At 64.8% G+C, this 57,671-nt stretch carries 46 protein-coding genes, 1 tRNA gene and 5 pseudogenes (2 of these 52 cut by a window edge); 26 read left to right on the forward strand and 26 right to left on the reverse strand.

Annotated features, from left to right (window positions below; all coding sequences use genetic code 11):
• The 6 genes from scpB to ACZYVJ_RS00895 all read left to right on the forward strand — a co-directional run.
• Positions 1 to 487: the 3' portion of an SMC-Scp complex subunit ScpB gene (gene scpB, locus ACZYVJ_RS00870; RefSeq protein ID WP_463829272.1), read on the forward strand. 221 nt of this gene lie to the left of the window's left edge; 487 of the gene's 708 nt are visible here — the last part of the coding sequence; its start codon lies beyond the left edge, outside the window; its stop codon occupies positions 485 to 487.
• The gene (locus ACZYVJ_RS00875; protein WP_463829273.1) at positions 487 to 1,230 is read left to right on the forward strand and encodes a pseudouridine synthase; all 744 of its coding nucleotides are present in this window, start codon (positions 487 to 489) and stop codon (positions 1,228 to 1,230) included. The genes scpB and ACZYVJ_RS00875 overlap by 1 nt, the downstream gene beginning before the upstream one ends.
• A gap of 56 nt (positions 1,231 to 1,286) precedes the next feature.
• Positions 1,287 to 1,970 carry a (d)CMP kinase gene (gene cmk / locus ACZYVJ_RS00880; RefSeq protein WP_463829274.1) on the forward strand — a complete coding sequence of 228 codons (684 nt, stop codon included), beginning with the start codon at positions 1,287 to 1,289 and terminating at the stop codon, positions 1,968 to 1,970.
• Positions 1,967 to 3,367 (forward strand): ribosome biogenesis GTPase Der, encoded by a 1,401-nt coding sequence (der, locus tag ACZYVJ_RS00885; RefSeq protein ID WP_463829275.1) that lies wholly within the window; start codon positions 1,967 to 1,969, stop codon positions 3,365 to 3,367. Before cmk ends, der begins: the two co-directional genes overlap by 4 nt.
• Positions 3,368 to 3,558: 191 nt before the next feature.
• A tRNA-Pro gene (locus ACZYVJ_RS00890) sits at positions 3,559 to 3,632 on the forward strand.
• A gap of 240 nt (positions 3,633 to 3,872) precedes the next feature.
• Positions 3,873 to 6,641: a DUF4365 domain-containing protein gene (locus tag ACZYVJ_RS00895; RefSeq protein WP_463829276.1), complete on the forward strand. Its 2,769-nt coding sequence runs from the start codon at positions 3,873 to 3,875 to the stop codon at positions 6,639 to 6,641.
• Between the two features lie 78 nt (positions 6,642 to 6,719).
• On the opposite strand, the gene ACZYVJ_RS00900 is transcribed toward ACZYVJ_RS00895, so the two are convergent.
• The 6 genes from ACZYVJ_RS00900 to ACZYVJ_RS00925 form a co-directional block, all read right to left on the reverse strand.
• Positions 6,720 to 7,484, reverse strand: a complete 765-nt coding sequence (locus tag ACZYVJ_RS00900; RefSeq protein ID WP_463829277.1) for a 5-methylcytosine restriction system specificity protein McrC — start codon at positions 7,482 to 7,484, stop codon at positions 6,720 to 6,722.
• Between the two features lie 47 nt (positions 7,485 to 7,531).
• The gene (locus ACZYVJ_RS00905; RefSeq protein WP_463829278.1) at positions 7,532 to 8,083 is read right to left on the reverse strand and encodes a hypothetical protein; all 552 of its coding nucleotides are present in this window, start codon (positions 8,081 to 8,083) and stop codon (positions 7,532 to 7,534) included.
• Between the two features lie 325 nt (positions 8,084 to 8,408).
• Positions 8,409 to 8,567 (reverse strand): hypothetical protein, encoded by a 159-nt coding sequence (locus tag ACZYVJ_RS00910; RefSeq protein ID WP_463829279.1) that lies wholly within the window; start codon positions 8,565 to 8,567, stop codon positions 8,409 to 8,411.
• A 504-nt stretch (positions 8,568 to 9,071) separates the two neighbouring features.
• Positions 9,072 to 10,028 (reverse strand): AAA family ATPase, encoded by a 957-nt coding sequence (locus ACZYVJ_RS00915; RefSeq protein ID WP_463829280.1) that lies wholly within the window; start codon positions 10,026 to 10,028, stop codon positions 9,072 to 9,074.
• Positions 10,025 to 11,524 (reverse strand): nitric oxide reductase activation protein NorD, encoded by a 1,500-nt coding sequence (locus ACZYVJ_RS00920; protein WP_463829281.1) that lies wholly within the window; start codon positions 11,522 to 11,524, stop codon positions 10,025 to 10,027. The genes ACZYVJ_RS00915 and ACZYVJ_RS00920 overlap by 4 nt, the downstream gene beginning before the upstream one ends.
• A gap of 237 nt (positions 11,525 to 11,761) precedes the next feature.
• Positions 11,762 to 13,081 (reverse strand): TetR/AcrR family transcriptional regulator, encoded by a 1,320-nt coding sequence (locus tag ACZYVJ_RS00925; protein ID WP_463829282.1) that lies wholly within the window; start codon positions 13,079 to 13,081, stop codon positions 11,762 to 11,764.
• A 624-nt stretch (positions 13,082 to 13,705) separates the two neighbouring features.
• Here ACZYVJ_RS00925 and ACZYVJ_RS00930 point away from each other — a divergent pair.
• A pseudogene (locus tag ACZYVJ_RS00930) lies at positions 13,706 to 14,120 on the forward strand (SDR family NAD(P)-dependent oxidoreductase); the annotation flags it as partial.
• A gap of 30 nt (positions 14,121 to 14,150) precedes the next feature.
• On the opposite strand, the gene ACZYVJ_RS00935 reads toward ACZYVJ_RS00930, so the two are convergent.
• Complete coding sequence (locus tag ACZYVJ_RS00935; RefSeq protein ID WP_463829283.1) at positions 14,151 to 15,038, reverse strand: alpha/beta fold hydrolase; 888 nt, start codon at positions 15,036 to 15,038, stop codon at positions 14,151 to 14,153.
• A gap of 143 nt (positions 15,039 to 15,181) precedes the next feature.
• Between ACZYVJ_RS00935 and ACZYVJ_RS00940 the strand changes: the two are divergent.
• The 5 genes and pseudogenes from ACZYVJ_RS00940 to ACZYVJ_RS00960 form a co-directional block, all read left to right on the forward strand.
• Positions 15,182 to 15,653, forward strand: a pseudogene (locus ACZYVJ_RS00940) (SDR family oxidoreductase); the annotation flags it as partial.
• Positions 15,654 to 15,975: 322 nt separating this feature from the next.
• Complete coding sequence (locus ACZYVJ_RS00945) at positions 15,976 to 17,112, forward strand: spirocyclase AveC family protein (RefSeq protein WP_463829284.1); 1,137 nt, start codon at positions 15,976 to 15,978, stop codon at positions 17,110 to 17,112.
• A 42-nt stretch (positions 17,113 to 17,154) separates the two neighbouring features.
• Positions 17,155 to 18,288, forward strand: coding sequence for a spirocyclase AveC family protein (locus ACZYVJ_RS00950; protein WP_463829285.1), 1,134 nt, complete (start codon positions 17,155 to 17,157; stop codon positions 18,286 to 18,288).
• A gap of 162 nt (positions 18,289 to 18,450) precedes the next feature.
• A pseudogene (locus ACZYVJ_RS00955) lies at positions 18,451 to 18,998 on the forward strand (MMPL family transporter).
• 245 nt (positions 18,999 to 19,243) lie between these two features.
• On the forward strand, positions 19,244 to 19,522 hold the full coding sequence (locus ACZYVJ_RS00960) for a hypothetical protein (RefSeq protein WP_463829286.1): 279 nt from the start codon (positions 19,244 to 19,246) through the stop codon (positions 19,520 to 19,522).
• Here the strand turns inward: ACZYVJ_RS00960 and ACZYVJ_RS00965 are convergent.
• From ACZYVJ_RS00965 to ACZYVJ_RS00995, 7 genes and pseudogenes are all read right to left on the reverse strand, one after another.
• Positions 19,512 to 20,729 carry a cytochrome P450 gene (locus ACZYVJ_RS00965; protein WP_085181871.1) on the reverse strand — a complete coding sequence of 406 codons (1,218 nt, stop codon included), beginning with the start codon at positions 20,727 to 20,729 and terminating at the stop codon, positions 19,512 to 19,514. The genes ACZYVJ_RS00960 and ACZYVJ_RS00965 overlap by 11 nt on opposite strands.
• Before the next feature lie 6 nt (positions 20,730 to 20,735).
• On the reverse strand, positions 20,736 to 22,004 hold the full coding sequence (locus tag ACZYVJ_RS00970) for a cytochrome P450 (RefSeq protein WP_463829287.1): 1,269 nt from the start codon (positions 22,002 to 22,004) through the stop codon (positions 20,736 to 20,738).
• Between the two features lie 28 nt (positions 22,005 to 22,032).
• Positions 22,033 to 22,944: an SDR family NAD(P)-dependent oxidoreductase gene (locus ACZYVJ_RS00975; protein WP_463829288.1), complete on the reverse strand. Its 912-nt coding sequence runs from the start codon at positions 22,942 to 22,944 to the stop codon at positions 22,033 to 22,035.
• 158 nt (positions 22,945 to 23,102) lie between these two features.
• Entirely contained in the window at positions 23,103 to 24,311 is a 1,209-nt protein-coding gene (locus ACZYVJ_RS00980) for a cytochrome P450 (RefSeq protein WP_024636719.1), read from the reverse strand.
• Positions 24,312 to 24,324: 13 nt separating this feature from the next.
• A pseudogene (locus ACZYVJ_RS00985) lies at positions 24,325 to 24,540 on the reverse strand (aldehyde dehydrogenase family protein); the annotation flags it as partial.
• A gap of 54 nt (positions 24,541 to 24,594) precedes the next feature.
• The gene (locus tag ACZYVJ_RS00990) at positions 24,595 to 25,503 is read right to left on the reverse strand and encodes an SDR family oxidoreductase (RefSeq protein WP_050584506.1); all 909 of its coding nucleotides are present in this window, start codon (positions 25,501 to 25,503) and stop codon (positions 24,595 to 24,597) included.
• A gap of 262 nt (positions 25,504 to 25,765) precedes the next feature.
• Positions 25,766 to 26,740: an oxygenase MpaB family protein gene (locus ACZYVJ_RS00995; protein ID WP_080671407.1), complete on the reverse strand. Its 975-nt coding sequence runs from the start codon at positions 26,738 to 26,740 to the stop codon at positions 25,766 to 25,768.
• Between the two features lie 115 nt (positions 26,741 to 26,855).
• Here ACZYVJ_RS00995 and ACZYVJ_RS01000 point away from each other — a divergent pair, with 115 nt between their 5' ends.
• Positions 26,856 to 27,518, forward strand: a complete 663-nt coding sequence (locus ACZYVJ_RS01000; RefSeq protein ID WP_463829289.1) for a TetR/AcrR family transcriptional regulator — start codon at positions 26,856 to 26,858, stop codon at positions 27,516 to 27,518.
• A 4-nt stretch (positions 27,519 to 27,522) separates the two neighbouring features.
• On the opposite strand, the gene ACZYVJ_RS01005 is transcribed toward ACZYVJ_RS01000, so the two are convergent.
• The gene (locus ACZYVJ_RS01005; protein ID WP_463829290.1) at positions 27,523 to 27,933 is read right to left on the reverse strand and encodes a limonene-1,2-epoxide hydrolase family protein; all 411 of its coding nucleotides are present in this window, start codon (positions 27,931 to 27,933) and stop codon (positions 27,523 to 27,525) included.
• A gap of 90 nt (positions 27,934 to 28,023) precedes the next feature.
• On the opposite strand from ACZYVJ_RS01005, the gene ACZYVJ_RS01010 reads away from it, so the two are divergent.
• The 3 genes from ACZYVJ_RS01010 (at position 28,024) to ACZYVJ_RS01020 (ending at position 30,532) form a co-directional block, all read left to right on the forward strand.
• The gene (locus ACZYVJ_RS01010) at positions 28,024 to 28,674 is read left to right on the forward strand and encodes a TetR/AcrR family transcriptional regulator (RefSeq protein WP_463829291.1); all 651 of its coding nucleotides are present in this window, start codon (positions 28,024 to 28,026) and stop codon (positions 28,672 to 28,674) included.
• 77 nt (positions 28,675 to 28,751) lie between these two features.
• Positions 28,752 to 29,588 (forward strand): alpha/beta fold hydrolase, encoded by an 837-nt coding sequence (locus ACZYVJ_RS01015; protein WP_463829292.1) that lies wholly within the window; start codon positions 28,752 to 28,754, stop codon positions 29,586 to 29,588.
• Entirely contained in the window at positions 29,585 to 30,532 is a 948-nt protein-coding gene (locus ACZYVJ_RS01020; protein WP_463829293.1) for an SAM-dependent methyltransferase, read from the forward strand. Before ACZYVJ_RS01015 ends, ACZYVJ_RS01020 begins: the two co-directional genes overlap by 4 nt.
• 74 nt (positions 30,533 to 30,606) lie before the next feature.
• Here ACZYVJ_RS01020 and ACZYVJ_RS01025 read toward each other — a convergent pair whose 3' ends face one another.
• Complete coding sequence (locus tag ACZYVJ_RS01025; protein WP_463829294.1) at positions 30,607 to 31,272, reverse strand: TetR/AcrR family transcriptional regulator; 666 nt, start codon at positions 31,270 to 31,272, stop codon at positions 30,607 to 30,609.
• A 241-nt stretch (positions 31,273 to 31,513) separates the two neighbouring features.
• Here ACZYVJ_RS01025 and ACZYVJ_RS01030 point away from each other — a divergent pair, with 241 nt between their 5' ends.
• From ACZYVJ_RS01030 to ACZYVJ_RS01045, 4 genes and pseudogenes are all read left to right on the forward strand, one after another.
• Entirely contained in the window at positions 31,514 to 32,299 is a 786-nt protein-coding gene (locus ACZYVJ_RS01030; RefSeq protein ID WP_463829295.1) for a spirocyclase AveC family protein, read from the forward strand.
• Positions 32,300 to 32,396: 97 nt separating this feature from the next.
• Positions 32,397 to 33,518, forward strand: a complete 1,122-nt coding sequence (locus ACZYVJ_RS01035) for a cytochrome P450 (RefSeq protein ID WP_463832782.1) — start codon at positions 32,397 to 32,399, stop codon at positions 33,516 to 33,518.
• A 534-nt stretch (positions 33,519 to 34,052) separates the two neighbouring features.
• Entirely contained in the window at positions 34,053 to 35,093 is a 1,041-nt protein-coding gene (locus ACZYVJ_RS01040; protein WP_463829296.1) for an alpha/beta hydrolase, read from the forward strand.
• Positions 35,094 to 35,592: 499 nt separating this feature from the next.
• Positions 35,593 to 35,900, forward strand: a pseudogene (locus ACZYVJ_RS01045) (WhiB family transcriptional regulator).
• 103 nt (positions 35,901 to 36,003) lie between these two features.
• On the opposite strand, the gene ACZYVJ_RS01050 reads toward ACZYVJ_RS01045, so the two are convergent.
• Complete coding sequence (locus ACZYVJ_RS01050; protein WP_463829298.1) at positions 36,004 to 36,132, reverse strand: hypothetical protein; 129 nt, start codon at positions 36,130 to 36,132, stop codon at positions 36,004 to 36,006.
• 110 nt (positions 36,133 to 36,242) lie between these two features.
• Here ACZYVJ_RS01050 and ACZYVJ_RS01055 point away from each other — a divergent pair, with 110 nt between their 5' ends.
• Positions 36,243 to 36,578 (forward strand): hypothetical protein, encoded by a 336-nt coding sequence (locus ACZYVJ_RS01055; protein WP_463829299.1) that lies wholly within the window; start codon positions 36,243 to 36,245, stop codon positions 36,576 to 36,578.
• Between the two features lie 9 nt (positions 36,579 to 36,587).
• On the opposite strand, the gene ACZYVJ_RS01060 is transcribed toward ACZYVJ_RS01055, so the two are convergent.
• Positions 36,588 to 37,259, reverse strand: a complete 672-nt coding sequence (locus ACZYVJ_RS01060) for a DUF2510 domain-containing protein (protein ID WP_463829300.1) — start codon at positions 37,257 to 37,259, stop codon at positions 36,588 to 36,590.
• A 67-nt stretch (positions 37,260 to 37,326) separates the two neighbouring features.
• Positions 37,327 to 37,461 (reverse strand): hypothetical protein, encoded by a 135-nt coding sequence (locus ACZYVJ_RS01065; protein WP_281255197.1) that lies wholly within the window; start codon positions 37,459 to 37,461, stop codon positions 37,327 to 37,329.
• A 223-nt stretch (positions 37,462 to 37,684) separates the two neighbouring features.
• On the opposite strand from ACZYVJ_RS01065, the gene ACZYVJ_RS01070 reads away from it, so the two are divergent.
• Positions 37,685 to 37,819 (forward strand): hypothetical protein, encoded by a 135-nt coding sequence (locus tag ACZYVJ_RS01070; RefSeq protein ID WP_463829301.1) that lies wholly within the window; start codon positions 37,685 to 37,687, stop codon positions 37,817 to 37,819.
• Between the two features lie 33 nt (positions 37,820 to 37,852).
• Here ACZYVJ_RS01070 and ACZYVJ_RS01075 read toward each other — a convergent pair whose 3' ends face one another.
• The 3 genes from ACZYVJ_RS01075 to ACZYVJ_RS01085 all read right to left on the reverse strand — a co-directional run bounded on the left by ACZYVJ_RS01075 (position 37,853) and on the right by ACZYVJ_RS01085 (position 40,576).
• The gene (locus ACZYVJ_RS01075; protein ID WP_463829302.1) at positions 37,853 to 38,287 is read right to left on the reverse strand and encodes a DUF4383 domain-containing protein; all 435 of its coding nucleotides are present in this window, start codon (positions 38,285 to 38,287) and stop codon (positions 37,853 to 37,855) included.
• Positions 38,288 to 38,364: 77 nt separating this feature from the next.
• Positions 38,365 to 38,943, reverse strand: coding sequence for a cyclic nucleotide-binding domain-containing protein (locus ACZYVJ_RS01080; RefSeq protein ID WP_463829303.1), 579 nt, complete (start codon positions 38,941 to 38,943; stop codon positions 38,365 to 38,367).
• 76 nt (positions 38,944 to 39,019) lie between these two features.
• A complete protein-coding gene (locus ACZYVJ_RS01085) occupies positions 39,020 to 40,576 on the reverse strand; it encodes a succinic semialdehyde dehydrogenase (RefSeq protein WP_463829304.1) in 1,557 nt (518 codons plus the stop codon).
• 508 nt (positions 40,577 to 41,084) lie between these two features.
• Between ACZYVJ_RS01085 and ACZYVJ_RS01090 the strand changes: the two genes are divergently transcribed.
• Complete coding sequence (locus tag ACZYVJ_RS01090) at positions 41,085 to 42,323, forward strand: fatty acid desaturase family protein (RefSeq protein WP_463829305.1); 1,239 nt, start codon at positions 41,085 to 41,087, stop codon at positions 42,321 to 42,323.
• Here ACZYVJ_RS01090 and ACZYVJ_RS01095 read toward each other — a convergent pair.
• On the reverse strand, positions 42,320 to 42,523 hold the full coding sequence (locus tag ACZYVJ_RS01095; protein ID WP_463832783.1) for a cold-shock protein: 204 nt from the start codon (positions 42,521 to 42,523) through the stop codon (positions 42,320 to 42,322). The two genes, ACZYVJ_RS01090 and ACZYVJ_RS01095, sit on opposite strands and share 4 nt — an antisense overlap.
• Before the next feature lie 770 nt (positions 42,524 to 43,293).
• Here ACZYVJ_RS01095 and ACZYVJ_RS01100 point away from each other — a divergent pair.
• Positions 43,294 to 43,821: a DUF5994 family protein gene (locus ACZYVJ_RS01100; protein WP_463829306.1), complete on the forward strand. Its 528-nt coding sequence runs from the start codon at positions 43,294 to 43,296 to the stop codon at positions 43,819 to 43,821.
• Between the two features lie 72 nt (positions 43,822 to 43,893).
• Here the strand turns inward: ACZYVJ_RS01100 and ACZYVJ_RS01105 are convergent, their stop codons facing one another.
• The 3 genes from ACZYVJ_RS01105 to ACZYVJ_RS01115 all read right to left on the reverse strand — a co-directional run bounded on the left by ACZYVJ_RS01105 (position 43,894) and on the right by ACZYVJ_RS01115 (position 46,236).
• Positions 43,894 to 44,364: a DUF5994 family protein gene (locus ACZYVJ_RS01105; RefSeq protein WP_463829307.1), complete on the reverse strand. Its 471-nt coding sequence runs from the start codon at positions 44,362 to 44,364 to the stop codon at positions 43,894 to 43,896.
• A gap of 213 nt (positions 44,365 to 44,577) precedes the next feature.
• Positions 44,578 to 45,381 (reverse strand): transglutaminase-like domain-containing protein, encoded by an 804-nt coding sequence (locus tag ACZYVJ_RS01110; protein ID WP_463829308.1) that lies wholly within the window; start codon positions 45,379 to 45,381, stop codon positions 44,578 to 44,580.
• Between the two features lie 60 nt (positions 45,382 to 45,441).
• The gene (locus ACZYVJ_RS01115) at positions 45,442 to 46,236 is read right to left on the reverse strand and encodes a GAP family protein (protein WP_463829309.1); all 795 of its coding nucleotides are present in this window, start codon (positions 46,234 to 46,236) and stop codon (positions 45,442 to 45,444) included.
• 1,206 nt (positions 46,237 to 47,442) lie between these two features.
• Here ACZYVJ_RS01115 and ACZYVJ_RS01120 point away from each other — a divergent pair.
• Positions 47,443 to 47,670, forward strand: a complete 228-nt coding sequence (locus ACZYVJ_RS01120) for an MbtH family protein (protein WP_463829310.1) — start codon at positions 47,443 to 47,445, stop codon at positions 47,668 to 47,670.
• Positions 47,671 to 47,723: 53 nt separating this feature from the next.
• Positions 47,724 to 57,671, forward strand: partial view of a non-ribosomal peptide synthase/polyketide synthase gene (locus ACZYVJ_RS01125; RefSeq protein ID WP_463829311.1) — the start only. It continues 21,339 nt past the right edge of the window; only the first 9,948 of its 31,287 coding nucleotides appear in the window; it begins with the start codon at positions 47,724 to 47,726; its stop codon lies off the right edge, out of view.

The raw sequence follows: 57,671 nt of genomic DNA on the forward strand, positions 1-57,671 counted from the left end.
CACCGAACGCGACAGCGGCATCGACCTGAGGCAAAACAGCGAGGGCTGGCGGATGTACACGCGCGCCCGCTTCGCGCCCTATGTCGAGAAGCTGCTGCTGGACGGCGCACGGTCCAAGCTGACCCGGGCGGCGCTGGAGACGCTGGCCGTGGTCGCCTACCGCCAGCCCGTGACGCGCGCGCGGGTGAGCGCGGTGCGCGGAGTCAACGTCGACGCCGTGATGCGCACGCTGCTGGCGCGCGGCCTGATCACCGAAGCGGGGGCCGACGAGGACACCGGCGCGGTGACATTCGCGACCACCGACCTGTTCTTGGAGCGCCTGGGGCTGACCTCGCTGGCCGACCTTCCGGACATCGCGCCGCTGCTGCCCGACGTCGACACGATCGAGGACCTCAGCGAATCCCTGGACAGCGAGCCACGTTTCATCAAATTGTCCGGCGGTCAATCCTCCGACCAGTCGTTGACGTTCGACGTGGACCAGGATTGATGGACGAAGCTCAGGGGATCCGGCTGCAAAAAGTGTTGTCCCAGGCCGGAATTGCGTCGCGGCGGGCGGCCGAGAAGTTGATCATCGACGGCCGCGTCGAGGTGGACGGCCAAGTGGTGACCGAACTGGGCACCCGCGTCGATCCGGACTCCGCGGTGATCCGCGTCGACGGCGCCCGGGTGGTACTCGACGACTCGCAGGTGTATCTGGCCCTGAACAAGCCGCGCGGCGTGCACTCCACCATGTCCGACGACCGCGGCCGGCCGTGCATCGGCGATCTGGTCGAGCGCAAGGTTCGCGGCAACAAGAACCTGTTTCACGTCGGGCGGTTGGACGCCGACACCGAAGGGCTGATCCTGCTGACCAACGACGGCGAGCTCGCACACCGGCTGATGCACCCCTCCCACGAGGTGCCCAAGACGTACCTGGCGACGGTGACCGGGTCGGTGCCGCGCGGGATCGGCAAGAAGCTGCGCGCCGGCATCGAATTGGAAGACGGGCCGGCCAAACTCGACGAGTTTGCGGTGGTGGACGCCATTCCGGGCAAGACGCTGGTGCGGGTGACGCTGCACGAGGGGCGCAATCGCATCGTGCGCCGGCTGCTAGCGGCCGCCGGATTCCCAGTGGAGTCGTTGGTGCGCACCGACATCGGGCCGGTCTCGCTGGGCAAGCAGCGGCCGGGCACCTTCCGGGCGCTGGCTCATCACGAGATCGGCCAGCTGTACAAAGCGGTGGGCCTGTGAGCGGAGCGAGCGGAACGCGCGCAGCGGGTGACGGGAGCGCAGCGAACCATCAGGCTGTGACCGACGTAGTGGTGGCCATCGACGGCCCGGCGGGCACCGGAAAGTCCTCGGTATCAAAGGGATTGGCGCAGGCGCTCGGCGCGCGCTACCTGGACACCGGAGGGATGTACCGGATGGTGACGCTGGCCGTGCTGCGTGCCGACATCGACCCGGCCGACGCCGAGGCCGTCGCGCACACAGCGGAAACGGTGCAGATGACGATCGACTATCACCCCGATGGCGACCGTTATTTCCTTTGCGGAGAGGATGTCTCGACGGAGATCCGCGGCGACCGGGTGACCGGCTCGGTGTCGGCGGTGTCCTCGGTTCCGGCGGTGCGCACCCGGCTCGTCGGCCTGCAGCGCGAAATGGCCGAGGGCCCAGGCAGTGTCGTCGTCGAGGGCCGCGACATCGGCACCGTCGTGCTGCCCGGCGCGCCCGTGAAGATCTTCCTGACCGCGTCGGCCGAGACCCGGGCGCGGCGGCGCAACGAACAGAACGTGGCGGCCGGGCTGGCCGACGACTACGAGGCGGTGCTGGCCGACGTCCGCCGCCGCGACCATCTGGACTCCACCCGGGCGGTGTCGCCGCTGCGCGCGGCCCCGGACGCGGTGGTCGTCGACACCAGCGGGATGACCGAGGCCCAGGTGATCTCGCACCTGCGGGACCTGGTCAATCAGCGAAGCGGGGCGGTGCGATGAGTCAAGACGGCACGTGGAGCGACGAAAGCGACTGGGATTCAGTCGAAACCGGCCTGGACGAACAGGAGGAGGCCGGCCCGGCGCCCGTGGTGGCGGTGGTCGGCCGGCCCAACGTCGGGAAGTCGACGCTGGTGAACCGGATCCTGGGCCGACGGGAAGCGGTGGTGCAGGATATTCCGGGCGTCACCCGCGACCGGGTCTCCTATGACGCGCTGTGGACCGGCCGCCGGTTCGTCGTGCAGGACACCGGGGGATGGGAACCCGACGCCAAGGGGCTGCAGCAGCTGGTGGCCGACCAGGCCTCGGTGGCCATGCGCACCGCCGACGCGGTGATCCTGGTGGTCGACGCCGTCGTCGGCGCCACCACGGCCGACGAGGCCGCCGCCCGGATCCTGCTGCGGTCGGGCAAGCCGGTCTTCTTGGCGGCCAACAAGGTTGACAGCGACAGGGCAGAGGCGGACGCCGCGATGCTGTGGTCGCTGGGGCTCGGTGAGCCGTACGCGATCAGCGCGATGCATGGCCGCGGCGTGGCCGACCTGCTCGACGCGGTGCTGGCGGCGCTGCCCGAGGTGTCCGAGGTGGCGCCCGCGTCCGGCGGCCCGCGGCGGGTGGCGCTGGTCGGCAAGCCGAACGTCGGCAAGAGCTCGCTGCTGAACAAGCTGGCCGGCGATCTGCGCTCGGTGGTGCACGACGTCGCCGGGACCACGGTGGACCCGGTGGACTCGTTGATCGAGCTGGGTGACAGGGTGTGGCGGTTCGTCGACACCGCGGGTCTGCGGCGCAAGGTCGGCCAGGCCAGCGGGCACGAGTTCTACGCCTCGGTGCGCACCCGCTCTGCGATCGACGCGGCCGAGGTGGTGATCGTGCTGATCGACGGGTCGGATCCGCTGACCGAACAGGACCAGCGGGTGTTGTCGATGGTCATCGAATCCGGCCGCGCGCTGGTGCTGGCCTTCAACAAGTGGGACCTGGTCGACGAAGACCGTCGCGAGCTGCTGGAGCGCGAGATCGACCGCGAACTGGTGCAGTTGCGGTGGGCGCCGCGCGTCAACATCTCCGCCAAGACCGGGCGGGCGCTGCAGAAGCTGGTGCCCGCGATGGAGACAGCGCTGGCGTCGTGGGATGCGCGGATCCCGACCGGCCCGCTGAACTCGTGGCTCAAAGAGGTGGTGGCGGCCACGCCGCCCCCGGTGCGTGGGGGCAAGCAGCCGCGCATCCTGTTCGCCACCCAGGCCACCGCCCGGCCCCCGACGTTCGTGCTGTTCACCACCGGTTTCTTAGAGGCCGGGTACCGGCGCTTCCTGGAGCGACGGCTGCGCGAGACCTTCGGGTTCGAAGGCTCGCCGATCCGGATCAACGTGCGGGTGCGCGAAAAGCGCGGGGCCAGGCGGCGCTGAGCTGGTAAGGGTTTCTCGGGACGCCGGCGGTCTCTCCGGACCAATAGGTGCTTCCCGATTCCGCTAGCACCGGCGCTAGGGCGTTTGCGATTCACCTACTGGTCGCGGAGTAGCGACCGGAGGTCGCTTGGCGGGTCGGTCGCGCGTTTACGGTAGGCTTTCGACCTGCTGCCGGTGCACGCATCGGCGCGCGGGCTGTGGCGCAGTTTGGTAGCGCACTTGACTGGGGGTCAAGTGGTCGCAGGTTCAAATCCTGTCAGCCCGACACAGGTCAAAGGGTATTTCTCGCTTCTGAAATCCCATATTTGGATGTTGTGACCCAAACATCTGACCCAAACCAGCCCTTGATTGCTCGCGGAATGCGTTTGCCCGCGCGTTGCTGGGCCCGAGGCGGGGCGCATACAAGACCGACGCGTGTCACTCAGTATCCGGGGCCGAACGTCGCACTAGGTTGGTCGCTCGGGCGACAGATTCTTTGGTTGGCAGGGCGATAGGGGTGGGCTGGATGAGGGCAACCCGAACTGGCCTAACGGGCTCTCAAGGCCAGCAAGCCGTAGGCGGTCAGTTCATGGCGCTGAACTGGGGGGTTGCGGAGAATCCGCAAGAACAGGACTTCAGCGGAACAGACTTGTGGCTAATAGCGCGGGATGCTCGACTATTCGACCTTGGTGCGCTCGTCGGCGCACAGGTGAAGAGCGGGTCGTCGTGGTTTGCTTCACCCGAGCGGGACGATCAAGGCGCGATCGTTGGCTGGTGGCATCCCGACACCAAGGACCACTTCGAATCCTGGGCGAAGCACCGGGTGCCGCACATTCTGGTACTGCACGATCCCGACACAGGGATCTCGTACTGGGTGCGCGTGACCGCTGACAAGGTTGTTGATACGGGCAAAAATGCAAAAATCTTAGTGCCACGTGATTCAACAGTGGATCAAGATCACGTCGACCAATTGCTTGAGGTTGCGACGGGAGATCTCGGACACCCGGGTTGGGAAGGCAGCAGCAGGAATCGACGGGCCATTCTTCGAGGCGATCGTCTTCGTTACGCGTTGTTGACGCCGCGACTTATCGCACCACACCCAAACTTGTTGGTAGAGCAGTACGAGCCGGAAGAGGCCATCGCCCTCATCATTGAGATGCGGCTGGGCGGATTGCAGCCGTCCCCCTTCCCCTGGCAGGACGCGAAAACGCCTCCTCTCGACGAGTGCCGAGATTCCGATAACTGGTGGTGGCGCTTCTACGCCGCCGCGTACGACGTTTTCGTGGAAAACCGTGATGTCAGTGCGGTCACGGCCCTAGTTCAAGCCGACGACATCGAGCCGTTCGAGCGGGCGGCTGCTGCGGCTACAGCCGCAGCGGTACTGGTGGAGCGAGGCCAGCCCGCCGACGGCTTAGAAATTGTGGCACGGCTAATTGAGGCGGATGACTGCGGGCCCGTTGACCACAACTGGCTGCTGATGCATAAGGCCCGGTGCCTAAGCGAGCTTGGCGATCTTGAAGCTGCACAATATCTCGCTATCGAGATTCAGAGCCTTCGGCCGATGGCGCGAACCGACCCAACAGCCGGAGCGCTGGTCGGTTCATCGGCGGGTCTGATTATCGCGACCAGTTGGTCGAAGCCGCACGGCATCGCAGATGTTGTTGCAGGTCGAGACACACTTGCGGCGTGGTGGCGTACCGAAGAGGTCGCAGCGGGTCTACAGCACCAGGCCAATGAGGACTTCCGGGAGTGGGCCCAAGACACCACTGTCACGATCGGGGCGTCGGACCAGACCTGGCTACATCTGCGCGCCGCCTCGTCGATTGCCGGATTGACTGGTGACCACTTTGCATGGCGAAGTGCATATGCACAATTGGCGAGGCGAGTGCTGGTCACTGGGCACCGCAGCACAGCTCATGTGGTGTCAGCCCTAACCGCGATGCGCATTGCCGGCGATGACGACGGTGTCAAGCTTGCGGTTCGACACGTGCTGCGAGTTGGACCGGCGATTGCAGTCAAAGACGCCGCCAGCGGCATCGACATCGACATTTCAATCAGAACCGGTCTTCTTGCTGACATCGAATTAATCAGTGCGGCTGCCGATGTACTCGACGTAGCTGACGTAGATCGGCAAGCGGAGTGGGCTCTTCGCGTATTGGAAGATCCACCGATCATTACTCAGCGACTGAAGCCGACGTTCCTCGTTCCGATTTATGTCCTCCGCATGCTTACAGAGCTCATACCTGTGCTTTCTGAAGCTGGCCTCCGTACCGTCATTGACCATCTGACAGGTCTTCCCGCTCAAACGGATCAGGCCGAGGCCCACGGTTACATGATGGCCATGTCGCGTATTCCAGCGTCATGCTGGACGACGGACGATCTCAACAAACTGGGTGCGCGCCAAGGTGACAACTTCGAGCTCGCCGCGCAAATCACTAGCGTCCTCGCCGACACAAAGCCCGAGACCCGTACCGATTTGCTATCCAAGATCAACGAAGGAGACCTATCTGCACTGGCTGCATACGGAGACGTCGGCGACCTACCGACCGAAACGGTCAGGGTGTTGGTCGCAAAGCTTCGTGAAGAGATCCGCCAGCAGATCGCCCAACTTCGAAACCAAAGTGTCTTTCGGTCTATCGAACCCGCCGACGTGCTTGCGATCATCAATGCGCAACATCCCGAACATTCGGACTGGCAACCAATTCTCGACCTCCTGCGCACTGAGTCACCTTTCACTGAACACCTTGACCGCGTGCTGCGAACGCTTCGTCGAATCGGACCGCGTGTTCGCGACGATGCCGCTGATCAACTGGAACCGGTTCTCCACGACCTCATGACCGGTCGACCGGCGGTGCTATTTCCCGACCATCGCGATGTTCGCGGGATGGCCGCTGGTGCATTGGCTTCAACCCGGCCGAACGCCATCTCCGACCAAGAACGCTGGGAGCTGTTGAGCGGTTCCGCTGATCAGAGGGCGGCAGCAGCACTGGTTGTAGCCAGCAGGAGCCAACCCGAGCAGTTGGACGTTCTCGCATGCCTTGCATTTGACGGCGACCCGAAAGTGCGCGCCACGGCGGCGAACTGCGTTGCCTACTGGTTCACGCACGACGTTGCTGTTGACCGGTCGCTTGCTCTCTTGACCCGTATCCTCGAAGACCCCGGCACCGAAGTCGCCCGTTCAGTCGCCGGCCTCATTGACGGTGCGGAAACCACCAATGCAGTCAGGCAACTGGCGGGTCTACTTCAGAACCATACGTCGGCATATGTTGGGTCAGTTGCTGCGCAACACCTCTAAAACCCTTGGACAACTACGTTGGAGGCTGCAAATGTGCGGATTTCTTCCGTCTCGCGGGTTCGTAAGGTTGATTAACCTTTAGGCGATAGTCAGTCCCGTGAGGTTCTGAATCATGTTGCGCACCAATATGTAGACGGCTTCGGTCGATCCCATGGCAAGCTCATCTAGTGCGGCGGCAACGTCCAATCCGGCACCACGTATCTGCGCCGAAGTGACATCGGTCATCGATTTGATGCGCAGGGCGGGACCGGAAGTGGGCTTGTGCGCCGCGTAGATCACGCCGGATCGTCTGTGGTCCGCCGTGCCACCCAGCGCATACGCGTAGGTGAAGAGTTGATACACGTCGCCGGTGGCGAACTTCTTCACGTCGTACAGCTTGTACTTGATGTCGACCGGTACGCGCCGCCCCGATCCGGCCTCCGTGATAACCATGTCTGGTCGGATCGTGCTGTAGTTGCGGTTTGTCGACTCGTTGACAACAACGGCTTTGAGGGCGACCTGGGCCGAAGTATGCAACTGAGTTCCGCTGAGCGCGTTGGTAACAAGCGTAGTAATGAATCGTTCAAAGATTGAGTTCATGTTCAGCATGAACGCGTTGATTCCACGGTCGACGGCGCTGTGCAGGTCGCTGAGCGCAAGCCCCCTCAGGATCACTAAGGCCAATTCGTGCGCGGGCCGGTAACGGGAGTTCCTTCGGTCGTAGTGAATCCAGCGGCTGTACGATCCAGCGTCGAGGGACCTGGGTTCACAAATTTCGCTGAGCACACCGGACATCGCTCTGGTCTCTGTTCTCAGCTTGCTGTTGCGAACCCGATTCCAGGCCACGGAAAGTGCGGCGCCCAACAGCTGGTTCTCGGGAATGTCGCCGTCGTATTCATCGAAGGCGCAATCTAATTCCCGCGAATCGGTGAGGGCGCTGCCGGTTGACCCAGCGCGGCAAGGTAATGGTCGATGTCTGACTTCGAGGAAATGGGTAACAACTCTGCTGGAAAGTACAGGTACAGCAACTTCGTTCGCACCGTGGATGCTGATAGCAGCGCTTTGACATCGTCGGCATCGTCGAATTCGCCGTCCGAGGCGAGTTGCAGCATCTCGACAAATCCGCCACGGATTGCCGACCACGCTGCGTCGATCGAGTCGTATTCCTTGGGGATCCGCCAAGAGCCATCTTTGCGGCGGAAGATCAGATGCTTGGCAGCCGATCCGCCCCTGATGCTTCCGATGACGTTGGTTCGGTATTCCAGCCAGTAGGAAACGGTGTTGTGCGTTCCCAGCCCGAGTGCGTATTCGGTGAGCGGCAGGTTCGGCCAATCCGCGATGGGAAAATGATCGACGAACTCACCACGCAGCTGTCCTGCTTCGGCGACTCTGCTCGCGACCGCACTGCGTTGCCAGGAACCAAGTGATGCGAGGATGCTCTCCCGCGCATTCGTATCGACCATCTCAACCTCCCTATCTGACGATGGACAACTTTTCTGCCGCTGCTGCTATTGCGTATGGCGCGTCGCCCAAGCGTGCGGCTAGTGTCCAGGTGGCCAGTTCAGTGGGCAACGCCTCCCACGGAGCAGCAGCACGCGAGGCCGAGCCACACTCTTGTTGAGCCGGTCCGTACCGATAGTGCCCACCTCGACGTGGCCAGCCAAATGACAAACTCGGGTGGTGCGGTAAAGAGCGCCGGCCAGACACATGCGAGCGAAGGCAAAAGCAGAGGAGCGTCTGCCGGTCTGCTCTACCCACTTCATCGAGCTCCCGGCGTCGGGTAACACGTTAACTGCGCGACGCCAACCGGCGCGCGAACACCTGGCGCAGGTAGGCCAGTATTTGTTCGTCAGACCACTCGTAGAACGCCCCCGTGGTCCCGTACTCGATGCGCGAAAGGTCGTTCTCGAACCTGGCGATTGTCTTTTCAAGCTGGTCCAGTGACACCTGTTCGGCCAGGTCGACTCAATCCTTCCAGAGGTGAGGCTCTGCCCAGCCATAGGTGTCGTCGGACGGGGGGTGAACCCGGTCAACCAATCGAAGCCCCTCTCCACTAGGTGCAACGCTATATCGCCGCTGGACCATCCGACCGGGATAACATGACTGCGCGCTCTGCCCGGCTTTGTCACGATGGGAAGTACTCCAGCGCCTGATCATCACCGTTGCATGTCGAAATTTGGATTAGGGAGCCGCGTTAGGCGCCGGGTTGAAGGGCGGCACAGTTTTCGGATCTAGCGGACTGTAAATCCGTCGCGAAAGCTTCACAGGCTCGAATCCTGTACATGCCACTACACGTCAGAGCATATTTCTGGCCGTAACAACAGGTTCGAGCGTCGCCGCCGTCCGCAGAGCGTCCGCAGTGATTACGCCGGAATTCTCGGATGTCGTGGGAAGCCACAACCGGTATTCGCTATCTGCCTGCTGCATCGCGTTATGCGCCGTCGGGCCGCGCTAGGCGTCCTCGTTGAGGTAGACCTCGATCATCTGGATGAGTCCGTTGGTGATGGCGGGATCGTCGCTGAGGGGTCCGGCGATCGCGGCGCGTGCCGCTTTGGGTGCGGGCAGGCCTTGGGCGATCAGGCGGCCCGCTGCGATGAGCACCCGCGTGGATGCCACTTCGCGCAACCCCCCGGTTTCCAGGCGCCGGATCGCTTGACCGAACCGGACAAGCTGTGCGGCGTGGTCGGTGCTGATTCCTGCTTCGGTCGCGACGATCTTTTCTTCGATGTCGGCGTTGGGGAAGTCGAACTCTAAGGCGACCATGCGTTGCCGCGTGGAGTCTTTGAGATCTTTGAGGACGCTTTGGTAGCCCGGATTGTAGGAGACCACCAGGCCGAACCCGGGTGCCGCCGCCAGGGTGACGCCGAGCCGTTCGACGGGGAGCTGGCGGCGGTGATCGGCTAATGGGTGCAGCACGACGGTGGTGTCTTGGCGGGCCTCGACGACTTCGTCGAGGTAGCAGATGGCTCCTTCGCGCACCGCGCGGGTTAGCGGCCCGTCGACCCATTGAGTGTCTCCGCCGACGAGGAGGAATCGTCCGACGAGGTCGGCGGTGGTGAGGTCGTCGTGGCAGGCGACGGTGATCAGTGGCCGACCCAGGTCGTGGGCCATGGCCTCGACGAAGCGGGTCTTGCCGCATCCGGTCGGACCTTTGAGCAGAATCGAAAGGCCTTGCAGGTAGGCGGCTTTGAACACATCTTCTTCATCACCGACGGCGACATAGTAGGGACGGGCTGCACTGTCGCCGACGTCGGCGCGGGTCGATTCACCGTTGCCGGCGGTGCCGGCGGTGCCCGATGGGGCCACTGCGCCCTCGGTGCTGGCAACGTGCAGCCGCCCGCCGTCGTCGTCGTGGTCGGGTCGGGCGGAGACGTCGGTCAGGTGGCGGGGGTCGGTGGATCGCGTCATGCGCTTCGTGTCCGTTCTGTTGAGGTGACGTGCTGAACCGGGCGGGTGGCATTAATCAGGCGGCGGCGCGCTTCTGCCGAGCGAAGCGCGGACCGAAAAAGGGGTCCGACAACACCTTTGAGATCCTCGGGGCGTGCAACGGTGGCGTGGGCGGTGCTGCCGAAGACGTGGCGCAGCGCCGCGACGTCGGTGCTGGCGCCGATGGTCAGACACAGACAGCCAGTGCCGCGGCGGCGAGCCTCGGCCAGCGCGCGGCGCGCGTCGGCGGCACCGTAGTCGCGTTCGTATCCGTGGTCGTAGGCCAGGCCGTCAGAGATCACCACGAGCAGTCGGCGCGGCGTGCCGGCGTGTTTTTCTACCACCGCTGCGCCGTGACGGATCGCGGCGCCCAGTCGTGAGAAGGCGCCGGGAGTGATGGCCTGCAGCCGTTGCACGGTGCGGGTGTCGAGGTGATCGTCGAAGCGTTTCACCGGTGTCACCTCAACCATGGATCGACCTTGAGAGGCGAACGCATACAACGCGACTCGGTCACCGAGGTCGTGCAGCGCCACGGTGAGCGCTGCTGCGGTGGTGCGCTGCTGTTGATGTACGGTCTGACCGTGCGTTCCCGGTTCGGCAGTGGATCCAGAGACGTCGAGCAAAACCAACACCCCCAGATCGCGTCGGCGCCGCAGGGTATCGAGGTAGATCTCCTCGGCCGAGGGCGCGTCGGCCCGTGTTTCCACTTGGGCTTCCACCGCCGCGTCGATGTCGATGTCGTCGCCTTGGGCCTGGCGGCGCGACCGTTGCAGCCCGACCCCGAGGCGTGCCAGCGGCTTACGCAGCCCGATATCGCGTGCGATGTGCGCGGCCGCACCGGTATTCGGGGGCTCGATCTCGTGCACCGTGCACCACTGCGGGCGGTAGCGGCGCTCGCGCATGTTCCATTCGGGATATGTCGCGCCGCGCGGGGCGAAGGGATCGTCAGTCTCGGTTGCCGATCGTGCGTTGGAAACCACTGCAGTGCTGCCCGTCGCGCCGGCCCGGGTGCGATGCGTCGGTGTGTCAGCGCCTGGTTGGCCGCCTCCGGACAGCTGGCGCACCACGCTGAGCATGCGTGCCAGCAGTTTGCCCAGCACGCCGCCACCGCCGACCGGGCTGGTGAACGGGTCTTGCATGTCCTGGTCGTCGGCGATGTCGTCGTCGGCCAGTTCCTGGAGTTCTTTGTCCTGTTGTCGTCGTGGGGTGTGCTCGCCGGCCGGCCCGGGCCCGTGGTCGGCGCGTTTGTCGACGACGACCTTGCGGGGACGTAGGACGCCGAAATCGGCGGGCGGGTCGGGTATGGGTTGGCGACTTAACGCGATGTCGAGTGAGGCGGCCGGCGAGTGAGTGCGCGAGGCGAGGTCGCCGTCGATGAGCGTGCGCACTGCCGGGGGCAGCCACATCTGGTTGGCGGCCAGCGCGCGGTGACCTTCAATGGCCAGGTAGCGGCGCACCGCCGCGCGATGTGTGCTCAATGTGCGGGTGATCGCGGGTTGGAGGCTGTCGGCCGCGATCAGACAGGCTTGAACGGTGATCGCGGTGAGTCGAGCTGTGGGCGGGCTGTTTGGGTCGACGAAAATCGTGCGCCTGTTGGTCCAGCACGGCTGCCCGGGCTCTGTCGCGGCGACGGCAACCGGTTGCCCTGACAGCGCTGAGGCCAGCATCTCTAGCTGTGGCAAGGGTGTGGCGGGGCGATCGGGTGTCATCTGGTCCTATGTCCGTGCCGGGCCGCGCGTCGGAGTCAGGCTGCGGTCGGCGATGCCACGGATCACGGTGTCGCGGGCCAGGCGCAGCGCCGCCCGTCTACCCAGGCGGTGGACGAGGTTTTCGGGTATCCACAAGACGCCCATGACGCAGCGCGCCAGCATCTCTAGCGATGATGTGTGCGCCTGCAGGTCGTGTGACCGGATGCCCTCGCGCAGCAGGCTTTCCAGTTCGGCCAGTCGCTGGGCGAAGGCCAGGCCTGGTTCTGGTGTGTTCGGCGGGTGCTGGCGCAGCCACGCGAGCTGAATCTTCCACTCGTGGGGGAAGCGGTCGATCGCGTTGATGTTGACCCAACTGAGCGCATCGAGCTTCTCGACCGCGGTGGCGTCGCTGGCCAGGACTTCGGCGAAACCTCCGCCGGCCTTGCGTCCGAACGCCTCGATGATCGCTCTGAACAACCTGTCTTTGGAGCCGACCACCGAGTACACGCGGGCAGGACCCAATGCGGTGGCCTCGATGATGTCGCGCATCGTGGTGGCCTCATATCCGCGGCGACCGAATTGTTCTCGCGCCACGGCGTGGATGTAGGCGGACTTGCCGGTGACCTCGACATGGCTGTCCTCACCCCACGAGCCGATGGCCTTTTCGGCGGCGGCGAAGGCGGCCGAGGAGTCCAGTTCGTCATCTGTAGGCGGCCGGCTGCTCAGCCCTGTCGTCATGATTCGGCACAACAGGGCGGCGACATCCTCGGCGGCGGCGGTGTGGCGGATGACGTCGAGCCCGACGTGCATCAGGCTTTGGCAGATACGATCGGCCAGCGCCGATATGGCGACACCTGATCGAAGCAGACCGTTGGCCGCGCCGGCCGCCAGTATCTGGGTCATCGTGTATTGCAGCGTCGTGGGTCTCGCGGACAGAAGCAGGCTCAGTGACGGGTTGGCGCTGGCAGCCTCGAAGAATGACATCTGCAATGCGGCCGGGTGGCGCGCCGCACAGCGCGCGATGGCTGAGCCGAAGTCATAGAACCCGGCGGGGAATGGGCTGGCCTGGCGGTGGTCGGTGTCATCGAGCGCCGCCTTTGCGACGCCGTCGATGTCGGCGCGAAAACCCTGGACCAGTTCGAAAAGCAACTCTTCTTTGCTGCTGAAGTGGTGATACAGGCTGCCCCCCAATATGCCGGCGGCTGCGGCGATGTCAGCCAACGAGGCGCGCGGGCCTGCCGAGGCGATCACCGATTCGGCCGCCTGCAGGATCCTGGCACGTGCCGTGCACTGGCGGGCCCAACAAGTGTCCGCCGGCAAGCAGGGACCACTATGCGGTGGTGACATCGGTTCGGCCCGACGGGGCTGAGCCGATCGCATGACGCGGGCGCGGGTCACCATGACTGACACTCGATAATGTCTGGAGGTCTGTTGGCGGCGCCGGGTGCGGCTGACCTCCGTCCGACGTTGTTGTGGCCGGCGCCGAATCGACCGTGCTCTCGCGGCGTGCGACTACGCGTGGTGCCGATGAATTGCCAAGGCAAGCATCGGGTGGCGAATCGGAGCAGGCCTGTCATGACGGCGAATCCCCAAGAGCGTCGGCGGGTGCGGCAGGGCGGCAATGTTCCCTGGGCGCAACGCGAACCCGACAGCTGCTCGACCCGGTCGGACCCAAGCTCATCGAGGAGCTACCGACGAGACATGAGATGGCCACCAGCTCAGCAGACACCTCTAACCGGCCGGTCGAGACACGCGGGCAGCTTAGCGACATCGCTCGTCCTCTCCGTCCCGACCTATTGTGGTGCAGTCTGACTCCAGAATAAGATCTGGTGCTAGATTGCACCAGATCAGTTGGGTTGGTCAAGGGACCGCAGCCAGACGCCCAGTCACCGCTTCCTGCTCTTGGTTGATGGACCGGCCTGCAGGTTAGCCGTATCACGTTGATAAGCAACCGAAGTGGAGGAAGATCCTTTGTCCGGACGTCTCGACGGCAGGTCGCCGTCATCAGGGGAGCTGCCCGCGGCCAAGGGCGCGCGCACGCCGTCGCCATAGCCAAAGCGGGCGCCGACATCGTTGCCCTCGATATCTGCCGGGACGTCCCGAGCAACCCCTACCCGTTGGCGACACCCGACGACCTCTCTGACACCGAACGATCGGTGAAAGAACTTGGGCGGCGCGTGGTCGCGCGGATCGCCGACGTGCGTGAACGCCACGAACTACGCGACACCGTCGAGGCCGCTCTGGCCGATCTCGGCAGGATTGACGTCGTCGTCGCCAATGCCGGCATCCTGCCGATGGCGATGGGCAACCCCGACCCATGCATTTCGTCGACGCCTCCGACGTCGACCTGGTCGGCGCGATGAACGCCGTCGCGGTCACCATGCCCGCTACCTGTGGGTAGTGGGTCAGTTTGAAGTTATTGGCTAGTTGCGCGGCCTTGGCCCGAGTCGTCGAGAATCTCTTTGGCCATGACAACGGGGAGCAGGTGACCGGTCGCGGGAACCGCCCTCAGCGTGCTGTTGGGCAACAGGCTAGCCAAACGACGTGCATGTTTCATCGGCACCAAGGTGTCCTCTTCCCCTTGCCAGATGGTGACCGGCTGCTGGATCTCGGGGAGGTCGAAACCCCATGAGCCGAAGTAGTGACGGTACTCTTCGACCATTCCCTGTACGCCGCCGCTCATCACTTCGCGATGCGTCGCCAGCAGGGATAGGGGCGGCGGGTTGAGTGCTGCGCCATCCCGGCTGCCTGCTAGGTGCGGGAGGACCCACCCGAGCACGCGTGGCGGTACACGGCGTATCAGTTGCAGCAGCGCCGCAGCGGCCCACGGCGCCCATCGGGCGGCCGGGATGAGCAACTCATCGGGCAAGAACCCGATCTCGAAGACGTTTCTGAGTCGCTCCAGGGGAGCCATCCCGTCGATGGTGGCGACCACGCGTACTCGCCCGGGCATCGCCGCAGCGCACGCCAACGCGAAGGGGCCTCCGCCCGACCAGCCGGCGACGGCGAAGTCATCTAGAAGCAGCAGGTCAGCAACCTGAGCCACGGTGTGCCCCCACTGGCCAACCGAGGCCATGCTCCACAGGTCGCTGCGCCCAATGCCCGGTCGGTCAATTGCGATGATTTCGGCACCACAAGAACGCGCCGCCTCGTCCATCACCGTGGCGTCCATACCGCAACTGAGTCCGCCGTGGTTCCACACCAGGGGCCACCCACCAGGTGACCCAAACCGCCACACACCCACGCGACGCGAATCGACCAGCACGGTCGAACCCGAATCGGTACCCCCGTTGTTGCTCTGCATTGATCGCCCCTCCGAAAGGTCACCCCGCCGCACCGTTCTCGGCTATTGCACCAAATATCTGTTCCGCGCTAGTGGTATTTCCCTGCACATGTTGGCGACTAATGATCGCGGCTTGGTGCAAAGGTCTAGTCGAGTAGCGCGCGCACTTGTGCGACGGCGCCTCCATCATCGTCACCGGTTCCACCGCCGGCATGATCCGGGGCGCCACCGACAACCCGACCATGGGCCCCGGTGGGGCGGGCTACGCCTGGAGCAAGCGCGTCGTCATGGAGGACGTCGAGGAGATGTGCTTGCACCTGGCGCTGCGGATGATCCAGATCAACGCCATCCACCCGACCAACTGCAACACCCACCTGCTGCAGAACGATGGCATGTACAGCATGTTCCGCCCGGATCTGACCCAAGCGGGCAAGAAGGCCACCCGCGAGGACGCCGAACCGTTATTCACCCTTTTCCGGGCCATGCCCACTCCCTACGTCGAACCCGAAGACATCGCCAACCTGGGCGTGTTCCTGGCCAGCGACGAAAGCCGCTACATCACCGGCCAACACATCCGCGTGGACGCCGGGCCTGCTGAAGTGGCCAACGGGCCCGGCAGATGGGACGTGCCCCTAACTGCTTGACCAATGGACCCGTTGTGGTGCAGTCTGACTCCAGAATCATGGTCTGGTGCCTAACGACACCAGAAAGAATAGGTAGGGAGCAATGTCCGTTGACTCGACAGAGGCGCAGGTCGACCCCATGACAACGCGGCGCCGGGGGCGCCGGCGACGCGTGCGCTGGTGAGCCGCTAGATGACATCCGAGTACGACAGGCGTTCACCCCATCCGCCTCCACGCCAGCCCCGCCGCAGCGGGGCTCCGGCGGGATCGATGCGATCCCGAGACGTAGTCGGCGATCGCCCCGGCCCGGAACAAATGTTTGTGGAGGGCGGTTGGTGACCACCGAGCAAACCACAGCACCTTCGCGGACACCGGAACGCGTCGCTGCACGGTCCCCAAGGGGCAGGATCGCAGCCTGGTTGCTCGCGGCGCTCGGCGTCGCGTTGGTCATCGCCGTCGCGTGGAACGCGCGCGACTATCCCGATGCGCGGGTTGGTAATCCGGAGGTCTCCGGCGCGCCGCGCCCCGTCGAGCCGCTGGTGGGCTATGACCACTGGCTGGGGCTGTTCCAGATCTTCGCGGTCGTGTTGGTCGCCGGCCTTTTTGCGCTATTCCTGTGGGGATGGCGAGGCTATGGGCCGCACCCCTACGTCTTGATGGGTGTGGTGACCACCTTCATCGCCTGGCAAGACCCCATCATGAACTGGGCGCCCTACGCGGTGTACAACCCCAGGCTGTGGCATTTCCCCGAGTCATGGCCGCTGGTTTCGATATCTCCGACCATCGAGCCCTTCGTCGTCCTCGGTTATGCGTTGTTTCAGTTTGGCCCGTATTTTCCTGCCGTCTGGATTCTGCGCAAACTTCAGGCCCGGCGCCCGGCTGACGCCTTCGTGTGGCGTCACCCGCTGATCAGCCTCGCCGCGTTGATCTTCGTCTGCGGCTTCCTCATCGACATGCTGTTAGAGGTGTTCCTCGTGCGCACCGGGTTTTACATCTACTCCCAGGTGATCCCGTTCGGCTCCATCTTTGTGGGCACTGCCTACCAGTTCCCATTGCTGTGGGAGTCGTCGTTGGTGACGCTGGTCATGATCCCCGCCGGCATCCTGGTGTATCGCGACGACACCGGCCGCACGGTGTCAGAAAAACTGGCCCAGCGCGCCCGCGTCCTCCCAGGGCGGCCGGTGCTCGCCTCGTTTCTGGTGATGCTGGTCATCATCAACGTCTCCTACCTGGTCTATGGAGTGACGTTCACCGCGCTGAAGTGGTCTCGGCTGGCCTCCTCGGTCGCTTGTCCGTGGCCGTACCCCGACGCTAAAGTCTTTGACCCCCAAGGGTTTTACGAGCAGAACGGCCAGAAAGGTCCCTATTCAGTCGGGATCATGTCGACCTGGGGCAACGGCCAGCCCCACGGGCGCCCGAACGCGCAGCGCGGCTCCGAAAGTGACCGTTGTGCCCAGGGCGCCAACAGGTGACCGCGCAAATTTCACACGATCAGTGATGGGTGAGGAGAGACAATGACCACTGAACGAACCTCCAAGCCGGCGAGCCGACCCGACATCGAGCCGACCCGCTCGTCGACCAGCGGGATCTGGAAGTGGGTGTGGCTCGCGCTCGGTGTCGCCGCGGTGGTGGCCGTCGCGTGGAACGCGCGCAATTATCCTGATGCGCGGATCGCAAACCCCGCGGTCACGGGTACGCCACGGCCTTGGGAGCCGCTCCTCGGCTACCAGCACTGGATCCCCGTCCTGCAGATCTTCACCGTCATCGCCGTCGTGGGCCTCATCGTGGCAGGCGTATGGGGCTGGCGACGCTACGGGCCGCACCCCTACATCCTGATGAGCCTGGTGACCACGATCATCGTCTGGCAGGACCCGCTGATGAACTGGGCGCCCTACGCCGTGTACGACCCGCGGCTATGGCACTGGCCCGAATCCTGGCCATGGGTCTCGCTGGCGCCGACCGTCGAACCGTTCGTCGTCTTCGGCTACGTCATGTTCCAGTTCGGACCGTACTTCCCGGGAGTCTGGGCGCTGCGCAAAATTCAGGCCCGGCGGGGCACTGACACCTTCGTGTGGCGCCACCCCCTGCTGAGCCTGGGGGTACTGATCTTCATCTTCGGGTTCATCATCGACATGATTCTTGAGGTCACGATGATCCACACCGGGCTCTACATGTACGCCCAGGTGATTCCCTTCGGGTCGATCTTTGTGGGCACTCCCGTTCAATTCCCCTTGTTGTGGGAATCCTCATTGGTGACGCTGGTGATGATTCCTGCCGGGATACTGGTCTATCGGGACGACACCGGCCGCACGGTGTCGGAGAAACTGGCCCAACGTGCCCGCATCTTTACGGGCCGACCGGCGCTGGGCTCGTTCATCGTGATGCTCATCATCGTCAATGTGTTCTATTTGGTGTACGGGCTGGCGTTCGCCTCGTTCAAATGGACACGGATCGCGACATCTGTCGCGTGCCCCTGGCCCTACCCGGAAGCCAAAGTCTATGACCCGCAGGGCTTTTACGAGCAAAACGGTCAGCAAGGCCCGTACTCGGTGGGTATTGCCTCGACGTGGATGATGGCCCAACCGCACGGACGTCCCCACGTGACGCTCGGATCCATCAGTGACCGGTGCGCTTCGAACAAGCAGTGAGTGCTGGGCGCATCGGTGGCGTCTGCAAGCAACGAGTGCGCAGTCTGCACGTCGGGAACGACCGTGTGACCCTGTGATTGCCGTTGGGGGCGATCTGTGCCGAAGGCGCCGATACGTTCGCGTGGGAAACCGGCGTGGTGAGGCGACAATTGGTCATCGTGGATGTCCTGCCCCGCGGGCGCTTCCGGGGGAGGCGCGCTTTCTGCCGATGGCAGCGTCATTACGGCAACCGTCTTGCTCAAGGGCGATGTTGGTGAACGCCAGAAGGCGTCGGCGTCGCTCAACGAGCACTTGGCGAAAGACATGCCCGCTGGAATCAACGCCGCGATGGCCGGCAACAGTCCGCTGATGGGCGACCTCACCGAAGTCGACGGACAGGACATGATGACCGCCGAGATGGTCAGTCTGCCATTGGCGTTCATCGTGCTGCCGCTCGCGCAGCGGTCCGTGCTGGCCGCGATGATGCCGATGGTGCTCGGAATGTGCGCTGTGGGGGTCACTCTCGGCTTGTTGTCGCTTCGGTGTCCCTCATGGACTGGAACGTATTCGTCGAGTCGTTGGTGGCGATGATGGGCCTTGCGATCGGGATCGACTACTCGTTGCTGATCGTGCGGCGCTACCGTGAGGAACTGTCCGCCGGCATGGTCCCGCGGCAGGCCATCGTGCGAACACTCGAGACAGCGGGTCGCACGGCGCTCTTTCGGGCATGATCGTCGTCATCTCACTGGTCGCAATGGCAGTCACCGGTCTGCCCGTTTTACGCTGACTCCGCAATCGGAGTCATCCTCGTCATCCTCGTCCTGGTCACCGGCGCACTGACCCTCTTGCCGGCATTGTTGCTGGTCGTCCTGGGCGACCGGCTGGACAGAGGGAGGAGGCTTCACCCAGCTCCAAACGATTGGCAGACAACGGTAGTCGATGGGAACGTTGGGCGCGTGCGGTGATGAGACGCCCGGTGCCGGTTCTTGTGGCCTGCACACTGATCCTGTGGGTGGCCGCGATCATGGTGGCAATTTTCAGATCTTTCTGCCTGGACAGAATCCCGGAGATGAAACAGATCGGATTCGGACTCGCTGTTGCGGTGCTGTTTGACGCCACACTCATCCGCGTCACCCTTGTGCCTGCCTTCATTGAAAATCACCGGGAACTGGAACTGGTGGATCCCACGCCGCCTGGACCGGCTGCTACCCGAACTCCAGCACGGATGAGCTCCCGAACGCGTTTTACCACGTGACGGGCAGCTCATTCATACCGTAGATGCCGGACTCGGCTTTGAACGTGAGATCGGCTGACGGTACGGCTAATTGCAAGCTGGGCAGGCGCCTTGCCAGTGACGCAAACGCTACCTGCATTTCGACTCGCGCAAGGTTCTGCCCGATGCATTGATGAACTCCGTAGCCAAAACCGAGGTGTCCCCGCGTCTTTCGCTCGACATCGAACTGATCGGGATCGCTGGCGAAAGTATCATCCCAGTTGCCGGCCGGCAGGTTCATCAACAGCCTTTCTCCCGCACGCACGAGTTGGCCACCGATTACGAGGTCTTGGGTAGCCACCCGGTCGACTTGACTCTGCACGATGGTGAGATACCGCATCAGCTCTTCAACGATGTTGGCAACCAAAGAGTGATCGTCGGTTTGGCCCAGTCGATGAAACACCTCTGGCCGATCCAGCAGCGCAAGGGTACCCAACGCGATCATATTCGCCGTGGTTTCGTGACCCGCCTGCATCATGATCACGCCCGTCATGGCTGTGGTGTCTCGATCGAGTTGGCCGGTCATTACGTAATCGGTGACCAGGCGGCTGATCAGGTCGTCGCCGGGCTCGCGTTGCTTTCGCTGTGTCAACTCGTGAATGTAAAGGTACATTGCCGCAAATGCCTGCGAACGCTGCTCGTCGCTCACACTTGAGTCCAAGGTGATCGCGGTGTTGCGCTGAAAAAAATCGAGATCTTCCTCCGGGACGCCCAGCAGCAAAGCGATCACCAAAGACGGTACGGGCAACGCGAATTCGCGCACCAGATCCGATGGTGGCCCGGTGGCAATCATCGTATCCAGGCATTCATCGACCAGCTGTTGGATTTGTTGCCGACGCGATTCGCTGCGCCTGAAGGTGAATTGACTGGTCATCATCCGTCGGAGCCGATGATGTTCGGGGTCGTCGGTTCGCGCAAACATGACGGGTGTATTTTCGCGGCCCGCAGGCATGCGGGACCAATCGATCGTATCGGCCGAAAGTCGTTGATCGACTAACGCTTCCCGGATGTCGTGGTAGCGACTCACCACCCAGTGTGGTTGGCCTTGCCATGTCGCACGTCGCAGACCCGGCTCCTGGCGCCAGGTCGTGAATGCCGCAGGCGGCTCAAGCGGACACTGAACTGCGCGGGGGACCGGCATCACTGGCATATCGCCGCCGGAGGAGAGATCTGAGGTTTCCGAAGACATCGACGGTCAGTCCAGCGGGGTGAACTCTAAGTGAAGGTTGGTCAGACCGCGCAGGATGAAGGTGGGTTCATACCCGTAGTGGCGGGTGTCGGCGGGGCCGTGGCAGGCCTCGCTGATGCGGATGTCGGCCATCCGGTCAAAGATGCGGTTCAGTGAGATGCGGCCTTCGGCACGCGCGAGCGGCGCCCCTGGGCAGGAGTGATTGCCGCGGCCAAAGGCGATGTGTTCACGCACATTCGGGCGGTCCAGCCGAAATTCGTTGGGTGCGTCGAACTTTGCGGGGTCACGGTTGCATGCTCCAGGGAGCAGCATCATGGTGGTGCCGGCCGCGATCGGCACGCCGCCCACCGTGGTCGATTGCCGTGCCAGGCGGAAGTGGCTTTTCACCGGGCTTTCCATGCGCAGCGTTTCTTCCAGGAACACCGGGATGCGACTGCGGTCCTCGCGCAGCACCGTCTGAATGTCGGGGCGCTCCCCGAGAACGCGCAGCGCGAAGCTGAGAAGTTTCGTGGTGGTCTCCATGCCCGCCGAGAACAGGAACGTCGCCAGGTGCACGACATCCATCACCTCAGGTGTTGACCCGTCCGGGTACTTGGCTTGCGCCAGTTCAGTTAGCACGTCCTGGCGTGGCTGCGCACGGCGCTCGACGATGTAGCCGGCGAACTTCTCATCCAGCCACAGCAGCGGGTTGTGCGCTGGCGCGTCGTCGCCGAGAGCGCCGGGGACCTCGTCGTTGGCTGCCAGCGTCGCACGGAACATCTTGTGGTCGTCTTCGGGAACACCGAGCAGATCGGCGATCACCAGCAGCGAGAACGGTCGCGCGTAGTCCTCCAGGAACTCGCAGCTGCCGCGGGACACGAACTCGTCGAGTTGCTCGTCGGCCAAGCGCCACATGAAGTCTTCGTTCTCCGACAGGCGCTTGGGGGTCAGCAGACGGCTCAACAGCCCTCGGGTGTAGGCGTGCTCGGGGGGGTCTTGGGTGACGATGTGCTCGCTCATCGGGATCTGGTCGCGCTTTTCGGCGATCAGGGCGCTGATGTCATCGGTGTCGGTGTCGAAGGACACCCCGCCGTAAGGGCCGGCCACCGACACACACGCCGAAAAGGCGTTGTTCTTATAGACGGTGAGGGCTTCTTCGTGGCCGGTGACGGCCATCACCTGATGGTGCGGCTCGGCGGTCACCGGGCATTTGGCGCGTAGATGGTCGAAATACCCGTAGGGGTCGGGCACCAGCTCAGGGTCGGTGAAATAGTCGACCGAATCGAAGTCGTTCACAGCCAAATCTCCTCTTGCAGTGGGGCTGTCACAATGCGGGCGTGGCGGATTCGGTGACCGAGGCGTCGTGGAGGTTCATGACGTCGGCCAGGTTGTCGGCGATGTCTTCGGCGGTCAGCGCGTCCCTGGCGAATCCGGGTCCACGCACCACGGCGAGGCGCGCGACGCTGCCCATTCCAATCTGAAGAACCTCACCGTTGAGTGTGCACGAGTCGTGAGCCAGGAACACCGCTGCCGGCGCGCATAATTCGGGCGGCATGGCGGCGTTGATTTGGTCCATGACGTCGGTGGGTATGGACAGGTGCTCGGCCAGGGCGTGGGAGTGTGAGGCCGACATGCGGGTGAACGCGCGCGGCGCGATGGCGTTAACCGCGATGCCGTGCGCGGCTCCCTCGGTGGCCAGATTCCGGGTCAGTCCAAACACTGCACCCTTTGCTGCCCCGTAACTGCTCAATTCGGGGATACCGCCGAGCATGGCTTCAGAAACGGTGTTGACCACCCGGCCGTATCCGGCGCGGATGAAGTGCGGCCAGGCGGCGCGGGTGACAAGCACGGTGCCGACATAGTGAACGTCGATCATCGTGCGAAACTGGCTGACGGTCAGGTCTTGGAACGGGGCGGGATCGTGGATGCCGGCGTTGTTGACGATCGCGTCCAGCCGCCCAAACTGTTGGAGCGCGATGTCGATGATGTCGGCGGCGGCGCGTTCATCGGCGACCGAGGCAAAACAGGCGACGGCTTGGCCGCCGGAGGCGTTGATGTCCTCGGCGACCGCTTCGGCGGGCGCCCGAGAGTGACCGCCGCCGTCGATGTCGGCGCCGCTATCGACGACAACCACGCGTGCTCCCTTGGCGGCCAACAGCAGTGCGTGGCTTCGTCCGACCCCCCGGCCCGCGCCGGTGACCACGACGACCCGGTCATCGAAGCGTAGTTCGGTCACGACCCCCTCCTGTCTGCGATTGTGCGGTTCGGGGCGACTGCGCCCACGTGGCAGACCGGTCCACCGCAGGCGATTCGGGGCAGCGCCGCAGTAAGCGGTGCTGCGGCCGCCCGCCGTGCATCATCGCGTCGACCCGTCGTGGAACCCACCGCCACCTCTTAGGTGTCGGCGCCGAACCGGACCGGCAGCGACGTCGGCGATCGGAACACCTGCCCGCGGATGTGGGGATCGTTGCCGTCGGGGTCCAGCCGCAGGTTGGGAAGGCGGTCCAATAAGAGATTGACCGCAACGCGCATCTCCATGCGGGCCAGGTGCATTCCCAGGCAGACGTGCGGACCGTGACCCCACGAGATCGGGGTCCTGGGTTGACGGAACAGGTCGAACCGGTCGGGGTCGGGGTAGCGGTTCTCGTCGCGGTTGGCGGCACCGAGCATCGGCATCACCGAGGACCCGGCGGGGATGGGCACCCCGGCCAGTTCGGTGTCGCGGGTGGCCACACGCGTGATCGACAGCAGCGGCGCCTCCCACCGCACGGCCTCTTCAATGGCTGCTGACAGCAGTGTGCGGTCGTCGCGCACGGCGTCGAGCTGATCGGGGTTGGACAGCAGCCCGAACAGCAGGTTGCCCAGTGAGCGGTACGTGGTTTCCACCCCGGCGGGCAACAACAGATGCAGGAAGCAAAAGATTTCCTCATCGGAGAGTTTCTCTCCGTCGATCTCGGCGGCGGCCAGGCCGCTGGTGAGATCGTCGCGGGGCTGCTCGCGGCGGGCCGCAAGGATCGGCACCAGGTAGTCACCCAGCGCCTTGGTGGCTTCGGCGGCGCGCTCGGGATTGACCCCTACTGACAGGAGCGAAATGGACCACCGCTGAAACTGTGGATAGTCCTTTTGGGGTAGGCCCAGCAGGCCGGCGATGACTCGGCTGGGGTAGGGAAAGGTGAATTCCTTCACCAGATCTGCGCTGCCGCGATCGGCGAACGTGTCGATCAGCTCGTTGCCGACTCGGCCGGCAAGATCGGTTTCCCAGCGCGCCAGCGCTTTGGGGGAGAAGGCCTTGGAGACCAGTGCGCGGTGGCGGCCGTGCTCGGGCTCGTCCATGCCGACCATGACGTGTTTGCCGATCCCGAAGAAGTCCTTGATGATGGCCGAGGAGAAGGTTTCGTTGTCGCGCAACAGTTCCTGAATGTCCTCGTGGCGGTACACCATGAAGACCGGTTTGCCCTCCTCGCCGGGCATGACCGAAAAGTCGAGGCGCTGAATGGGTTCGGTGCGCCGCATCCGCGACAGTTCGGTATAGGGGTCGCGGACGTCGCCGGCCACGGCGTCATCGAAAGACCCGAAGTCCTCCAGATCATCGAATAATTGCATGCGCTAAAACCTTTCAGCTGGCTGGGTACGCGACGGACTTCACCTCGGTGGACTGGTCGAACCCGGCGACACCGTTATGGCGGCCGACACCGCTGGCCTTGAAACCCCCGAACGGGGTGTCGGCGCCGTATCCGACCGTGCCGTTGAGTCCGATGAACCCGGTGCGCAGCCGCCGCGCCACGGCCAGTGACTGTTCCAGTGATCCCGACATCACGTTGCCGGCTTGGCCGTCGACCAGCTGTCGTCGATGAGCATCCGCGACTCAGACCGACCGGTAACTGCCTCAGACACGGTTCTCGCTTTCCGGGCGTGGCGCTGCGCTCGTGGCCTTGGCGGCGCCGTGCCGTGGAAGGCCCATGGCGATGCGGATGATCTGGTGCATCGCCCTGGCGGGCAAAAGCCGGTTGAGGATGAGCAGCATTTTGGCGTCGACGCCGACGGCGTGCCGGGCGTAGGGCGCAGTATCGTCGAGGGCTTTGGCCAGTGCGTGCGCGAAACGTCTGGGCGGGCTGGCCATCCGGATGGCCAGTCGGCCCCGCCGCTCGATGGTGGTGGTCAAGGCGCTGTAGGGTCCGCTGAAGTCGCGGTGGTCCTGCACCCCGGCGTCGGTGATGATGTCGGTGTCAAACACCCCGGTCACCAGGACGCTGACGCCCAGCCCGAACGGCGCGATCTCGGCGGCCAGGGCTTCAGCCCACCGCTCAGATCCGGCCTTGGACGCCGAGTACGACGCCGTGCAGGGCATCCCGCGGACACCGTTTTCGCTGGCGATCACCACGATGCGGCCGCGTCCGGTGGCGCGCATCGAGGGCAGCAGCGCGTTGGTCAGTGCCACCGGCCCGAACAGGTTGGTGGCGAACAGCTGCTGCCACACGTCGAGGTCGAGTTCTTCGACGCAGCCCACCGCGGTGATCCCGGCGTTGTGCACCACAGCATCAGGGGCTCCAACCGCCTCGAGGATGGCCTTGGCTGCGTTCGTGATCGATGCCGGATCGGTGAGATCGAGTTGCACGCCGATCAACCGCGAACTGTCGGCGGGGGCCCCGGTGGCATCCAGTATGTTTTGCAGGCCGATCTCCGGTGTGCGCATCGCCGCGACGACTCGCCAGCCGGCCTTGTACAGGTGGGCCGCCGAGGCCAGCCCCAGCCCGCGCGAGGCCCCGGTGATGACGACGCTGCGGGACTTACCCATGGCTGACCTGCAGCGTGCAGCGTGGACTGTCAGAAACCGTATCGACGGCGCGATGGCTCTGCGATCGGCCCCGTATCCGCGTCGACCCCATCACTGCCCGGCACGGTCTCCGTTGGCCGGCCGTGTCATAGAAGCTCTGCACGCTGGTCACTTCGTGTCATCCCTTACTCCCGTAGCGCGGGTCGAATCGGAAAAGCTCGCCGTGAGCGTCTCCATCTCCACGACACTCCTTCGCGGCATGTCGGCTCTGCGTGAGACAACCTCAGCGACCGCAGGTTTGGGTGGCGCCGGGCACGAAGGACACCAGTCCGACACCCTGATACCGGGCGACGATGCGCTCGTACTGGCGGCGGTTGCGGGCCAAGGGTGTTTCGGTGATGCGGCGCGGCAGCCGACGGTAGGCCCCGCGCAGTACCCGGCTGAACACGAGAAATTCGATGTCGTGTCGGCGCGTCCAGGGCATCGGGACCAGGGCGCGGACTCTGGGGTGCATGATGCCGAATCCGAGGATGACCGCGATATGCCCGAAGATCGGGCCAAGAAGCGAATACAGCGGCGCGGTGATCGCCGGCATGTGCGCGGGCCGCCTTGGGTGCAGTGTGGCGGCCATGACGATGTCCAAAGCTTCGGTGTGGGTGAGCTTTTCGGCGGCAACATGATCGTAGTAGGCGCACAGCTGTGGATAGCTGGTCGGAAGTTCACGCGTCCGGCCGGGCATCTGCAAGTCGGCGGTGAGTGCTCGGTAGCGGTCCCAGACGGCCTGATCGCCCGTGTCGTCGAGCTGTTCACCGGTCAGCGCGATGAAGGCGCCGCGGTGCATGAAGAAGATGCTGATCAGATTCCAGTTCCAGGCCTCGGGGTTGAGCCCGCTGTACCGGATCCCCTCGGGTGTCACGCCTTTGATGTCGCGGTGCAGCCGCACCAGGCGTTGCATCTCTTCGCGGCGATGGGCGCCGTTCGCCAGCAACGCCACTTGGTCTGACGCCGCCGTGCGCCGTGCCCGCCCATACGGGTTGTCGCGGATGCGGGCGGTGTGAACCAGAGAAGCTGACACCATCGGCAGCATCATCTCGTCGAACAGGGCCGGGGAGAACAGTGCCAGCAACCGGGTTCCCATGATGCGTTCGAAACGGTCGGCCACCGAGGCGGTTGGCGCGTCAGCAAGACACGACGCCGCGGGGTGGTCGTGGATCGGTGCTGATGACGCGATCAACACGTCAGGTGATTCAACCGACATGAGACCTCTCCCTCAGATCTGGGCAGATCTGGCGCAGCGCGACACCAGAATATATTCTGGTGTCAGATTGCACCAAACAGTCCGAAGGGTCAAGGGCTCTGGGATACTTTTTGCGATGACTTCTGTTGCGCGCTCTTACGGTGGCGTCACTGCCGAGCGGCGTCGCGCCACCCGGCGTGCGGCGCTGCTGGAGGCGGCCCTGGACCTCTTCGCTGAAGACGGTGCGCGCGCGGTGTCCAAGCGTGCGGTGTGTTCACGCGCGCGACTCAACGACCGATATTTCTACGAGCACTTCACCGATTCCGACGCACTGCTAGAAGCCATGGTCAGGGATCAGACCACTGCCGGGCTGGAGGCAGTCGGCGCCGCCGCCCATGGTGTCGGTTCCGATGTCGGCGCGCAGATCCGCGCCACCGCTGCTGGGTCGCTGGTATTTCTCACTGCCGATCCGCGCCGTGGCCAATTGCTGTTGCGCTCGCACACCTCCGACGTGATGCAGCGTGCGCGCGTGGACAGCACTCGGGCGATCGCCAACGCGATGACCGCGATGCTCACCGATACGGCCACCACTGGACCTGCTAGCCGGCTGGACATCGAGATGGCGTCGTTTGCGTTGGTCAGCGGTGCGATGGAAGTGATCGCCGGCTGGCTGCGCGGTGATTTCGCCACCGACCAAGATCACGTCGCTGACACCGTTGCCGGGCTGTTACTGGCCATCCCCGACATCGCGGCCGCGTTGCCAGCCGTATCGGCGAACAGCATTCCACTTCGCCGGTGAGCTGTTAGGCGGTGGGCACCAGCGCCGAGATGTCCTCGCCTTGCAGGATTTTGACGGTCAGGTTGACGTCGAAGTAGTCGGTCCAGCGGGTGATTGTGCCGTCCTCGTCGACCACGAATGTTCCCATCACCGGCACGCCCGGTTTGGATCCGTCGGGGGCCTGAATGTAATCGAGTCGTTCGGTGAGCACGGTCGGACCGTCGTGGGCGATGTTGACGATCTCAAACGCGTAGGCGTCGGGAAACATGGAGAACTGGGCGGCCATGTTTTCCACGATGGCGTCGGCGCCCACGGTGGCGGGCATGCCGACGTTCTGATATACCGCACCGTCGGCCAACAGCGGGCGCAGCGCCTCGGCGTCGCGTTTTTCCATCAGCGCGCAGAACTGGCGGACGACATCGACGGGATGAGGCATCAGCAACCTCCGGTGAGCCAGGGAGCGGACAAACGGTGTTTAGGTGCAGACAGTAGGTCACCTACAACCAGTATGCAATAGGCTGGTGGCATGGCCGCTGGTCGGGAACGTTTCGACACCAAGGCGCGGCGCACCGCGCAGGCTGAGGCCACCCGTGCAGCGTTGATCGAGACTGCGCGTGAACTTTTCGTCGAGAAGGGCTACCACGACACCGGGACCGAGGAGATCGTGCTGGCCGCCGGTGTGGGGACGCGCGGAGCGTTGTATCACCACTTCACCGATAAGAAGGCGCTGTTTGAGGCCGTCTTCCTGACCGTCGAAGAAGAACTCGTGATGGCGGCAGCCCAAAACCTCACCGGCGATGCGGATCTGTCGGCGCTGGACGTGCTGCGACGTGGCCTGCTGGGCTTCCTCGACGCCTCTTTGACCAAGCCCGTGCAACGGATCCTGCTCATCGACGGACCGGTGGTGCTGGGCTGGCAGCGCTGGCGAGAGCTGGAAAGCCGCTACGGCCTGGGCGCTATTCACGCCATGCTGCAACGCGCCGCCGACGAGGGCGACCTCGCCGCGGCACCGTCGATCGACGTGCTCGCGCATCTGCTGCTCGCGGCCGCCGACGAGGCCGCGCTGTTCATCGCCAACGCCACCGATCAGGTCGCAGCGCGCGATCGAGCGGTGCACACCCTGGATGCACTCGTCGAAGGGTTGCGCAACACCGACCGCGCGACCGCGAATGATTGACCCACATACAGCCTGTATGTAGGCTCGCACGTCACGCGGCAGATCTCATGGAAGAAGCTGCCGTCAAAGGAGGCGTGATGGGCAACAGCTGCACCGTGGATGGCGCAGTCGTCGACTTCACCGACACCGGATCGGGGCCAGTCGTGGTGTTCGTGCACGGCGTTTACGTCAGCGGGGCGATTTGGCAGCGGGTGGTCGCAGCACTGGGGGAGCGGGTGCGCTGCATCGTGCCGACCTGGCCGCTGGGTGCCCATCTGCCGGTCGCCCGTGATGTCGACCTGGGCGCCGGCGCCGCGGCGAGGCGCATCGTGGCCTTTCTCGACCAGCTCGACCTGCACGATGTCACGGTGGTGGCCAACGACACCGGCGGCGGGCTGGTGCTGGCCGCGCTGGGCGACCCCTCGCTGGACGTGTCGCGCATCGCCAGCCTGGTCTTCACTAACGGTGACAGCTACGAGCACTTCCCGCCTGGCCAGTTCAAGCTCGTCGTGCAGTTGTGCCGACGAAGTCCCGCGGTGGGCCGAGCGGTGCTCGCCATGCTGGCCAGCCCGGTGGGTCAGAAGGTGTTCCTGCGGGCGGTGTGTCGCACGCGACTGTCAGCGGGAGAACGCGCCGAGCTGTTCGGTGCCTTCCTGACCAACAAGTCCACGCGTGCGCAAGCCGCCACCGTCACCGCGTCGTTGGATCCGGCGCTGACCCTGCGGGCGGCCGACGCGATCCACCGCTTCGACAAGCCGGTGGCCGTGGTGTGGGGCACCGAGGACAAATTGTTTCCCTTCTCCGATGCCGAGCGGCTCGCCCGTGATTTCCCCCGGGCCACGCTCATCACGATTCCGCGCAGTCTCGCTTACGTGATGATCGATGCACCCCAGGAGCTGGCCAGCGCCATCGTCGACCTCGCGGGCGCCTCATGACCGGCAACGACAGCTGGGATGTCACCACCAATCTCGGAACCACCGCGCTGGGGGTGGCGGCTCAGCGGGCCGCCGAGACAGCCCAGAATGATCCGCTGTTTCGTGACGAGTTCGCCGCTGTGCTGGTCGCGGCCGTCGAGGAGCCGGGTTGGCAGATGATGGCCTCCGGTGACCTGTCCTGGATGGGTCCCGAAGATGACGACGGCCGCCGGGCAGCCACGAGTGGGCGCGATTATGTCGCCAGCAGAACCGTGCACTTCGACGACTTCCTCGCCGCCGCCCCCACCGCGGGAATCCGTCAGGTGGTCATCCTCGCTGCCGGTCTGGATGCCCGGTCGTATCGCTTGAACAGCCTGTCCGGGGTGGTGGTCTACGAAGTGGATCAACCCAATGTCCTGGGTTTCAAGCACACCGTGTTGCGGGCTCATGGCGCGGTGCCGGTGGCGGATATGCGTGCGGTGCCGGTCGATCTTCGCGACGACGAGTGGCCCTCAGCGCTGAGCTCGGCGGGCTTTGATGCCTCGGCGTCCACGGCGTGGCTGGTCGAAGGGCTGCTTCCGTACCTGTCGTCTGCCGATCAGGAGCACCTCTTTGACCGGGTACTCGGGCTCAGCGCCGAGGGTAGCTGTATCGGAGCGGACGCCTATCCCAGTGCGTCGACTCATCTTGGTGAGGATCGGATGAGCAGCTGGCGGCAGGGGGCCGCTGAGATGCGCGACAAGATCGGCGTCGCCATGGACGTGGCGGCCTACATCAAGCACGAGGACCTCACCGACATTGCCGATTGGCTTGCGCGCCGCGGATGGATCGTCGGCGCCCTCGACAGCCGCGAGCTGATGGCGCGCCTCGGGCGCGCTCTGCCTGCCGACCTGATCGGTGTCCTTCCGATCAGCTCCCTGATCACCGCCACCATGCCTCCGGGATCTGCCCTGACCAGCCCATGACGTCTACAGCCGCATTTCGTGACTGGTCACCGCGGTGATTCATTCGGCATGTTCGGTCGCGCCGTTCTTGGCTTTCAGTCGCAGCGATGCAGGAAACCGTGCAGGATCGCTTGGACGAGTTCGTCGACGATCGCCTCACGGGAAGGCTGGTTGGCGCCGAAGAAGGTCGAGCGCAAAGCGACCATGCCGGCGATCGTTGCGACCGTGGTGTGCGCGGGCAGGTCGGGCCGGCCGGCCCGCAACCCGCGCAGACGCATGCCCTCAGCGCTGATCTGACCGAGCACGCCGAGCGCCCGGGTGATGTCGGCGATACCCGCGTCGGCGATCTCGTCCTCGCTGAGCGTCTCCGACGCGACGAGCGTCAGCAGAAGCCCTCGATGTTCGACGACCACGTCGTAGAGCTGTCCGACGAAATGTCTTGCCAATTCCTCTTCGTCGGTTTCGTCGGGGACCACTGATTGCCACGTTCGGCCGAATTCGTCGACGAAATCGGTGAACGGTAGGACGAGGGCTTCCCGGAACAGTCCGGCTTTTGAGCCGAAGTTGCGGAACAGCAGGTACTCGTTAACGTCAGCGGCTTCGGCGATCTCGCGTGTCGTGGTGCTGCGGTAGTCCTTGCGAGCGAACAGCTCACGCGCGGCATCAAGGAGAAGTCGGCGCGGTTCACCGCGGGGCCGGCGCAGGGCCTGTACCGGCGCATCTGCCGTTGCCCGATCCTTGGCGGAAGGTCGCTGGGGCACGGTTGTTCTCTCCTTGGACCGCGCTGAGCGGTTGACGGCATTCACGATAGTCGGCCTTGACCAACCGCCTTAGAATAGTGTCCACTATTAATGCGGTCGTGGTCCTGGTTTGGCGAAAGGGTGTGGGTGTGGGCGCAGTCATCATGCTCGGTACGCTGCTCGGGTTGATCATCGTGATCTTCGGGCTGGTCTGGTATTTCGACCCCGAAGCGCGCCGCCGTTCGGGTCAAGAAACCACGTCATGACGACCGAGCTGACGCCGTTGCTGACCGCGGCCAATGCCTTCGGCTGGCTGAGCGGCATCGGGTTCACCGTCACCGGGATCTACCTGAGCGTTCGCCGCCGCCGGTTGCACCCGCTGCTTCTTCTGTGCATCTCGGCGATCTCGTTCTCATGGATCGAAGCCCCGTATGACTGGGCGATGTATGCGCAATTTCCGCCGGCACTTCCACGCATGCCGTCGTGGTGGCCGTTGAACATGACCTGGGGTGGGCTGCCCTCGTCGGTGCCTCTGGGCTACATCGGTTACTTCTGCATTCCGGCCGTCGTCGGCGCCGCATTGGGGCAGCGGCTGAGCGCACGGTTCAACTGGCGCCGGCCGATCACGCTGCTGGCCGTGGGCCTGGCCGTCGGGATCTGCTGGGCGCTGCTGTTCAACGGGGGCCTGGGTGCCCGGATCGGCGTCTTCTACTACGCCTACGTGATCCCCGGACTGGGACTGTTTGAGGGGACCCTGCACCAGTACCCGATCTATGACGCCATCGCGATGGGTATTCAGATGATGGTCTTCACCTATCTGCTGGGCCGCACGGATGCGCAAGGCCGCAATGTCATCGAGATGTGGGCCGACCGGCTCTCGAAAACCAAGGTGCAGTCGGCAGTGCTGGCTGTCGTCGCGGTCATCGTCATCGGAAACGTCCTCTACGGCAGCCTTTTCGCCCCCCACCTCGTGACCAAACAGATGGGTTACGTGACCTCGGGTCCCGATGCGCAATTGTTCCCTGGCGTGCCGAACCAACTCAGGTAGTGAAAGAGGATCTGTGATCAGCAATCAAACCGCGGGGCTGTACTACGACCCGTTCGACTATGACATCGACGACGATCCGTATCCGGTGTGGAAGCGCATGCGCGCCGAAGCGCCACTGTACTTCAACGACAAGTACGGCTTTTATGCGTTGAGCCGCTACGACGATGTCGCGCAAGCGCTTCCGGACTGGCAGACCTATCGCTCCGGACGGGGCACTACCGCAGACATCTTGTTCAGCGGCCTCGAAGTGCCGCCAGGAATCCTGCTGTTCGAGGATCCTCCGCTGCACGACTTGCACCGTCGCCTCCTGTCACGCGTTTTCACCCCACGGCGCATGCTGGCCGTAGAAAGCCTGGTGCGTGACTTCTGTTCGCGCGCACTGGATCCGCTGCGCGACGCCGAGGGCTTCGACTTCGTCGCCGATCTCGGTGCAATCATGCCGATGCGCACCATCGGCTATCTGCTCGGCATCCCCGAAGAAGGCCAACAGCGCATCCGCGACCGCAACGACACTAGCATCACTGTTGGATCGCAGCATGAAGACACCGGCGGCGTCAGCGCGACCATCTTTGAGGACTCGATCGCATTGTTCGCCGAATACATCGAGTGGAGGGCAGCGCATCCTTCCGATGACTTGATGACAGAGCTGCTCAACGCGCAAGTCGAAGAACACGACGGATCCCGGCGTCCGCTCGAACGGACCGAAGTTCTGGCGTACACCGCGATGATCGCCGGCGCCGGCAACGAAACCACCGCCCGGCTGATTGGATTCATGGGTCAACTGCTCGGCGAGCACCCCGATCAACGACGCGAACTCGTCGCGGATCCGTCGCTGATCCCCCCGGCGGTTGAGGAGACGCTGCGCTACGAGCCGCCATCACCGGTGCAGGCGCGCTACGTCGCGCGCGACGTCGAGCTCTACGGTTACACCGTGACCGAGGGTTCCTACATGTTGCTACTCAACGGGTCAGCCAATCGTGATGAGACGCGCTTCAATGAACCCGACCGCTACGACATCCACCGGAAGGGCGGACATTTGAGCTTCGGACAGGGACTGCATTTCTGCCTCGGCTCAGCCCTAGCGCGACTCGAGGCACGAGTCGCGTTCGAAGAGGTCCTCAAGCGATGGAGCGACTGGACCGTCGACTACGACAACGCAAGCAGAGCCCACACCTCCAGCGTCCGAGGATGGGCACGCCTTCCGGTCACAACCGTTTAGCCCGCCCGCGCCGCGCTGCGCAGGCTTGAAACGGCGGCGGTCAACGGGGCGCGGATTCGCTCGTGCCCGAGCGCCTGGGGCCGACCATCGCACAGTGGATGAGTCTCACACCTAGAGGTTGCGGCTGCGGCCCGCCGACAAATTGGGCGGTTAGTAGGCACTGGCCCATATGTTATCGCCAGGCAGAGCGCCACAACAGCTGCCCGGTTCAATATGCTGCGTGGGCGATCGTGGCTGTGGATGCCACGTTGCGGCCCGCGCAGAAACCAAAGGATCAGTAAATACAGCCGCGAGCACGGTCGACCAAATATTTGTCCGCACTTATCCCCTCCGGGTCAGATATGACCATTGCAAACGGTATGAAGGGCTGAGGCCACCTGTTCTTGAACCAAATATATGTTCCGGTTACAGTGCCTGAGGAAGCCGAGAACAGGGCGGGCAATGACAGTGAAGCTTCGTTTACAGCCAGGGCTCCCCCGTAGTACGCCAGGGGACGCTACGGCACACAGGCAGCCCAACGGCCGCTCCGCCGCGATGACCAACACGGCGCTTCGTATCGGTGTCATGGTCATGCCATGGATTCCGCCGTGGCTCAAATGCCTCCTCGCTGGCCGTAGAAGGGTCACCATCGACGGCAACACCCTTGACAGCACGCTTCAATTAATACTGGCCGCCCAACGACGCACACGCACGGGCGGCCTGTCGGCTGCTGGCGATCCGGGAATCGCCCGCGCCCTGATGCGGAACTCGCACTCGGTGATGGGCACCCACGTCGCCGTCCCCACCACCGACCTCACGATTCCGGGACCCGACCGCCCCCTACGGACGCGACACTACCGACCGACCGTCGCGGGGCCAGCCCCACTGCTTGTCTTCTTCCACGGTGGTGGTTTTGTCGTCGGCGACATTGAATCCCACGACGGACTGTGCCGGATGATCTGCAAAGATGCCGCGATACATGTGTTGTCGGTGGACTACCGGCGCGCGCCTGAACACAAGGCCCCGGCCGCGGTCGATGACTGCGTCGCGGCCTATCGCTGGGCACTTGGACACGCCGCCGCACTTGGTGCCGACCCGGCCCGAATCGGCGTTGGCGGCGACAGCGCGGGCGGAAATCTAGCGGCGCTGGTCGCGCTGCGCAGCCGCGACGAAGGTGTTGGGCAACCGGCGCTGCAGGTGCTGCTCTATCCGACCCTCGACCTGTCCGCGGACACCCGGTCGCGCATCCTGTTCTCGGACGGATTCTTCCTCTCCAAGCAGGACATGGACTGGTTCAAAGAGTTGTATCTGGACGGCGCCGGCCTGGCAGCCGACGATGCGCGGGTATCGCCACTGAAGGCCGCCGACCTATCCGGCCTGGCACCGGCCCTGGTGCTCACCGCGGGATTCGATCCACTGCGCGACGAGGGAAACGAATACGCCACGGCATTACGCTCGGCCGGTGTCTGCGTAGACCACCGCCAGTTCGATGCTCTTACACACGGCTTTGCCAGTCTCGCCCCCTTCGGAGGCGGCAGCGCCGATGCTATCGCGGCCACCATCTCGGCCATCCGCGCCCACCTCAGCCGCGCCTGACCCGAAAAGCGGCAGCCGCATCATGCCAAAGGATCCCCGCCGCCCAGCACTGCAAAACACGACCTGGGGGTCAAGTGGTCGCAGGTTCAAATCCTGTCAGCCCGACCAACGTTTTCGCAGGTGGGCGCTCGAAGTTCAGGTCAACCCGTACGCCGGTGACGAGTTCAAGGCGAACCACTTGGTCGTGAGGGCTGAGACCAGTTTCGGTGTGGCCTGCCCCTATCAACATGCGGTTTGCAGTAGACCAGGGTCAGGCAACGTGGGCCGCGAACCGTGCACGTTTGGTCCACGGAGGACGCAAAGGTACGCGCGTACCAGAATTTGGTTGCGCAATCGATGCTGAATCGCATAATTTAAGTAATGCGGGTCAAGTCACACGTTCGGGCCGATGTGGCGCACATTCCAGCATCAGGGGAGGCGGTCGTAACGCTTTGCGGCCGGCTGGGACGAAGGATTGCTCGTGTCAGAAGAAAGACGGGCCACACGGCCCCTAAGACTCGTGCCCGCAACCAACATATCGGGCGCAGTGGCCGCGGACGATCGCGCCTGGGTCTCGAAGGCGCTGTGTAGGGGCACAAATCCCGACGCACTATTTGTGCGGGGGGCAAAACAACGCGAGGCTGCGGTTATCTGCCGTCGCTGTCCTGTGATGACAGAGTGCGGGGCCGAAGCGCTAGATAACCGGGTCGAGTTCGGGGTATGGGGCGGCATGACCGAGCGTCAGCGCAGGGCTCTGCTTAAGCGGCATCCCGAAGTCGTGTCGTGGTCAAATTTTTCGACACGCGCAATGCCCGCTCGGTCGGATAGCAGCTAGGGCCGCCGCTCCCGGAGAGAGTTCCAACCGCCGGCAATTCCTCCAATCCTGTTCAGCCCGACGCGTCTACGCGCGGAGACGCCGCGGCGCCGGTGATCAGCAGCCGACCGGGCCGCCGCCCGCCGGGCAGGTGGGTATGTCGACAATCGGTACGCAGCCTGCCGACGTCGTCGAGACGGCGAACGCGAGCAGCAGCGCAACCAGGATCTTCTTCCCCCTCGTCATGACTGAAAAGCGTACGTCCGGCCGGGATCCCCCGTGGCCGCGTCCGCAGGAATAAGTGCTCAGCAGGGGAGGGCAACCGCGCCACCCGACGCGATGAGACCATGGCCCCGATGACCACCCACACCTGCATGGGCTGCGGCCTGGAAACCCGCTACTCCTATTGGCGCAACTGCACTGGGTGTGGCTTAGAGACCCGCTGCTCGTACGACGAAGACTGGCCGGATCGCTATCAGCAGGCCGCGCAAGCATTCGCGGCGCTCGCGAGGATCGTCACTCTGATCGAGAAGCGTCCGACGGTCGCGTTGGCGTTGCTGGTGCCGGCCTCGCTGCTCGCCATGGCCGCAGTCGCGGCGTACCCACTGGTGTTCGTGCCATTGCTGATCCTGCTCACCGTGGCTATGGGGGCGGCCGTCCGCTACGAGGAAACCCGCACTCCACCGAAGTAGCAGACCGGTCTACTGCTGGAAGGCCGGAAGAATGAAGCCGTTGTCGCGAATCTCCCAGATGCTGGCTTTGCTGATGCCATCGAAGTTGATCTTGTCCAACGTCTCCCGTGAATAGGTGAGGTCGATGGCCACCTGGGTCGAGGTGTTGCCGTACGGGTCGGTCATCGGGAAGGTGCCCTGCACGTTCACCGCGGACGCGTCAGGGTAGGTCGCCCTCGCGTACTTGAGGATGTCGATGGTGTCCAGCCGGGCGCCGTCTCTGATCAGCTGCTCGGTGTAGTTGTCACGAATGGCGAATCGGGCGTTGACCACGTCGCCGTTCGGGCCCGCAGCGGTGGTGAAGGTGACGCCCTCCGGCTTCTTGGTGCCGGCCGGTGTGGACGGCGCCGCCTCGGTCGGTCCCGCCCCAACAGAACTGCTCGATGGGGCCGTGTGGCTGGCCTTCTTCGGGTCGAAGATCCAGCTTTTGCCCACGACGATCAGGAGGACCAGGAGGCACAGCGCCGCCAGCGCCAGGACCGCCTTCCCGGAGAGGCCTTTCTTCGGCGGCTCTGCGGAGAACGCCCACTCGCTGGTCCAGCTGGTGCCGTCGAAGTACCGCTGCAGTCCGTGGCCTACGGAGGGGTCGGGGTACCACCCCGGCGCGAAGTTCGGCGGGGGCGGCGCCTGTTCAGACGGCATCTATGCATTTTCGTCGTGCCAGAGACAGCCCGGCTACCCGCCCCAATGCCCGCTCAAGACGGACCATTCAGTCCTCGCGGTCCGGCTCGGTGAGTTCCGGCGCGTTCTCCCGGGTCGCCATTCCGCCTTCGCGCCCGTGATCCACCGGACCGGGGCGGCCGCCCTTGGGCTCGTCGTCGTCTCTCTCTGATTGCTTGGCCATCGCAACCTCCTTCGTCGACCGACGGATTACCGCAGCGTGCGATTCTGAAGACCCCGAGGACGCAAACTTCGACTGCGGTAAGCCGCTCCGCCAAGCCTAGCTCTGGACGTGTGTGACGGCGGCGGGCCCGCGACGCGCCGCAGATATGAATTCGAGATGGCCCCGGCGTGGCGGTTCGGCGTTCGCCGCGTCGGCGCGTCCGGTGCGGGCTATGAATCTGGGCGTGAGCACCCACCGTGTGAACCTGACCCCGCAGGAAAGCTCGTTGATCGGCGAGAGTCATCCCGAGGCCCTCATGCGCATGGACGAGACGAGGCACTGGCACGGGTCGGCGAGCGCCTTGGCGGCCATAGAGTAGCCACGGCTGGCGAGTAGATCCAAACCGCTTGCGTTACGGCGCTTTCCGGAGATCGGCGAGCGAGTTGCGAAGCCCACCATCCATCCGGATCTGGATGGCAGCGACCGCCACCATGATCGCGGCGGTCACCAAGTGCACTACCGCGTCAATCGTGTTGTTGGGAAAGGTGAACACGAACGCGACCTGATGCGAGAAGAACGCCCAAATGCCCGGCAGCGCACCGGCTATCGCGGCGAGCAGTAGATACAACACCGACCACGACTTGCGAATAGCGAAGACCAGCCCCGGAGCGAACAGCGCCAGACCGGCGACGGCGTGCCAGCCGTTGTAGTCCATGCCGAGCAGCTGCACGGTCGGCGCATTGGGCCCCGTCGCGAAGCTGGGATTGAGGATGAACCCGATCACGGCCTGAATGACATGGAAAACGCAGATGATCACCAGCCCGACCTGGGCGAAGCTCCACCTCACATTGCACCCCCTTGTGCGTGGCGAGATGGGCCGAATACTACGCCCGGTAGTAGATCAGGGTCAATGAAAGGCGGTGGCTAAGCTGTGCCGTCCCGTTCGATCCAACGGGTGAGCGCTTCTTCAAGCGCGGTCGCGACGTCCACACCGGCGCTGTCAGCGGCCTGCTCAAACCGCTCGATCAAGTCGGTGCGGACCGATGCGCCCAACCTGGAGAACGGTGGTTTCGGCTTTGGCGGCAGGTCTACGGGCACGTGTCGCGCGACAGACGCGTCAATGATTTCGCGAAGTGCCGGTAGGTCGTCGAGCAACGCGGCGAGATCGTCGCGTTCTATCCGCAACAACTCGGCAGGCCCCATCGTCGTCACGGTCGCGGAACGCAGTCTGCCACGCTGCAGCGCCGATTCGCCGATCACCTCGCCCGGCCCCAGCGCGGCGACGCGGTCCCTGCCGATGTACACGCCCACCTCTCCGCTGAGCAGGATGTAGCAGGAGTCCGACGGAGTCTGCTCATGAATCAGCGGCAAGGCTGCCGACGTCGCCGTGCGATGGGCTACCCGGGCGAGACGCTGCAATTGGGCATCCGAGAAGTTGTCGAATGTGGCGTACCCGCGTAGCCGCCGAGCGTCTTCCTCATATTGCTTCGCGTCGGCCTTCATAGCGGACTCCTGACGTGCGATGTGCCGCTGACATCGATGAGCGTAACGCGGATTTACGCCTGGCCGCCGGTGAAACTCATTTTCGACCGGGAAGCTTCGAGACCGTCCGCACGATCGGCAACAACGACTTCTGCCAGAGTTTCCCCGGAATGCCAAGGGGCGGATCGAGATTGAACACCCGTGCGGTCGCGATCGTCTGCGATTCGGTGTACTTCAGCAGTCCCTCGGGACCGTGCCGGCGGCCGACGCCGGACTGGCCCATCCCGCCCATCGGCGCGCTGAGGCTGCCCCACGCGAACGCGTAACCCTCGTTGACGTTCACCGTTCCCGACCGCAACCGCGCGGCGACCCGCTCGCCCTCGGCCGCCGACCCGGCCCACACGCTGGCGTTGAGCCCGTATTCGGTGTCGTTGGCCTTCTCGACGGCCTCCTCTACGTCGGCGACGGGATAGATCGAGACGACCGGTCCGAACGTCTCGTTGGCCGCGCATTCCATTTCCTGCGTGACGTCGGTCAGCACGGTCGGCTCGTAGAACAGCGGCCCGACGTCGGGCCGCGCCTTGCCGCCCGCAATCACCTTGGCGCCCTTGGCTTTCGCGTCGTCGACGTGGTCCGTGACGGTGTCGAGCTGGCCCGCGGAGATCAGGCTGCCCATATCGACCGAGAAGTCATATGCGGTGCCCAGCTTCATGTTTCGCACCGCGGCACCGAACTTGCCGATGAAATCGTCGGCGATGTCCTTCTCCACGTAGATCCGCTCGATGGAGATGCACAGCTGGCCCGCGTTCGAGAAGCACGCGCGGGTGGCCGCCTTGGCGGCCTTGTCCAGATTGGCGCCCCGCGTGACGATCATCGCGTTCTTGCCCCCGAGTTCAGCCGAGAAACCGATCAGCCGGCGGCCCGCGTGTTCGGCGAGCTGCCTGCCGGTGGCGGTCGAGCCGGTGAACATCAGGTAGTCGCAGTTGTCGATGATCGCGGTGCCGACCACCGAGCCCGGCCCGGGCACGATCGCATAGAGCGCCCGCGGCAGGCCGGCCTCATAGAGCAGCTCGGCGCACGCGAGCGCGCAGTACGGGGTCTGGCTGTCCGGCTTGAGCACCACCGCGTTACCCGCCAGCAGCGCCGGCACCGAGTCGGACACGGTCAGCGTCATGGGGTAGTTCCACGGCGAAATCACCCCGACCACGCCTTTGGGCTGGTAACCGACCGTGGTCTTGCCGATCCCGGGAAGCAGCGCGGGCACCGTGTGGGGCTTGAGCAGGTCCGCGGCAACGCTTGCGTAGTAGTTCGCGTTCGCCATCAGGTCGATGATTTCCTCCTGCGCCGCCCAACGGGCCTTACCGGCCTCGGCCTGCAGAAGATCCATCAGGAACTCGCGGTTCTTCACGACGAGGTCGCGATAGCGGGCGATGACCGCGACGCGCTCGGTGACCGGGCGGTTCGCCCAGGCGGCCTGGGCCGCGCGCGCTTCGGCGAACGCGGCTTCGACGTCTTCGGCCGTCCCGATCGGGATCGTGGTCAGCGGCCTGCCCGTGAAGACCTCATCGATCGTCCTGGTCTGACGTGCGGTGATGTCTTTGATCGCGGCGAGCTGACGCAAACGGTCGAAGACCTCGGCTGACGGTGCGGACATGTCATCACCTCTCGAATGGCATCCAAAGCACCAGACTATTGGCACTGCAAGATCGGGCCGAGGGCCAAGGACCGTTCGTCTGCCGTTTCGGTCGCGTGGAGCGCCCGAGCGCGGGGCTCATGTATCCTCCGGGGGTCAACCGACCTCGAGCCGATAAGGCAGGTGCTCAAGCAGATGATTCGGCCGACCGGACCGCTGAGGGTCCGGAGGGCTGGCTGCGCCGCCGCGATCCGATAGGGAGGACGACGACGGGCCGCAGCCGAATCAACTCTGCAGCCATACTGGAAATCGCGGACCAAAAGATTGATCACGGCTCCAACGCCCCGGGGCGGCCGTGGTCGAGAAGTTGGCCGCTCAGCTGAGGCCGCACCGAATTGTTCCCGCCCCTCGCGCCTAACACCATCACAAGATCGGACGTGACCCTTTGCCGCGGTTCGTAAACCCGCCCTGTCCGCACGTCATCGCGCAGCCGCGCTGCGCAACCATGTCCGAATCTCACTAGGATTCCGTGGCTATTACCGAGGTACCTGAATACGCCCACCTGAGCGACGAGGACCTGCAGGGACTCGCGTCCGCTTTAGAGACCATCCGTTGCGACGTCGAAAATTCGCGCGGCGCCAAGGACCGTGACTACATCCGACGCGCTATCGCCTTTCAGCGATGCCTCGAGGTCGCGGCGAGGCTGACCATTCTGGGCAGCAAATCCAAGTCCGGATGGCTTACCGGTACCGCGGCGCTGGCAGTGGCCAAGTGCGTCGAGAACATGGAACTCAGCCACAACATCACCCACGGGCAGTGGGATTGGATGAACGATCCGGAAATCCATTCCAGTACCTGGGAATGGGACATGGTCGGTCCCTCGAAACACTGGCAGTCCTCTCACAACCACCTTCATCATGTGTTCACCAACATCGTGGGTGTGGACGACGACCTCGGATTCGGAGTCCTGCGGGTCACACGAGATCAAAAGTGGCAGCCGAGCGCGTTAGCGCAGCCGTTGCGCGCGGTGCTGCTGGCGATCGCCTTCGAATGGGGCGTCGCACTGCACGGCCTGTACGCGGTCCAGGACCGGGAGACCACAGCTGCCGCAAAATCCGTCCACACGAAGACGATGATCGGCAAGATGGCCCGCCAGGTCGGCAAGGATTATGTTGTCTTTCCTGCATTGAGCCGTAAGCGATGGCTGCGCACGCTGGCGGCGAACATCGTGGCCAATGGGTTACGCAATGTGTGGGCGTACATGGTCATCGTCTGCGGTCACTTCGCCGACGGAGCGGAGAAGTTCACGCCGTCGGTTTTGGAGAGCGAGACCAAACCTGAATGGTATCTACGACAGATGCTGGGAACCGCCAACTTCCGGGCCGGGCCGGTACTGGCGTTCATGAGCGGCAACCTTTGCTATCAAATCGAGCACCACCTGTTTCCCGATCTGCCGAGTAATCGCTACCCCGAGATCGCTGAACGGGTACGGGCTCTGTGCGCCACCTACGACTTGCCTTACACCACTGGGTCGTTGCTGCGGCAGTACCTACTCACGGTCCGGACAATCTGCAAATTGGCTTTGCCCGACCGGTTTCTGTTCGCCACCGCCGACGACGCACCAGAGACGGCATCCGAGAAGAAGTTTCGCAACGCCGCTGAACAACCGCGGGTGGCAGTCGCGGACAACGGTGTGAGGCGGCGCGGATTGCTGACAGCAATGGCCAACCGCGGGGATCGCCGCCGCGGCCTCGTGCTTCGTCGCTAGAGGGCGGATACTCCGACTGCTTGGGGGCCTTTAGGTCCCTGCGTGATCTCGAACTGGACTCGTTGATTCTCCTCAAGCGTACGGAAACCGCTTGCCTGAATCTCGGATTGGTGGACGAACACGTCCTTTTCCTCACCGTCAGGGGCGATAAATCCGAATCCCTTTTCGCTGTTGAACCATTTAACAGTTCCTTGCGGCATACCAACTTCTCTCTCTTTTTCCAGTGGATCTAATTCAGCCATATCCAAGTTCAGCCGTCACGCGGAAACAACGCTACCTGCCGACCGAATTTGCCTGTCACCCTCGAGACGGCGGGGCACGGCGGAATCGCTAGTTGCCCGATCAGGGCTTCTTGGGATGCAGTAACGAATCAGTCTGCGAGACCCGGGCGGCCTTGGTACGCTTCGCAGCGCGTTTCTCTTTCAGGGACTTACCCGTTTTCTTCGTCATAGTTTGGCGAGGAGACTTGTCAGACATCGCGGCCCTCTGATTTGGGGGCCTGATTGGTCCCGTTTCGTCGAGTCTACGCTGCTGCGGGCCGCCCGTGCTCGTCTATCCAGAACCTGCTGGTAAAAGCTTTGGAAAGACACAAGAGGTGAAATCTGGCTGCCCGGAAAAATCACGTTCTCCGGCGGTCGCCGTGAAGTTGCGTGCAGCGCGGCCGATGAGTCGGGCTGATGGTGGGTTGTTCCATCTCGCCTGGTCGGTCCAAGCCACGGGTGCACCGATGCCCGTTCCGTTGCGAGCTACGTTGAGCCGCAGCGGGGTTCGCTCTGCCGACGTGAGTTGCTGTTTAGTGCAGTGGCCGGCCGGGTGACACTCGAGCAAATGATGGCGTAACGTTGGCGCAGAGCCGTTACATTGTCGGCACTGGCCTCGAACGTCATTGCACGCACGAGATCACGGACAATGCGATTCCTCCGTCGACCTGACTTTCGGGCCGATTACCGCGAAGTTCGAAGGGCCGCAAATGAATCGCGCAAATCCGTTGTTCGACCTCGTCGCATCTGAACAGCATCCGGTGGCGGAGCCACCCCCACGCATGATCGGTATGGCGGGGCCGGCGTGCCGAGGGAGCTCGCTGCGGCTCACGCTGGCAACCCGGCTCGGGAACAAGGTCGATGGGGCATGGTGGCCCCGAACCGGGGTGATCTCGCGAGAACTGCCTGAATTGGTGTCCGTTTTGAACGTACGTCTGGGGCAGGTCATCGACATCAACGTCAACTGGTCAGCGTTGCAAGGGCAGCCGGAACTGAATTGGGGCTGGTGGCAAGGCATTAACCCGCAAATCATGACGGTCTCCGGAGCGGATGCGCGAGCAAAGCTTCTGATAGTTCCGCACCGCACCGGTACTGCGCTCGCGGTGATGGTTTTGCGGCGGGCTGCCGGGTTACCCGTCTACGCGATCGATCATGATTCGCGCGCGTTCAAGACCGCCGAAGGTATTGTGCGCGCCGCAGGCGGCGAGACGATGTCCGTCGCGCGCCGTCGCCGCTGAGACGATCTCGCGCCGGGACAGCCGATAGACAACGAGTTTCGTTGGATTCCAGCGCTTTATGTCGGTATGGGCCTACGTGCGGGCTGCTGTCTCCTTCGCGCTGATCATCAGCAAGCTTTCGACCGTCAAGCCGTTGCTCGGGCCGGCGGCGGTCATCATGACGGCGTGCGCGTGCGCGGGATCGGTCTCGCGAGACAGCACCAGGAGAACGATTCTCTTGCGGTTGGTTCCGACGACTTCGACGGTGTTGACGGGCTGGAGGCGATACCCGTCGAGCCGTACTACCTGGTCGCCAAACTCACATTTGGCGGGCGCCTTCGCCCATTCGTTGAGTTTGTAGATCACCCGGCCAATTGGACCGAGTCGGACTGATAGCACCGCCAGCAGATCCGGCAGTTCTGCCTCGAGATCCTCGCTGTGCGGCCACCACGCCCCATCGACAGACCCGCTACGGGGTGCCTTGGGTTTCAGGCGCAAGCGCGGGGTGTGGGTCGGCGGGCTTTGTCGATGTCCGACATCCATGCGGTCTGTTTGCGGCGTCATAGTGACGCTCCCGTCTTGACCGCGAAACCGGCCAATTATTCGAATCGGCGACGACATGGCTTTGAATCGCCACGTACGAAGTATCGCCAACCGCTCCCACACTACTCTGGTATCCAGTCCGAAGGGCCGCAAATCACCAGATCGCGGTTTCGGACTGCGAGTCATCCGGTCATCCGTCGATTTACCATGCAGCGCAGTCGGTTTCAGCCGACCTCAGCGGATGGAAACCAGTTGGTCGATGGAGTCCCTGGGCAACTCGCCGTCCACCACGGCGCTCACGACCAGGCGATTCAACGTGATCGCACCTTTGTGATTGTCGAGGAACGCCGTGTCGGAGGCGTCGCGACCGGTGGCTATCCGCACCAGCGTTTGTCGCGGTGCCAGCAGCGTCGCGTCGACAACCCGCCAGTGCCCGTCGACGAAAGCCTCCGCGACGGCGTGAAAGTCCATGGGATACACGCCCGGCGCGTACACCGACACCACCCGGGCCGGGACGCTGACCGCCCTCAGCAGCGCCACCACCAGATGGGCATAGTCTCGGCACACACCTTCGCCGGCGAGCATCGTGTCCACCGCCCCGTCAATCGGGTCACTGGAGCCGGGGACATAATCCAGTCGCGTGCCCACCCAGGAACTGACGTGCTCCAGCAGTTCCGCCGAATCGCGGTCGTTGCCGAATTCCGTTGCGGCGAAACCAAAGAACTTATCGGATTCGGCGTAGCGGCTGGGCCGCAGGTACATCGACTGGTCGTATTCGGTCACCGGAGGCGGCTCAGTTTGACCCACGATCGTCGCCTCGTAGTCGACCCGCAGGGTGCCCACAGCCGCGTCGAACTTATGGATGCGGTTGCCATGAAGCCCGCTGATTTCCATGGGCGTGATCGGCTTTCCGTCACACACGAAGCGCAGCGACTCGAACACCTCGGCTCGCGGATGGGGTGCGACCGCGATCTGAAACTCCAACGTCGTCGCCGCGGTGATTTCGACTTCAAGCTCGGCGCCCACTTCTCGTCTCATAGCGAGATACTGCGCGAGTTGTCCTCGATCCGCCACCCCGCGGCGTTCGGGCTGCCGCTTTTAGAGGATGTGTAGACCCTGCGCCAGCTGTGACACGCCGACCACCGTGAACAGCGCCACCAAAATTTGCCGGTGGTAGGTCCGCACCCAATTGTGCAGCACGAGCAAGCGAGACTGGGTTTTCGCCGGCGTCAGCACATACCCGACGAGAATGACCTCGACGACGGCGTACATCAGAATGACGAACGCGACGGAAGCGCTGGCCTGCGCGGTGACCGATGCCCCCGACGCCGCGATGACCGCGACGATGAACAGGACACCGTCGACCGGCACCGAGATGATGCCGATCACCCACGCGACCCACCAGGAGCCGCTCTCCCACGCGTTGTGAACGCGGCCGAGCAGACGCCGGACTGGCGATGGGCTCTCCACCGACGCATCCGGGACCCGGGTCAGCAGCCGCGGCATCGCGATCGGCGCACCCGAGACCATCGACAGTTCCCGGGAGCGCTCGTCCTCGGGTACGGATTGTGGCGTCCGCGGACGGGCAAGAAAGCGCACCGTCATCACAGCGGCGATCGACAGGCCGACGACGCCGAGGCCGATCTGGATCTTGCCGAGGGTCGAGCTCGCCGACGGGGACGCCGAACCGTGCGCAACATGTCCAAACATCGGGGTGAAGTTCAGCAGCATCAGCGGGACGAGCAACTCGGGTATGCACACCGTCAACCCGCCTAGCCAGTATGCGAGCAGACTCGGCCCGGGCCGTGGCCGAGAGATCATCAGCAGGGCGAGCCCGAGACGGACGGGATTGAGCGCAGCCAGAATCCCCAGGCCCAGCACTGACCCCCACATGGTTCGAGACGCTACCCGCGCGCGGCCGGGTCTAAACGCCGCCGAATTGCAGGTAAGAACGGGAAATTTTTCGTTCGGCAAACTCGGCTATGAATCAGCTGTGTGCGCCGAAACGTGATCGTGTCCAACGGATTCGGGCTTCGCCACCGCAGGCATAGCGGCGCAGGTGAGGAAGCGGTTCTGTGAGCCGATGATGCGCGGGCTCATGCCGCCGGTTTCGGGATTGCAGGGTTAGCGGGCCAGCGTGATGTGCCTGCGCTGGCGAACTCCGTACCCGCCACGGGTGCGTGACATCAATCACAACAAGCCTGCGTGGGGCCCTGCTGCGGCACTGGCAGAACGTAGTCGGCAAACGGTAGCCGGTGAGGGTGCGTCCGACGAAACCCGACCGGCGATGTTGCCCGGCCCTTGAAGCGTGGTCGCCACGGAACGCTCGCTGGTAGCTACGGGTGGAAACAGTCTGGCGCGGACCACGGCCACGACATCGGCCTTCACTTAGCAAGCGTCCATACGTTTTCACACGGTGCGCGTGTGGGATTCGACATCTGGGCGATCGCCGCTAGGCTTGAACGCGAATATCCGTGAATGCGCTGCTAGGAGCCGTTTAGTGAGATTTTCGCCGAACTGCGCTGGGATGGGGCCGCAGGCGACAGGCGGCCACGCCGGGCGAAACCGGGTGTCGGAAGCAAAGATTGGGTGATCGCCCGGTTGCATGCCGCGTGGTCGACTTCGGCAAACGACCAACGCCGAGCGACAGGGAAGCCACGCGAGCGTCAGGCGTGCCAGCCGGGCAGTGATAAATGCAACACCGGCGCAACACGGTCTTTTGCTGCGCGGAAACGCAACCGTGCAGCAGTAACATTGGCTGCGGATCGGGTTATGTAAGAACGGAATTCAGATGTTTCGGGGAGTGACTGTTGGGTATCCGCGCACCGTGGATCGCGACGTCGATAGCGGTAGCGTCAGCGCGCACTGGCCGCGCTGTTCGGTAATCAACGGCTGTCGGCGCGGGGCCGGGATGGGTACCGCGACGATCGTGTTGCGGCGCCACCCCTCGTGACCGAGTTCACCGGCGCTGACATCCAGCGGGTGGGCTGGTCGACATTCTGGCCGGGCCTGACGGCTCAATCCTCAAGCGCTGCAAGGATGCTCGCGTTGCGGGCAGCGTCATTTGGTAATTTAGGTTGATGTAAGGGGGTCCATCCGTTGCCGCTCAATCCGTTCGATGACGACAATGGCAGTTTTTTCGTCTTGGTCAATAACGAAGAACAACACAGTCTTTGGCCAACATTCACTGTCGTTCCCGCCGGTTGGAGGGTAGTTTTCGGGGAAGCTGACCGCGCCACCTGCCTGCACTACATCGAAGAATCCTGGCCCGATATACGGGCGAAAAGTTTGCGCGAGACGCTGACCGCGCCGGTTTGTGATCAGTAGACCGTCGTCGGTATGAAGGGTTTCGGGGTCAAACTTTTAGTGGGGGTCGTGTAGTGGAGCGTGCTGACCGGGCACTTCCCGTCACACGGGGCCAGCTGGACATCTGGCTGGCGCAGCAAACGGGTTACTTCGATGTGGCCTGGCAACTGGGTGTGCTCGTACACATTGAAGGTGCCATAGACGCTGGCTTGTTGCATCAGGCTATGCGACACGTTGTGGACGAGGCTGAGAGCCTGCGGGCTTCGTTCTTCGAGGTCGATGGCCAGGTCTTCCAGAAGGCGGTCGAACACGACGATGTCGATCTTGTCTTCTATGACCTGACCGAGTCCCGCGATCCCGAGCGGGAAGTCCGCGAGACGGCTTCATCGATTCAGAACACGCCGATGCCGCTCACCGGCCCGATGATCAAGTTCGCGCTGTTCCGGACCGCGCCGGACGAGTACTACTGGTTCACGACCTGTCATCACATCGCCATCGACGGGATGGGCATTGCGCTGGTCGGTCGCCGCATCGCGGCCGTCTACTCCGCGCTGGCCTCCGGAAAGCGGATTCCGCCCGCCTTCTTCGGGTCGCTGCACGACCTCGTCAGCGGCGAATTGGACTACGAGGCGTCGCCGAAATTCGTTGAGGACCAAGAATATTGGACCGCCCACCGCCCCGAAGGCGACGGTGCGGATTACCTGGCGACCGCGGCTGACGACGGGCGTGATCCGTATTCACCCTCTCCGCCAGTGCAACTGGACCAGTCGGTGGTCGGCAAGGTCAAAGAGCTGTCCAAACTGCTGGGTATCCGTCGGTCCTCGGTGCTCACCGCGGCGTGCGCGCTTCTGGTGCGTGGTTGGTCCACCGACGGTTCGGACGAAGTCGTGCTCGACTTCCCGGTCAGCCGGCGAGTCGACCCGAAATCCAAGACGCATCCCGGAATGCTTGCCGGGGTCGTACCGCTGGTGTTGAAGGCCGCACCGGAAACGACGTTCGCCGACTTCTGCCGTCATGTCGACACGCGATCACGAGAAGCGCTGCGGCATCAGCAATTTCCCACCCGCACGCTTGACGGTGAAGGCGATTTCAGCGGCCCGAGGCAGGCGCCCAACCGCGTGGTGGTCAACTTCGTCCCGGCCCGTCTCACGCTCAGCCTCGGCGAGGTGCCTGCGACCGCGAAATACACCAGCTTTGGCCCGGTCGGCCACTTCGGGTTGTTCTTCCTCGGGTTCGGAGATCAGCAGTTCCTGAGCACCGTCGGTACCGGCCAACCCTTCTCGAACTTCGACGTTTCGGATCTGGGGGAGCGCCTGCAGCGGATCCTGGCGGCCATGGCGGCCCGTCCCGATGGGCATTTGTCGGCGTTGGACGTGCTGCATGCAGATGAGCATGCCCGCCTGGAAGAGGTTGGAAACACAGCGGTTTTGACCGAGCCGGTGAACTCGCCGCTCTCGGTGGCCGCACTGTTCGGCACGCAAGTGGACCGTTCACCCGAGGCGGTGGCACTGGTATGCGCGGGTCTCTCGATGACGTATCGCGAGCTCGACGAGGCAGCTAATCGGTTGGCGCACTTGCTCATCGACCAGGGTGCCGGCCCGGGTGAGTATGTGGCGCTGTTGTTGCCGCGTTCGGCCGAGGCGATCGTGTCCATCATGGCGGTGCTCAAGACCGGCGCCGCCTACCTGCCCATCGAACCGGCGTCGCCGGACGCGCGCGTCGACTTCATGCTCGCCGACGCCACCCCGGTGGCCGCGATCACCACCGCCGAGCTGGCCGACCGACTCGACGGCCACGACATGACGGTCATCGACGTCACGGATCCGCGAATCGACGCCCAGCCCGGCACGCCGCCGCCCCCGCCGGATCCGGCCAACCTCGCGTACCTGATCTACACCTCGGGCACCACCGGTACGCCCAAGGGCGTCGCGATCACCAACCACAACGTCACCCAGCTGCTGGAGTCGTTGGACGCAGGCCTGCCATCGCCGGGCGTGTGGTCGCAGAGCCACTCCTACGCATTCGACTTCTCGGTATGGGAGATCTTCGGCGCGTTGCTGCGTGGCGGGCGGCTGGTCGTCGTCCCCGACGACATCGCGCGCTCGCCGGAGGATTTGCATGACTTGCTGGTCGAGCAAGGGGTCACCGTCTACAGCGAAACCCCGTCCGCCGTGCAGATGGTGTCGCCGGACGGCCTCGATTCCACCGCGCTGGTGATCGGCGCCGAGGCCTGCCCGGCCGACGTCGTGGACCGCTGGGCGCCCGGGCGCGTCATGGTCAACGCATACGGGCCGAGCGAGACGACGATGTGCGTGGCGATCAGCGCGCCGCTGCGGGCGGAGTCCGCGGCGGTCCCGATCGGCTCGCCGGTGCCGGGGGCGGCGCTGTTCGTCCTCGACGGATGGTTGCGCCCGGTGCCCGCGGGCGTGGTCGGTGAGCTGTACGTCGCCGGCCGCGGGGTGGCCGCCGGCTATGTGGGCCGGTCCGGGCTGACCGGGTCACGGTTCGTGGCCTGCCCGTTCGGTGAGCCCGGCGAACGGATGTATCGCACCGGGGACCTCGTGTGCTGGGGCGACGACGGTCAGCTGCGCTACCTGGGACGCGCGGACGAGCAGGTCAAGATCCGCGGATACCGCATCGAACTCGGCGAGATCCAGGCCGCGCTGGCCGCACTCGACGGTGTTGACCAGGCCGTGGCGATCGTTCGCGAAGACCGTCCGGGCGACAAACGCCTGGTGGGCTACGTCACCGGCGCCGCGGACCCGGCCGAGGCGCGCGCCGCGCTGGCCGACCGGCTGCCGGCCTACATGGTGCCGACCGCGGTGGTGGCGCTCGAGGCGCTGCCCCTGACGGTCAACGGCAAGCTCGACACCCGCGCCCTGCCGGCGCCCGAATACAGCACGGGCGAGTACCGCGCCCCGGGCAACGCGGTCGAGCAAATCCTGGCCGGAATCTACGCCGAGGTGCTCGGCGTCGAGCGGGTCAGCGTCGACGAGTCGTTCTTCGAGCTCGGCGGCGACAGCATCCTGTCGCTGCAAGTGGTGGCGCGTGCGCGCGCCGCCGGCCTGACGTGCCGGCCGCGAGACGTCTTCGTCGAACACACCGTGGCCCGGCTGGCCCGGGTCGCCACAGTGAGCGACGGGGCGTCCGATGTGGTGGACGAGGGCGTCGGCCCGGTGCTGGCCACCCCGATCATGCGGTGGCTGCAGGACATCGAACGCACCGGCGGTCCGATCGACCAGTTCAACCAGACCGTGATGGTTCAGGCCCCCGCCGGGGTGACCGAAGCCGACGTCGCAATCGTGTTGCAGGCCTTGGTGGATCGACACGCCATGCTGCGGCTGCGCGTCGACGACGACGAAGCCGGCGGCTGGTCGCTGCAGGTGCCCGAGCCGGGGTCGGTGCGGGCCGCCGATTGCCTGCAATCGGTGGACGAGTTGTCCGACAAGGTGCTGGTGGAAGCCCGCTCGCGGTTGAACCCGGCCGACGGCGCGATGCTGAGCGCGCTGTGGGTCGAGTCCACCGGCCAGCTGGCGGTGATCATTCACCACCTGGCCGTCGACGCCGTGTCGTGGTGGATCCTGTTGGAGGACCTCAACATTGCCTGGGCGCTGCACAGCGCGGGGCAACCGGTGGAGTTGCCGCCCACGGGCACGTCCTTTTCCCGGTGGTCGACGCTGCTGGCCGAGTACGCCCACCGTCCCGAAGTCGTGAGCCAGCTGGGCGCCTGGAAGAAGGTGACGGCCACTCCCGCCGCACTGCCCGCGCCCGACCCCGGGCTGGATACCTATGCCTCCGCCGGGCGCTTGTCGCTGCAGCTGGATGCCGAGACCACCGGGGCGCTGATCGGTGACGTGCCCACGGCGTTCCACACCGGCATCCAGGACATCCTGTTGATCGCGTTCGGCCTGGCCTGGGCCGAATTCCTGGGTGACACAGCCGATTCGATCGGCATCGACGTCGAGGGCCACGGGCGCCACGAGGAACTCGGTGCGGACATCGACCTATCCCGCACCGTCGGATGGTTCACCACCAAGTATCCGGTGTCGCTAGAAGTGGCCGGACTGCGCTGGGCGCAGGTGACGGCCGGCGACGCGGCGCTGGGCCCGGTGATCAAGCGCGCCAAGGAACAGCTGCGGGCCCTGCCCGACCCGTTGACCTACGGGCTGCTGCGCTATCTCAACGCCGACGCAGACCTGACCGGTCCCGACCCGTCGATCGCCTTCAACTACCTCGGACGGCAAGGCGTAGCGTCCGATTCGGCGGGCGAAGGCTGGCGGATCAGCCAGGACGGCCTGTCGTTGATCGGCGCCGCCGCGGCGGTGCCCATGCCGCTGATGCACACCGTCGAGCTCAATGCCGGCACCATCGACACCGGCAGCGGCCCACACCTGCACGCCGAATGGACTTGGGCGCCATCGGTTCTCGACGCGAGTCAGATCACCAGGCTGAGCCGGCTGTGGTTCGAGGCCCTGGCCGGAGTGTGCGCGCACGTGCGTTCCGGCGGGGGCGGCCTGACCCCGTCGGACATCGCGCCCGCCCGCCTGAGCCAGCAGCAGATCGACGAACTGCAGCGCCAACACCACATCGCCGACATCTTGCCGCTGACCCCCCTGCAGCAGGGCCTGCTCTTCCACTCCAGCACCGCGCAGGGCAGCGACGACATGTACGCGGTTCAACTGGATTTCACCCTCACCGGACCGTTGGATCCCGACCGCCTGCGCAACGCGGTGCACACCGTCGTCAACCGGCATCCGCACCTGGCGGCGCTGTTCTGCGAGCAGTACGACGAGCCGGTGCAGATCATTCCGGCCGATCCCGTCGTCGAGTGGCGCTACCTCGAACTCGACGGAATAGGTGACGCCGAGGCCGACGAGCTGATCGAGCAGCTGTGCGTTTCCGAACGCGCCGCGGTCTGCGACCTCGCAGGCCAGGCGGCGTTCCGCGCCGCGCTGATCCGGACCGCGGACGGTCGGCACCGGTTCGTGCTGACCAATCACCACATCCTGCTCGATGGCTGGTCGCTGCCGATCCTGCTGCGCGAGATCTTCACCAGCTACTACGGCCAGCGGCTGCCCGCCGCAGGCTCCTACCGGGCGTTCCTCACCTGGCTGGCCGTTCGAGACCTCGACGCCGCCCGCGAGGCCTGGGGTGAGGTGCTGCACGGCTTCGAAACCCCTACCCTGGTAGCACCGCAAGGACAATTGGGACAAGGCGGCCGGGGCTTCGAAAAGTCTTGCGTGCCTGAGCAAACCACGAAGGCCCTCGCCGAGCTGGCGCGCTCCTGCCACACCACCTTGAGCACCGTGCTGCAGGCCGGCTGGGCGGTGGTGCTGACCTCGCTGACCGGTCAACACGATGTCGTCTTCGGCACCCCGCGGTCCCGGGTCGGCCAGCTGGAGGTCGACGACGCCGAACAGATGGTCGGGCTGCTGATCAACACGGTGCCGGTGCGCGCCGACATCACCGCGACCACCACCACCGCGGACCTGCTGGCGCAGTTGCAGAACAGCCACAACGATGCCCTCGAGCACCAGCACCTGGCGCTCAGCGAGATTCACCGGGTCACCGGCCACGACCAACTCTTCGACACGCTATTCGTGTACGAGAACTACCCGCTCGACAGCGGCATGACGCTGGGCGAAGACGGGTTGGCCATCGCCGAATTCAGCAATCGCGAGTACAACCACTACCCGCTGACGGTGGAGGCCCTGCCGGGCCGCGAACTCGGCCTGCACATCGAATTCGACACCGACGTGTTCGACGCCGCCGGCATCGGATCGCTCGTCGAGCGGCTGCAGCGGGTGCTGGAGGCGATGACGGCCGATCCCGGCCGGCGCCTGTCGTCGATCGACCTGCTGGACCGTGACGACCGCGAGCTGGTGCTGGAGCGGCTGTCCGGCGCCGGTGTGACGGCACCGGTCGGGGTGGCACCGCAGCTGCTGGCCGCGGCGGTGGCCGCCGATGCGGATGCGCCGGCGGTGGTCGACGGCACCCGGGAATTGTCGTATCGCGAACTCGACGAGTGGTCAACGCGCTTGGCGCGCAAGCTGATCGACGCCGGTGTCGGTCCGGAGCGCGCCGTCGGCGTGGCGGTTGACCGGTGCGCCGAATTGGTGGTCGCCTGGTGGGCGGTGGTCAAGGCCGGCGGCATTTACGCGCCGGTGGATCTGGATCACCCGGTCGAGCGCATCGCCTCGGTGCTGGATGCAGTGGACGCGGTGTGCGTATTGACCTGCGGCACCGACGAAGTCGCCGGCGCCGGTGCGCGGGCGGTCTTGCGCATCGACGGCCTCGACCTGTCCGGGTATTCCACGCAGGAGATCACCGACGCCGATCGGCTGTCGCCGTTGCGCGCGGACGACACCTCGTATCTGATCTTCACCTCGGGTTCCACCGGTGTCCCCAAGGGCGTGGCGGTGAGCCACACGGGCCTGCTGGGCTGGGCCGCGGCCCAACGCGAGCTGTTCGGCCTGGGCCCCGACGCGCGCGTGCTGATGGTCGCCTCGCCCACCTTCGACGCGTCGGTCGGAGAACTGTTGGTGGCCGCGGGATCTGGTGCGGCGCTGGTGGTCGCGCCGCCACAGGTGTACGCCGGTGACGCGCTGACCGCGTTGCTGCAAAACCAGCGGGTCACCGCCGCCATCTTGACCCCGACCGTGGTGTCGACACTGGATCGCGCGCGCCTCGACGCGCTGCAGACGCTGGTCGCCGTCGGAGAGGCCTGCCTGCCGGAGCTGGTGGACGCCTGGGCGCCGGATCGCCAGATGTTCAACGGCTACGGCCCGAGTGAGACCACCATCTGGGTCACCTGCGCACGGTTGCACGCCGGGCAGCCGGTCCGCATCGGCGCCCCGATTCCGGGCGTGTGCGCCCGGGTGCTCGACACCTGGCTGAACCCGGCTCCGGTCGGCGTGGTGGGCGAGCTGTACCTGAGCGGACCGGCGCTGGGCCACGGCTATGTGGGCCGGGTCGACCTGACCGCGGAACGGTTCGTGGCCAACCCGTTTGGCGGACCGGGGGAGCGGATGTATCGCACCGGCGACCTGGTGCGCTGGATGCCCGACGGAACCCTGGACTACCTGGGCCGTGCCGACACCCAGATCAAACTGCGCGGACAGCGCATCGAACTGGGCGAGATCGAGAACACCCTGCTGGCCTGCCCGCAGGTCACCCAGGCCGCCGTCACCGTGCAGGACAGCGCTACCGGGTCGCACCTGGTCGCCTACGTGACCCTGGATCACGCCACCACCACCGACAACGACGCCGAAGACGTCGAGGAGTGGCAACACCTTTACGACGACCTGTACGGCGCCGACCTCGCCGCCGGCTTCGGCGAGGACTTCCGCGGCTGGAACAGCAGCTACACCGGCGACGCCATCCCGCTCGAGGAGATGGTCGAATGGCGTGCCGCCACGGTCGATCGGATCATGTCGCTGCGGCCGCGGCGCGTGCTGGAGATCGGCGCGGGCTCGGGATTGCTGCTGTCCCAGATCGCGCCGCAGTGCGATCAGTACGTCGCCACCGACTTTTCGCCCGTCGCGATCGACAACCTGGCCCGCTCGATGGAGCAGCTGCAGCTGCCGTGGCGTGATCGGGTCGAGCTGCGGACCCAGCCCGCCCACGTCACCGACGGGCTGCCGCGGGGTCACTTCGACACCATCGTTCTCAACTCGGTCGTGCAGTACTTCCCCAACGCGGGATACCTGGCCGAGGTCATCGACAAGGCGATGGAACTGTTGGCCCCCGGCGGCTCGGTGTTCATCGGTGACATCCGTAACCACACCCTGCAGGGCGCGTTCCAGACCGCGATCGCGCTGGCCCGCGGCGGCGCCGCCAATGCGGCCGAAATCCGCCAGCGGGTGCGCCACGCCATGCTCGGTGAAACCGAATTGCTCTTGGCCCCGGAGTTTTTCACCACCTGGGCCGACTCGCGCGAGGCGGCGGTGGGTGTCGACGTCCGCATCAAGCGCGGAATGGCCGACAACGAACTGAACCAGCACCGCTACGACGTCGTCCTGCACAAGACTCCCACACCCGTGCGCTCGGTGGCCGCCGAACCGATCTGGGCGTGGGCGCAGTGCGAAAGCCTGCGCGGGCTGCACGACGCGCTGACCTCCCAACGTCCCGCGGCCGTGCGCGTCACCGACATCCCGCGCACCGGCCTGATCAACGACGTCGCCGTCGAAAACGCGCTCGCCGCAGGGCTTCCCCTGGCCGACGCGCTGGCCGAAGCCGACGCCGAAACCAACGCCGACGCCGTCATCGCCGAGGAACTGCACCGCCTCGGGGAGACCGCCGGGTACCACGTCGCGGTCACCTGGGGTGGCAGGCCCGGCACGCTGAGCGCGGTGTTCCTCGCGTCCGACAACCACGACGCCTCCGCGCTGACCGACGTCTACCTGCCCCCGGCCGGCTCCCAGCAACGCGCCAGCCACGCCAACGACCCCCGCACCAACACCAAGATCGGTGAGGTGCGCGAGCGGCTGACGGCGTGGCTGCCCGAGTACATGGTGCCGACTCACATTGTGGCGCTTGAAGAATTCCCGATGACCACTTCGGGCAAGCTCGACCGTAAGGCCCTGCCGGTGCCCGAGTACCAGGACGCCGATCGGTACCGCGCCCCGTCCACCGCCGTCGAGGAGATCCTGGTCGGCATCTACGCGCAGGTGCTCGGGCTCGAGCGGGTCGGCGTTGACGACTCGTTCTTCGACCTCGGCGGGGACTCGCTGTCGGCGATGCGCCTGATCGCCGCTGTCAACACCAGCCTGAACGCCGACCTCGGCGTGCGGGCGGTCTTCGAGGCGCCCACGGCCGCCGAGCTGGCGCTCCTCACCGGTGGCGGTGGCGATCGGCCGGAGCCGTTGGTGGCGGGGGAGCGGCCAGCGGTCATTCCGCTGTCGTTCGCCCAGACCCGGCTGTGGTTCATCGACCAGTTCCAGGGCCCCTCACCGATGTACAACATCACGGTGGCGTTGCGGCTGCGCGGGCGCCTCGACGCCGATGCGCTGGCCGCCGCCCTGGGCGATGTGGTGGGGCGCCACGAAAGCCTGCGCACGGTGTTCGCGTCGGCCGACGGGATCCCGCAGCAGGTGGTGGTTCCCGCCGAGCAGATCGGATTCGTCTGCAACGTCATCGATGCGCGCGGCTGGCCGGAGGATCGGCTGCGCGAAGGCATGGCGACCGCGGCCCGCTACACCTTCGACCTGGCCAACGAAAGCCCGTTGCACACTGAGCTTTTCAGCGTCAGCGATGACGAACACATGCTGGTGATCGCGGTGCACCACATCGCCGCGGACGGCTGGTCGATCACACCGTTCGCGCGTGACCTAGGGATCGCCTATGTCAGCCGGTGCGCGGGCGAGGCCCCCGAATGGGCGCCGCTGGCGGTGCAGTACGTCGACTACACGCTATGGCAGCGCGCACATCTCGGCGACGTGGACGACAACGACAGCCGCATCGCCGCGCAGCTGGCCTTCTGGGCCGACACGCTGGCCGGGCTGCCCGAACGGCTGCAGCTGCCCACCGACCGGCCCTATCCGCCGGTCGCCGACCACCGCGGCGCCCGGCTGGCGGTGGACTGGCCGGCGGAGTTGCAGCAACAGCTGCGCCGGGTGGCGCGCGAGCACAACGCGACAAGCTTCATGGTGATCCAGGCCGCGTTCGCCGCGCTGCTGTCCAAGATGAGCGCGAGTGACGATGTGGCCGTGGGCTTCCCGATCGCCGGGCGCCCCGAACCCGCGCTCGACGAGCTGATCGGATTCTTCGTCAACACCCTGGTGCTGCGCGTCGACGTGGCCGGGGACCCGACCTTCGCCGAGCTGCTGGCCCAGGTGCGCCGGCGCAGCCTGGCCGCCTTCGAGCACCAGGACGTGCCCTTCGAACTGCTGGTGGAGCGGCTCAACCCCACCCGCAGCCTGACCCACCATCCGCTGATCCAGGTGCTGCTGGGCTGGGAGAACTTCCCCGGAGAGGTCAGCACCCCCGCGGCCGGGCTGGCCCTGGGCGACCTGCAGGTCACC

The sequence above is a fragment of the Mycobacterium sp. IDUB_3 genome (assembly GCF_055419585.1).

Excerpts from the sequence above, each read along its gene's own strand:
- ACZYVJ_RS01105 (WP_463829307.1), bottom strand. The coding sequence starts at position 44,364 with ATGACGCCGCAAACAGACCGCATGGATGTCGGACATCGACAAAGCCCG.
- ACZYVJ_RS01015 (WP_463829292.1), top strand. The coding sequence starts at position 28,752 with ATGGGCAACAGCTGCACCGTGGATGGCGCAGTCGTCGACTTCACCGAC.
- ACZYVJ_RS01010 (WP_463829291.1), top strand. The coding sequence starts at position 28,024 with ATGGCCGCTGGTCGGGAACGTTTCGACACCAAGGCGCGGCGCACCGCG.
- ACZYVJ_RS00905 (WP_463829278.1), bottom strand. The coding sequence starts at position 8,083 with ATGGTCGATACGAATGCGCGGGAGAGCATCCTCGCATCACTTGGTTCC.
- ACZYVJ_RS00935 (WP_463829283.1), bottom strand. The coding sequence starts at position 15,038 with ATGCAGAGCAACAACGGGGGTACCGATTCGGGTTCGACCGTGCTGGTC.
- ACZYVJ_RS01085 (WP_463829304.1), bottom strand. The coding sequence starts at position 40,576 with ATGTCCGCACCGTCAGCCGAGGTCTTCGACCGTTTGCGTCAGCTCGCC.
- ACZYVJ_RS00980 (WP_024636719.1), bottom strand. The coding sequence starts at position 24,311 with ATGCAATTATTCGATGATCTGGAGGACTTCGGGTCTTTCGATGACGCC.
- ACZYVJ_RS01020 (WP_463829293.1), top strand. The coding sequence starts at position 29,585 with ATGACCGGCAACGACAGCTGGGATGTCACCACCAATCTCGGAACCACC.
- ACZYVJ_RS00895 (WP_463829276.1), top strand. The coding sequence starts at position 3,873 with ATGAGGGCAACCCGAACTGGCCTAACGGGCTCTCAAGGCCAGCAAGCC.
- ACZYVJ_RS00990 (WP_050584506.1), bottom strand. The coding sequence starts at position 25,503 with ATGGGTAAGTCCCGCAGCGTCGTCATCACCGGGGCCTCGCGCGGGCTG.
- ACZYVJ_RS01000 (WP_463829289.1), top strand. The coding sequence starts at position 26,856 with ATGACTTCTGTTGCGCGCTCTTACGGTGGCGTCACTGCCGAGCGGCGT.
- ACZYVJ_RS01080 (WP_463829303.1), bottom strand. The coding sequence starts at position 38,943 with ATGAAGGCCGACGCGAAGCAATATGAGGAAGACGCTCGGCGGCTACGC.
- ACZYVJ_RS01110 (WP_463829308.1), bottom strand. The coding sequence starts at position 45,381 with ATGAGACGAGAAGTGGGCGCCGAGCTTGAAGTCGAAATCACCGCGGCG.
- ACZYVJ_RS01095 (WP_463832783.1), bottom strand. The coding sequence starts at position 42,523 with ATGCCGCAAGGAACTGTTAAATGGTTCAACAGCGAAAAGGGATTCGGA.
- ACZYVJ_RS00965 (WP_085181871.1), bottom strand. The coding sequence starts at position 20,729 with ATGTCTTCGGAAACCTCAGATCTCTCCTCCGGCGGCGATATGCCAGTG.
- ACZYVJ_RS01065 (WP_281255197.1), bottom strand. The coding sequence starts at position 37,461 with ATGGCCAAGCAATCAGAGAGAGACGACGACGAGCCCAAGGGCGGCCGC.
- ACZYVJ_RS01040 (WP_463829296.1), top strand. The coding sequence starts at position 34,053 with ATGACCAACACGGCGCTTCGTATCGGTGTCATGGTCATGCCATGGATT.
- ACZYVJ_RS00995 (WP_080671407.1), bottom strand. The coding sequence starts at position 26,740 with ATGTCGGTTGAATCACCTGACGTGTTGATCGCGTCATCAGCACCGATC.
- ACZYVJ_RS01035 (WP_463832782.1), top strand. The coding sequence starts at position 32,397 with ATGCGCGCCGAAGCGCCACTGTACTTCAACGACAAGTACGGCTTTTAT.
- ACZYVJ_RS01005 (WP_463829290.1), bottom strand. The coding sequence starts at position 27,933 with ATGCCTCATCCCGTCGATGTCGTCCGCCAGTTCTGCGCGCTGATGGAA.
- ACZYVJ_RS00915 (WP_463829280.1), bottom strand. The coding sequence starts at position 10,028 with ATGACGCGATCCACCGACCCCCGCCACCTGACCGACGTCTCCGCCCGA.
- ACZYVJ_RS01050 (WP_463829298.1), bottom strand. The coding sequence starts at position 36,132 with ATGACGAGGGGGAAGAAGATCCTGGTTGCGCTGCTGCTCGCGTTCGCC.
- ACZYVJ_RS00950 (WP_463829285.1), top strand. The coding sequence starts at position 17,155 with ATGACCACTGAACGAACCTCCAAGCCGGCGAGCCGACCCGACATCGAG.
- der (WP_463829275.1), top strand. The coding sequence starts at position 1,967 with ATGAGTCAAGACGGCACGTGGAGCGACGAAAGCGACTGGGATTCAGTC.
- ACZYVJ_RS01100 (WP_463829306.1), top strand. The coding sequence starts at position 43,294 with ATGAATCGCGCAAATCCGTTGTTCGACCTCGTCGCATCTGAACAGCAT.
- ACZYVJ_RS01060 (WP_463829300.1), bottom strand. The coding sequence starts at position 37,259 with ATGCCGTCTGAACAGGCGCCGCCCCCGCCGAACTTCGCGCCGGGGTGG.
- ACZYVJ_RS01030 (WP_463829295.1), top strand. The coding sequence starts at position 31,514 with ATGACGACCGAGCTGACGCCGTTGCTGACCGCGGCCAATGCCTTCGGC.
- ACZYVJ_RS01115 (WP_463829309.1), bottom strand. The coding sequence starts at position 46,236 with ATGTGGGGGTCAGTGCTGGGCCTGGGGATTCTGGCTGCGCTCAATCCC.
- ACZYVJ_RS00925 (WP_463829282.1), bottom strand. The coding sequence starts at position 13,081 with ATGTCACCACCGCATAGTGGTCCCTGCTTGCCGGCGGACACTTGTTGG.
- ACZYVJ_RS01055 (WP_463829299.1), top strand. The coding sequence starts at position 36,243 with ATGACCACCCACACCTGCATGGGCTGCGGCCTGGAAACCCGCTACTCC.
- ACZYVJ_RS00875 (WP_463829273.1), top strand. The coding sequence starts at position 487 with ATGGACGAAGCTCAGGGGATCCGGCTGCAAAAAGTGTTGTCCCAGGCC.